The organism is Variovorax sp. 01N425, assembly GCF_056399465.1.
On record NZ_JBFTRJ010000011.1, the window covers coordinates 166706 to 220040 of the forward strand.

A 53335-nucleotide genomic window follows, 5' to 3' on the forward strand; every position below is an offset into this window, starting at 1 on the left:
GACTTGGAAACGTAGTGTGTGCAATTCCAGCGCTGACACATAGGCATACGCGATCTGTGCCGGAAGGGGAGGGCGCGACAAACAATTCATTCGCTCTCTCTACCCAAGCTCACTTCACTACCAAGGAAATCACCATGAAGCTCTCTCGAATCGCCAGTGCTGCCTCGTTCTCCATCCTTGCCGCTCTCGTTGGAGTGCAGGCCCATGCCGAGGAATATCAAGGCGTGTTGCAGACGCACTCGACGCTCGCCCGCAGCGACGTTCGCGCCCAGGCTGTCGCGGCTGCGCACGCCGCAGATCCCTATGCCGATGGCGCCTCTTCGGGTGTGGTTGCGGCGCTGCCCTCCACGCTCGACCGTTCCGCAGTGCAGGCCGAAGCCCGCGCCCTCGCTCACGCGCCGGCCCAGAACCTCTATGTCGAGGCCTTCGTCAACAGCCGGGTGCCTGCCCAATACGGCATCCACGGGGTACTCCCGACGCGCCAGGCGGGCATCGCCGATGGCGTGACCTTGCGCTGAACGCCGGAGCCCCAGCATGACCACGAGATCCAACGTGCTGATCGGCATCGCGGCCGTTGCAGCCTCGGTCGGCATATTCACCGCGGCGGCAGCGCCGTCCGGAGGCGACATACCCGCTAGCGCCGCGCAGACCGCGCCCGAGTTCCAGAACATCGACCAGTGGCTCAACTCCCCGCCGCTGAAGCTGCAGGACCTGCGCGGCAAGGTCGTGCTCGTCGACTTCTGGACCTACACCTGCATCAACTGCCTCAACCACTTGCCCTACGTCCAGGCGTGGAACGAGAAGTACAAGGACAAGGGCCTCGTCGTCGTGGGCGTGCACACGCCGGAGTTCGCGTACGAGAAGTCCACCCGGAACGCGCAGGACGCGATCAGCCGGCTGCAGATCAAGCACGCCGTTGCGCAAGACAACCACTACGCCACCTGGAAGGCCTTCAACAATCAGTACTGGCCGGCGGTCTACCTGATCGACAAGCAGGGAAAGATCGTCTACTCGCACTTTGGCGAAGGCAGCTACGCCACCACCGAGAAAAAGATTCAGTCGCTGCTGGCCGAACCGGCGTCCGCGGCGGGAAGCTAGGATGAAACGCTTCCTATCCAGCGGGTGTCACTTGCACCGTGTAGCCGATTTGCTGAAGTCGTCGGATGAGGCGGTTCGCGGTTTTGTGAGCGTCGGCGCGGTCGAAGTGGACGGCGCCCAGGTCCAGCCATTCGGTGCCGTCGCGCAGCATGTGCCAGGCGGCGGTGAGCATCGAGGCGGCCACGGCGATGATGGCCTTCTTGGCGCCGCGTCGGGCGCGCAGCCGGTGGAACTGCGCCTGCAGATAGCCGCCCTTGACCCTCACGGCGGACCAGGCGGCCTGCACCAGCGTGGTCTTGAGCCATTGGCCACCGCGGCGCAGCCGGGTGGAGCGGCGCTTTCCGGCGCTCTCGTCGTTGCGCGGGCACAGGCAGGCCCAGGACAGCAGGTGGCCGGGCGTGGCAAAGCGCGACATGTCGATGCCGATCTCGGCCACGATCACATGGGCGCTGACGGCGCTCAGGCCCGGCATGGTGCTCAGGAGCTTGGCGGCTTGTCGAAACGGCTCGAGCCCCAGGCCCACCTCCTTCTCGATGGCGGCGATGGCCTGGTCCAGCGCGTCGATATGGCTCAGGTGCAGCTTGAGCATGAAGCGGTGGTGCGTACTGACGCGCCCGCGCAGCGCCTCCAGCAACTCGGCGCGACTGGCCTTGACGCGCCCGATGCAGGAGATCAGGTGCTGCGGGTCGTCCTGGCCGTCGATGATGGCCTGCAGCACCGCGCGCGCGCTCTTGCCCAGGATGTCGCTGAGCACGACGCTGAGCTTGAGGTTGGCGTCTTCGAGCACCTTCTCGATGCGTTGCGCATGCGCGCTCCTCTCGCGCACGAACTGCTTGCGGGTGCGCGTGAGCGTGCGCAGCTCCTGCACGGCCACCGGCGGCACGAAGCTGGCGCGGATCAGGCCGTGGGCCAACAGGTCGGCCAGCCACATCGAGTCGCTGACGTCGGTCTTGCGCCCGGGCACGTTCTTCACGTGCGCAGCGTTGGCCAGCACCAGCTCGAAGTGGCTTTCGAGCACATGCCACACCGGCTTCCAGTACACCCCGGTGGCCTCCATGGCGACCACCTCGACCTGGAAGGAGTCCAGCCAGTCGCACAAGCTCAGCAGAGCCGAGGTGGTGGTGGCAAAGGTGCGCACTTCCTGCAACGGGGGGCCGTCGCCAGCGATGCGCACGCACGCCACCACGGTTTGTTTGTGAACGTCCAGGCCCGCGCAGCGGGAATGAATGACTTCCATGATCGCCTCCAATGTGCGGCGACATCGGCGTGCGGCCCACGTCATCGAACTCTAGGATGCGTGCTCAAGGGCGCCAAGCCCCAGGCGACAGTACGGGGTGCTCGTGGAGCCGCGGGTCCCACTGAGATACGGGCTAAACGCACCAAGTTTGAACCGACCTCTGTGCCGGACGCCGCAGCAGCAATTAAAGCCGCGTTTCATGCGGCGCGGAAGGCGCATGGCGCCATGGACCACTGAGATGAAGAAGCTCTGGTTCGCGCTGCTTTTCCTTGCGGGCGGTTTCGCGCATGAAGTGCGCAATCCGGTGAGCTGCCAATGCATCACCGCCCGCGAATTCGCGGGTGCCCGAAAACGCGATCGAACATGAAGCGGGCGGGGCGTTCGGCCGTCCTTTGCTTCGACGGGACGCCACCAGCTTCGTCGGTGCGGATCAGTCCCACGCCTGGTTGCCCATGAAGTCCACGAAGACGCGCAGCGGTGCCGGCAGATCGAGGCGATCTGCGAAGTACAAGCGGCCATCGTGCGCATTCTCGGGTTGCTCTCCATCGAGCAGCCGCAGACGAATGCATGGGACCTACGAGGCCGCGACGGCAAGCAGTTCTGAACTGCCGAATCGCGCAGACGCCAAGGACGGCGATCACCGGATGAAGGCCTCGATGGCTATGCCCTTCCACTCATCAGCTCGGCGCGCAAGTTGGCGAATGTCTTCTCGATGCGCCGGGTGAATGGCTCCTTTCCTCCGCCGTCGGCCCATTCATCGACGGCAACACGGAAAGCGCCCATGCCGACCATTGCCACCATTCGCAGGCCTTCGCGGCGGGTGCGCTGTGGCCAGAGGCGACAGAGCGCTTCGAACACCGCCTGCTCCATCTGCAGGTACTTGGCCTGGTTGGCTGCGCGCAGCTGGTCGCTCGATCGAAGAAGATGCGCGATGACGAGCGTGGTGGACGTGTCGTAGTGCGAGGCCTGCTTCAGCAACGCACCGCACAAGGCATCCAGAGGCGATTGATCGGTCGATACCTCGAGCACGGAGGCACGAACCGACTCGACCAGTCCTCCCTGCCAAGCCAGCAGGATCTCGTCCTTCGACTTGAAGTAGTGGAAGAAAGTCCGCCTCGATATGCCGGCGGCGGCCGCGATGTCGTCCAGCGTGGTCTGTTCATAGCCCTTGACGACGAACAACTCGAGGCCCGTCTGCGCAACGCGTTGAAGCGTCTCGCGGCGTTTCCTTTCGCGCAATCCGTTCTGAGGCAGTTCTGCTTGCACCATGGTCGAATCGTAGCAGGCGATTGCACTGGTTGCATATTTGCACTGAGTGCATTAATATCTGCACTCGGTGCAACTATCGGAGAATCCATGAATCGGGTCCAGTTCGATCACTACGGCGGTGCTGCCACGATGCGCATGGCGGACTGCGAGGCGCCGCAGCCGGCGCCGGGACAGGTGCGGGTCAGGGTCAGGGCAGCAGCCATCAACCCGCTGGACTGGAAACAGCGACAAGGCGCCATGAAGCTCTTCATGGGCAGGGAATTTCCCAAGGGCATGGGGTCCGACTTCGCCGGCGTGGTCGAGGCAGTGGGCGAGGGCGTGCGCGAGTTCCAGGTGGGCGACGAGGTCTTCGGCACTATGGATTTCAAGAAGCCAGGAGCCTTTGCGGAGGTCCTGGTGACCGATTCCCGCCATGTGGCTAAGAAGCCGCCGCAACTCTCGTTCGCCGAAGCCGCCTGTCTTCCGATTTCCGCTGCCACGGCCTGGGCGGCGATTCTCGACAAGGCGCAGGTGTCGAAAGGCGCGCGCGTGCTGATCAACGGTTGCACGGGCGCTGTGGGCTCGATGGCGGTCCAGCTGGCCGTTGCCAACGGTGCTCAGGTTGCCGGGACATGCAGCCGGGCATCCATGGATGCCGCGAAGGCGGCGGGTGTGTATCCAGTCTTCGATTACGCAGTCGAGGGTTGGTGGCATGGTGTCGAGCCATTCGATGCGATCTTCGACACGGCCGGCACGCTGGACTTGCGTCGCGGAATGTCGATGCTCAAGCCCAAGGGCCTTTTCATCGACATCAACCCGACACCGCGCAGGATTGTCCATGGACTGCTGTCGCGCCGCTACAAGATCGCGTTCGCGACGATGGGGTTCAAACATCTGGCCGCCATCGCCGAGCTCGCAGCCCAGGGCACTCTGAAGCCTGCGATCGGCCTGGAGAAGCCGTTCTCCGAAGCCGTTGCCACAATCGCCGCGGTCGAGGGCGGCCTGCGCGTATCTGGCAGGGTCGTGCTGACCTTCTGACTGAGCCCGTGTGTGCAGAGTCGCGCCGCGGCCCGGCTGCCGGCAGCGGCGTGGCCGCGACGGGCAAGAAGGGCGACTTCAAGCGACCTTCAGTCCGACAAAGGCGCCTTCTTGACCTCGCGCAGGAGACGAGCCTCATAGATCCGGGCCTCCCAGGACTCCAGCATCGGCATGCGCCTGTCGGCAAACGCGACGTAGTGGGGCATGCGGATGTGTTCATCCAGATTCTTCATGTCTTCCCACATCTCGAAGACGAACATCTCCTGCTCGTCCTCGAGAGACGGGTAGTGGGTGTATTCCAGGTTGCCCGGCTCGCACCGGGTATTGATGACGTTTTCCGAGACGAAGGTCAGCAGCTCGTCCCGCTTGCCGGGCTGCAGCCTGTACTTGACCGCGACGATGATCGCCATGATGGATGCCTCGCTTCTTGTCAGTGTCCTCGGAGGAGAGCTTCGCGCCTGGCGCGTTCAGCCCAGGGCCTTGCGGATCTCGGCCACGCGTTCGGGCGTGAATACGCCGCTGCCCAACAGGTCCAGGATCGACAGCACGCTGCCGCGCGAACCCCAGCTGCCTTCGTCGATGGTGCGGAACGTGGTCCACCAGGCCGGCGATGGCTGCTCCATGGCGCACGCCTTGGCCATTGCGCCCAGCACGTTCTCGGTCACCTGCTTGCGCACCGGCGTCGGCCAGGCCGCATCCATCACGCAGATGTCGAAGGTGGCGACGTCGGGCGCAGGCGACTGGTCGCAAAGCAGCCGGCCGCCGATCGCCATGCGATCGGGCGTGCGTTCGACGAAGTGCACCTGGAAGCCGATGCGGGCTGGCGGCGCGAACTGGCCGACCTCGGGGACGAGCACCGCGTCGGTCAGCGACAGGGCGAGTTCTCGCCGCTGTTCGAGAGAAAGACGGCCTTCGGAAGTGGTTACGGTAACGATGGTCATGGCGGGATCAGTGGACGAGATTGAACGAGGCGGTGGCCGGAGCTTCAGCGGCCCTGGAAGCGGGCCTCGCGCCGTTCCATGAACGACTGAAGGCCTTCCTTGAAGTCGGCGCTGGCGAAGACCTGCTTGCGGATCTCGGGAATGGCGGCGATCGCGGCGGCCTCGCCCTGCTGCACGTACGTCAGCGCCGCCGCCTTGGTGGCGCGCAGGCCGACGGGCGCACAGGCGCAGATGCGGCGAGCGATGTCGAGCGCGCGCTCGCGGTGAGCGCCGTAGGAATGAACCTCCTGCACCAGGCCGACCTCCAGCGCGCGCTGCGCCGAGAACTCCTCGCACAGGAACAGCAGGTGCATCGCATTGCCCCAGCCCATGCGCTGCAGGTAGCGGAAGTGCGCCCCGCCCAGCGGCGCAATGCCGCGTTTGGCCTCCAGCTGGTGAAAGCGCGCCGTGTCGGCCGCAATGACGATGTCGGCCGCGAGCATCATCTCGATGCCCACTGTGTAGGTGATGCCGTGCACGACGGAGATCACCGGCTTGCGGCAGCGCCGGCCCAGCCCGAGCGGATCCACCTGCTGCGGCGGGATCGGCTTCGCGGTCGCGCCCGGGCCGAAGAACTTCGGCATGTCCAGCCCCGCGGTGGTGTGCTCGCCCGCCGGGTCCAGCACGGCCACCCAGAGCTCGTCGTCATCGTCGAAGGCCGTGAGGTGCTGCGACAGCTGCTGCATCATTTCCGGCGTGATGGCGTTCTTCTTCGCCGGGTTGTCCAGCGAGATCACGCATACGTGGTCCTGGACCGACATTTGCACCTGCGGCGCGATGGTTTCATCTGCCATGGCGGGTTCTCCTTGGGCTGGGTGTCGTCATTTCTATGTCAAGTGTCATACTAATTTTCATCATACACTCCCTATGACATTCGACATAGAGAAGAACCCGCATGTCCTCCACCACCAGAGACAAGATGATCGCCGGCGCCGCCGACCTGCTGAGCCGGCGCGGCGTGCACGCCACGAGCCTGCGGACCGTGGTGCAGCACACCGGCACGCCGCGCGGCTCGCTGGGCCATCATTTCCCCGGCGGCAAGCAGCAGCTGCTGGAAGAGGCGGTGCGCCACGCCGCCGAGAGCGTGGCGGTGCCGCTGGAAACGCTGATGAAGGAGCGCGGCGCGGTGGAAGGCCTGCAGGCCTTCGTCGGCTGGTGGCGGCGCATCCTCGAGAGCTCCGGTTTCGAGGCCGGCTGCCCTGTGCTGGCGGTGGCGGTGGAACCCATGGCGGACGAAGAGGACGCCGCATCGGGGGAGCACCTTCGCGAACTCGCTCGCGAGGCCTTCGAGCGCTGGGAAGCCATCCTCGCCGCCGCGCTGCGACGCGAGGGCGTGGCCGCAGGCCGCGCGCAGCGGCTGGGGGCGCTCACCGTGGCTGCCATCGAAGGCACGGTGGCGATGTGCCGAGCCTCGCGCAGCACGCGGGCGCTCGATGATGTGCAGCTGGAGCTGAAAGCCATGCTGATGGCGGCGACCGCGCGCTGAACCTCTTCCGTGCGGCAGGGCGAGACCTTGGGCGTTGTCACGAATGACCTATTCGTTTCGAGCGCCCGAGATCTTCACGAGCTTCTCGATGAGAGGCCCCGTGGCATCGAAGTTGCGACGAAAGTCGGCTGCACTGCCGCCAACAGCGTCCATCCCCAGCTCCTCCAGCCTTGCCTTCATCGCGGGGGTATGCGCTATTTCGCGTGCGTGTTTCTCGAGCAGTTCGAGGACCGGCTTTGGCGTTCCTGCGGGAGCCGCCAGCACGAACCAAGACATGGTCACAAGCTCGGGATCAGGGAAGCCTTCCTCTTTCATGGTCGGCACGTTGGGCAACCCCTGCAGGCGCTTCTCGGAAAGAACCGCAATCGGCCGCACCCTGCCGCTTTGGATCAGTGGAAGCATGGGCGCGAGCGTTCCCATTCCCCAGGGCACCATTCCCGCCGCAAGATCCTGGGCAAAAGGCGCCTCGCTCTTGTAGGGCACGTGGACCATATCAAGGTCTTGAGTCTTGCTCAGGTACGCTGCCGTGAGATGCCCACCCGAGCCTGTGCCAAGGGATCCGTAGCTGAGATGTCCCTTCTCCTTTCTTGCCCATGCAATGAACTCCTTCATGTTCCTTGCGGGCACATCCTTGTTCACCACAAGGATCATCGTGTTGGTCGCAACCTCCGAGATCACCGCCAGATCGCGCTTGACGTCGTATGGAACGTTGTTGAAGGTGTGCTGCGCGTAGTAGATCGGCGACGAATAGGTGAACAGCAAGGTATGGCCATCCGGGGCTGCCTTGGCAACCGCTTGCGTTCCGATCATTCCTGAGGCGCCTGCCCTGTTGTCCACAAGCACCGGCTGGTTCAGCCGCTTCTTGAGCTGTTCGGCAAACACCCTGCCCAGAATGTCCGTTCCCCCGCCGGGCGCGGCCGGCACCACCAGGGTCACCGGCCTGGTGGGGTAGCTCTGGGCCGATGAAAAGCCGCTGCAGGCGAGGGCCGCGGCCGCGATGACGATCTTGATGAATTGCATGTTTGTCTCCTTCGGTTGCTGCGCCGGTTCGTATGGCGGGCAGCGATTCTTGTGAACGTGAATGCCAGCGCGGTCGTCTTATTCGCCGGTGCCCAGTCCGTAGTAATCCCGCACGCGCGGATCGCGGTTCCTGCCAGGCTCGAACACCTCGAGCAGCACATCGTCCGGTGCCTTGACCATGAAGTAGCCGCCGCCGGAGTGCTCGCGCACGGGGTTGGGCAGATGCAGGCCCGCCGCCTTCATGCGCTCGTAGACCTCCTGCAGGCCGACCACCTGCATCCCCAGGTGATGCACGGCATTGCGGCCCAGATCGCGCGGCGATTGCTCGTACAGGTGCATGGCGCCAATGCCGATCTTCATGAACACGTTGCGTGCACCGCCATAGTCGCCGTCCCAGGTGACGCGGGCATCGAACCACTTTTCATAGAACGCGATGGTCTCGTCGATGTTCGACGCGAACAGGTGGACGTGCTGGAGGTGATAGCGATCGCCCAGACCATAGGGGCGGCTGCGGCTGGGCCCCAAGCTGGAGGTGACTTCTGTCATGCTTTCTTTCTCTCTGTTGGCGTGGTTTGGAACGATGGCGGCCTGCTTCACTTCTTCCAGCGCTTCTGGTCGCGCAGGTCGTGCAGGCCGGGAAGATCGGCGCGAAAGCCGTCGGGGAAGATGCGGTGCTTCTGCACCTTCTGCGTGCCGGTGATCGGCAGTTCGTCGACGAAGCAGATCCAGCCGGGTGGCTTGTAGTAGGCAAGCCGTTCCGCAGCAAACTGATGCAGCGCCATGGCCAGGGAATGGTCGCGGGCCGTCCCAGCGGCCGGAATCACGCAGGCAAGAACCTCCTCGTCGCGCAGATCGTCGGGCACCGCCATCACGGCGACCTGCTTGACCAGCGGGCTGGCGGCCAGCACGGCTTCGACTTCCGCGCTGGAGATGTTCTCGCCGCTGCGTCGCACGATGTTCTTCTTGCGGTCGACGAAGGTGAACAAGCCATCGGTCGAACGCGTACACAGGTCGCCGCTGTGGAACCAGCCGCCGGCCCACGCGGCTTCGGTCGCCTCCGGGTCGTCGAGGTAGCCGCTGAAGAAGCCTTGGCGCGGGTTTTCTGTGGTGTGGCGCACCACCAGTTCGCCTGCGGTGCCGTCGGCCACTTCGTGCCCCGCGTCGTCGACGATGCGGGCCTGCAGCCCCGGCAGCGGTCGGCCGCATGCCCGCGTATGGATCTGGCGCGGCTCGCGGTCGACGCACATGAAGCGGCCGGTTTCCGTCATTCCCCAGACCTCGATGAGCGGGATGCCGAACCGCGTTTCGAACCGCTCGTGGAGCACCGGATCGACGCCCGCGCCAAACGCCACGCTCACACCCGAGTGCCGGTCGCGCTCGGTTTCGGGTTGCCCCAGCAATGCCGGGATCATGATTCCAAGATATTTGAAGCGCGTCGCTCCGGTGTCGGCGATGTCGTTCCACCAGTGCGTCGCGCTGAACCGTCCCGGCATCACATAGCAGGAGCCCGTCACGATGGCGGTGCCCAGCGTGTTGATCGCGTTCATGTGATAGAGCGGCAGCGGATTCATCTGCCGCTCCGAGCCGACTGCAAAGGCCAGATGCGGCGGCAGCTGGCGCGCATAGTCCGCCGCCGTCTGCAGGTAGTCGTTGCTCAGCACGCAGCCCTTGGGCCTGCCGGTCGTGCCTGAGGTATAGAGGATGGCGGCCGCACGGTCCAAGGGTTTGGTTGGCACCGCGGCCGTATTGCCGCGGCGCGGCAAGCGGCGCAGCCCCTGCGGACCATTCGTGCTCAGCGGGATGGCGCGGCCCGAGGCTTCGATGGAACCCGCGAGCAGTGGCTGCAGCGCGGGCAGGCCGATCACCGCACCGCAGCCGGAGTGCCCGAGCTGGTAGGACAGCTCGGCAACCGTCAGGTCGGTATTCAGCGGCACCACGCAGGCACCCAGCGCGTTGAGCGCCAGATAGTGGAAGACGAACTCGGGCCGCGACTCGAAGGCCAGTGCCACACGGTCTCCCTCGCCCACACCCTGGTCCGCATACTGCGCCTTCAGCGCGTCGACCCGGCCGAGGACTTCACCGAACTGGAGTTCCCGTTGCACCTCCCATGCGTCGGCCAAGCGTGCGGGAACGGCCAGGAAGGGGTCGTTTTCGAATGCTTGCGCGGATTGGCGGAAGCGTTCGTACAGGCTTTGCCTGAGATCCATCGGTCGCTTTCTCTTTGCAAAGCCGCTTTCCGGCTTCGTCGATAGGGAGGGACCGCGGTCTGGTCATTGGCCATGGACCGCGATGGCGGCGGCATGATCCGGGATGTTGCGAAAGAACGCTCCGGAGCCGTTCGAGAACTCTAGGGAGGTCCCGGCGACTTTTCTTCCTACATCGATTCCTGGGCGGAATGCTGGCTGCGCTAGCCAGACAGGGAGTTGCTGCGGGCCTGCGCCTCGAGCCGGTGCTTCAGTTCCATCAGCAGTCCCACGGAGGGCGTCTTGCGTCGGTGATAGACCGTGACTTCGCCCGTCAGCGCATGCAGGTCGACGTCCAGCGCCGCCAACCCTTCGCCTGCGAGCGGCTGGAACGCTTGCTCGGGAAGCACCGTGATCAGGTCGCTTCGCCGCAGCAGCGGAATCATGAGCGTGGCCGAGGTGTCGGTCTCGACGCGCACGTCCAGCGCACCGAGGCCCGCATTGGCGAACATCTGTTCGACCTCGGTCCTGAGCGTCACATCGGAAGTCGGAAGCAGCCAGTGCGATTTCGACAGCTGCTCCAGGCTCGGGATGCTTCCTGCAAGCGGATGCCCGGCGCGAACCACGAGCCTGTAGCGCTGGGGTCCGACCCGCGTGCGCAGAACGTCGGGCGGGAGGTGCTGCACGCCGAAGCACACGGCCAAATCGAGCTTGCCTTCTTCGAGCATGCGCACCAGCTCTGCCGAATGCTTGACGCTCACCAGCAACTGGACCGGGTGCGGTCCCGGGAGCATGTCGGCCAGCACCGGCGCGGCCACGCTGCCGAGCAGTGCCGGCACGATGCCCAGCCGGATCGCCCCGCGCATCGCGGCCACTTCGCCGGCCATGTCGCGCCGCGTCGCAATCGTGAGCGCGCTGAGCTCCATGGCCCGCAGGTACAGGGTCCGGCCGGCCGGCGTCAGTGCGAGCGAACGCCCGCCGCGCTCCATCAGCTGGACACCGAACTCGTCTTCGAGCTTGCGCACGACCTTGGTGACGGCCGACTGGCTCAGGCCGCAGCGAAGTGCGGCCCGCTGAAAATTGCCGGTCTCGTGAACGGCTCGGAAGACATCCAGATCTTCAAGGCGCATCGAAGCAGCATAGCCGAGGCGCAGCTTGGAAGCTCATGGAGAAAGCGGCAACTTCGCCTCAGGCGTCGTCGCCCTTGAACCGTTTCAAACTCTTGAAGATCAGCGGAGCGACCAGCGCGAACAGCGCCAGCGCCAGCAGCGTGGCCGAGCCCGCGTGCTTGAAGAACACGAGGCCGTCGCCCAGGCTGATCTGCAGCGCGCGCCGGAATTGGCTCTCCGCCATCGGGCCCAGGATGAGTCCGACGATCATCGGCGCCACCGGGTAGTCCCAGCAGCGCATCAGGTAGCCGCAGATGCCGAAGGTCACGAGCATCACGAGTTCGACCGTCGACGGGTTCGCGGCCAGCGTTCCCATCACTGCGAACACGAGGATGCCCGCGTAGAGCCACGGCTGCGGCACCTTCAGCAGCCGCACCCACAGGCCGACCAGCGGCAAGTTGAGCACCAGCAGCATCAGGTTGCCGATGAAGAAGCTGGCGATCAGGCCCCAGACCAGATCGGCGTTGGTCACGAAGAGCAGTGGGCCCGGCACCAGTCCGTACTGCTGGAAGCCCGCGAGCATCATCGCGGCGGTGGCAGAGGTCGGCAGGCCCAGCGCCAGCAGCGGCACCAGCGTGCCAGTCGCCGCCGCATTGTTGGCCGCTTCCGGGCCTGCCACCCCTTCGATCGCACCTTTGCCGAACTCCTCGGGCTTCACCGCGAGCTTGCGCTCGAGCGTGTACGACAGCAGCGTCGGCACTTCGGCGCCGCCTGCAGGCAGCGCACCAATCGGGAAGCCCAAGCCGATGCCGCGCAGCCATGGCTTCCACGAGCGCTGCCAGTCTTCCTTCGTCATCCAGAGCGAGCCGCGCACGGCCTCGATCTTTTCCTGCACGCCGGTGAAGCGCGAGGCGATGAAGAGCGTCTCGCCCATCGCGAACAAGCCCACGGCCAGTGTCGTGATCGACACACCGTCGAGCAGGGCGGGAATGCCGAAGGCCAGGCGCGACTGGCCCGTGAGCTTGTCGATGCCGACCAGGCCAAGCACCAATCCCAGCGCAAGGCTCGTGATGCCGCGCAGCACCGAGTCGCCGAAGGTGGCCGACACCGTGACAAAGGCCAGCACCATGAGTGCGAAGTAGTCCCACGGACCGAACTGCACCGCGAAGTCGACAAGCCACGGTGCGAGCACCGAGATGCCGATCGTCGCGATCAAGCCCGCGACAAAGGAGCCGATGGCCGCCGTGGCGAGTGCAGGCCCGCCGCGCCCGGCCTTCGCCATCCGGTGCCCCTCGATCGCAGTGGCGATCGAGGCCGCCTCGCCGGGCGTGTTGAGCAGGATCGCGGTCGTCGAGCTGCCGTACATGCCGCCGAAATAGATGCCGGCGAACATGATGATGGAGCCGGTCGGATCGAGCTTGAAGGTGATGGGCAGCAGCAGCGCCACCGTCAGCGACGGGCTGATGCCGGGCAGGATGCCGACCAGCGTGCCCAGCAGCACGCCGATGCCGGCGAAAAGCAGATTGCCGGGCTGGATGGCCACCAGCAGGCCTTGCCCCAATAGCGTGAAAACTTCCATGTGGCCCCTTCAGCCGAGAAACAGGCGCTCGAGCGGACCGGCCGGCAACGACAGGGACAAGGCCCTGGTGAAGAAGGCAAACACGATGGCCGCGAGCAGAAAACCGATGGCGGGCGACTTGATGCGAATGGGCTGGCCGAAGGCCCGCGCAGTCGAAACAAAGAGCCAGGTCGAACCGATGACAAAGCCGCCGCCGAGCTGCAGGATCAGGATCATTCCGATGAGCCCGCCCAGCACCCAGCCCAGCGCCCCACGGTTGGTGAGCACGGCGCCGAGCTCCGACGCCTTCTTGCCGTGCAGCGCAGCGCGCATGCGCAGGGCTGCGACGAGGTGCGCGAGGCCGAGCACGACCAGCAGCAGCGCCACGATGCGCATCGCGGCGGTGGGCCCGACGCCGACCGCCTGCGCGGGCGCCATCAGCGTCACGTCGTAGCCGATGACCGCGGCCAGCCCGAACAGCCCGGCGCCTACCATGGCGGTCGCGTGCCAGCCCGGGCCGTTGGTTTCCGGATCGCTCATTTCACGAGGCCGATGGAGCTCAGCACTTCCTTCACGCGCTGCTGATCGGACTTGAGGAACGCGGCGAAGGCGTCGGCGTCGAGGTAGGCATCGTCCCAGCCGCGGGCCTTCGAAATCTTGGCCCATTCGGGCGACTTGAGGGCCTTGTTCACGGCCGCCACCAGCGCGGCCTTCTGCGGCGCGCTGATCGCCGGACCCGCAACCACGCCGCGCCAGTTCACGAGCTCGACGTCGATGCCTTGCTCCTTGAGCGTGGGCACCTCGACGCCTTCGATCCGCCTGGCTGTCGACACGCCGAGCGCGCGCAGCTTGCCGGCCTTGATCTGGCTTTCGAACTCGTTGTAGCCGGACACGCCCGCGGTCACGCGGCCGCCCAGCATCTCGGCCAGTGCTTCGCCGCCGCCCGAGAAGGGCACGTAGTTCAGCTTGGCCGCGTCGCCGCCGGCCTGCTTGGCAATGAGCCCTGCCAGGATGTGGTCCGCGCCGCCGGCCGAGCCGCCGGCCCAGACGACCCTGGAGGTGTCCGCCTTCACGGCCGCAGCAAGATCCTTCAGCGTCTTGTGTGGCGAGTTCGCGGGCACCACCACCACCAGCGGATCGCCCGTCATGCGGGCGATTGGCGTGACAGCGTCCAGGCCGACCGGTGCCTTGTTGGTGAGCACGGCGCCCACCATCGTGATGCCCATCACCATCAGCTGGTTGCCATCGCCCTTTGCGTTGTTCGCGAACTGGGCCAGGCCGACCGTGCCGCCCGCGCCAGGAACATTGACGACCTGCACGTTCTTGGCTGCGCCCGTGGCGGTGAGCACCTGCTGCAGCGAGCGCGAGGCGCTGTCCCAGCCGCCGCCGGGGCCGGCCGGCGCCATGATCTTGAGGTCGAGGGGTGCCTGTGCCATGGCGGGCGCGGCCGCGAAGCCGAACAGCATGGCCGCGATGGAAGCGGCGAGCAGGGCGCGGCGATTCGAGTTGGACGAGAGTTTCATGAAGGTCTCCTGTGGATTTGATGGGGGCTCATTCCGCGACGATCCGGGCGCTGTCGACGATGTGCGCGTACTTGACGGATTCGGTCTTGATGAAGTCGCGGAACTGGGTTTGCGAGAGCGGCATGGGCTCGCCGCCTTGCTCGCGCAATCGCTTGATCAGCTCGGGGTCGCGCAGGGCAGCGGTGACTGCCTCGTTGAGCTTCGCCTGCACGGCAGGCGGCGTTTTCGCGGGTGCAAAGAGACCGAACCAGTTGTCCAGGTCGTAGGAAGCCGTGGGTGCGAACTCCGCGATCGCCGGGATGTCCGGCGCAAAGCCGGCGCGCCTGGCCGAGGTCACAGCCAGTGCCTTCACCCGGTTGCCCTTGATGAAAGGCGTTGCACCGGCCAGGCTCACGAAGGTGATGTCGACATTGCCCGACGCCACGTCGACCAGCTGGTTCGACGCACCCTTGTATGGCACGTGCTGCATCTGGATGCCGGCGAGCGACTGCAGCAGCTCGCCATTCAGGTGCTGTGGGTTGCCGATGCCGCTCGTGGCATAGGTCACCTTGCCCGGGTTCTTCTTCGCGTAGGCCACGAGCTCGGGCAGGTCCTTTGCCGGGAACGATGGATTCGCGACCAGCACGTTCGGCACCCGCGTGACGGCCGTGATCGGCGCCAGGTCCTTCTTCGGCGAGTACTGCATCTTTGTCTTGTAGACCAGCGGATTGATGGCGGTCTCGCCCGCCGAACCCAGCAGCAGCGTGTAGCCGTCGGGAGCGGCCTTTGCCACGAAGGCGGCGCCCAGCATGCCGCTCGCGCCGGGCTTGTTGTCCACCACGACCGACTGCTTCAGTGAAACGCGCAGCTTCTCCGCCAGCAGGCGCGCCATCGCGTCGACGCCGCCGCCGGCAGAGAAGGGGACCACGATGGTCACGGGCCGCGTGGGGTAGTCCTGCGCAAGCGTCGACAGCGGGAGGGCGGCGAAGGCCACCGTGGCGCACAGCAGCGCCCGGCGTTGGATCGAATGCATCTGGGTTGTTCCTTGGTTCTGAAAATGGGCTGGGTGTGGGAGCCGGGTCATGCAGAAAAGACCATGCAGACCGGGCTGCCTGACCTGACCGACGCGCCTGTGGGCTTGAGCGTGCCGGTCGAAAGGTCGACGGCCAGCGTCACGATGGAGTCGCTGTCCTCGTTGAGCGCAAACATGAAGCGGCCGTCCGGCGAGAGGGTGAAGAACCGTGGCGTCTTGCCTTGCGTGGGTTCGGCCTCGATGAACTTCAGCGCGCCGGTGGACGGGTCGATGCTGAACACGGCGATGCTGTCGTAGCCGCGGTTGGAGGCATACAGGAAGCGCCCCTGCGCGTCGATCTGCAGCTCGGAAGCGCGGCTGTTGCCGGTGAAGTTGTCGGGCAGCGCAGACAGGACCTGGAATGGCGCAAGTGCGCCGGTTGCGGGAGTGACGCGATAGGCCGTCACGGTCGAGTCGAGTTCGTTGACCACATAGGCGAACGGCGCCTTGGGATGGAAAGACAGGTGGCGTGGCCCTGCGGTTTCGCGCGTGGCGACGAACGGCACCGGCGCGGGCGTCAGGCGGCCTTCTTCAAACCGGAAGCTGAACACCCGGTCCAGCCCCTTGTCCGGCACGACGACGAAGCGGCCGCTCGGATCGAAGGGATTGAAGTGCGGTTTCGCCTGCTTCTGTTCGATGCGGTGTGGTCCGATGGGACCGTCGAGCCTCACGAGCTGGGTCAGCCCGCCCAGCGAGCCATCGACGTTCACGGGCAGCACCGCCAGGCTTGCGCCGATGTGGTTCGACACCACCAGGAAGCGGCCCGTCGGATCCAGCGCCAAGTGCACCGGGTTCTTGCCCTGCGTGCTCTGCCGGTTGATGAAGGTGAGGAGGCCCGTGCTGCGGTTCACCTTGAAGGCGCTCGCTTCGCTCTCGTCGCCGTGCACGGCGTAGAGGAATTCGCCGTTGGCACTGAGCGCCAGGAAGGACGGATTCACGAGGTTCCTGACGACGTCGACGGGCTCCAGCGTTCCCTTCGCGGAATCGACTTTGAAGATGCTGATGCCCTCGCCACGCGCGTTGCGCTCTCGGGTGGTGCGACTGCCAACGTAGGCGTACATGGGGTGTCCTTGGGTTGATGAAGCCTGGGTGGGCTTGAAGGCCGTCGAGGCGCACCCGGCAAGCTGGCCAAGCAGGGCAGAACCACCGAGGGCCAGACCACCCAGCAATGCGCGGCGGCGGCCTGCTTGGGTGGATGGCTCGGGCGGAGAGAGGGGCGAAAACATGGTGGCGGGCGCTTTCGACGGGCTGTGGTGCGGGACTGAATCGGGGCTGAGGGTTTGCACTTAATTGCATTTTATGAATGAAAAATGCAAAATAAGAATCATGGAAAACACTGAGACGCCCTGCATGCGGTTTGTCGCGGCCGGGCAGGACTACCTGGCCGTCGATCTGCCGGCGCTCTGCAAAGACAAGCTCAGTCGCTTGCCCGTGGTCTTGCGCCTGCTGATGGAAAACGTCGCGCGCAACATGGAAGGCGCCGAGAAAGACGCCGCTCTGGCAGCGCTTCTCGCGTGGACCGACACCGGCACCAGCGAAGCGGAAATCGCCTTCCAGCCCGGGCGCGTGCTGATGCACGACACGACCAGCACGCCCGCGCTGGTGGATCTGGCCGCCATGCGCAGCACGCTGTCGGAGGCCGGTGTCGATCCGTCGGTGCTGAACTCGAGCCTGCCGGTGGATGTGTCGGTGGACCACTCGCTGGCGGTCGAGGCCTTCGCGCGCAAGGACGCACCCGAGGAGAACATGGCGATCGAGGTGCGGCGCAACGCGGAGCGCTACGCATTCCTGCGCTGGGCCTCGAAGGTGCTGCGGGGCGTGCGCATCAATCCGCCCGGCACAGGGATCATGCACACCATCAACCTGGAACAGCTGGCCACCGTGGTGACGCTGCAAGAGCGTGATGGCTTGCGCTGGTTGGTGCCGGACATGATGATCGGCACCGACAGCCATACGCCCATGGTCAACGGCATCGGCGTGCTAGGCTGGGGCGTGGGCGGACTCGAAGCCCAGACCGTGATGTTCGGCATGCCAACCATGCTGCGTATTCCCGATGTGATCGGCGTGCGACTTACCGGTGCGCTGCGCCCGGGCGTGCTGGCGACCGATCTGGCACTCGTCGTTACGCAGCGTCTGCGGGCTATCGGGGTCTCCGGCGAGTTCGTGGAGTTCTACGGCCCCGGTGTATCGACTTTGACCGCAGGCGACCGCTGCGTGGTGGCCAACATGGCGCCGGAGTACGGCGCGACCACGGGCTTCTTTCCGGTCGACCGCCGCACGCTCGACTACCTGCTGGAGACCGGCCGAACGCAGGCTCAAGTCGAACGCGTGGAAACGTACACCCGCGCGGCCGGCTTGTGGTTCGACCCTGCAGCGCTGCCGACCTACACGCGCGGCCTCCACATCGCGCTGGAGACGGTCGACATGCACATCGCGGGCCCGCGTCGCCCGCAAGACCTGTTGGGGTATGGCGATGCCGCCTCGGCCCTGGCCGCGCTCGCCTTCGAGCCGAAGGCTGTCGATACCCAAATGCCCCGATACCCGGTTGCCATTGCAGCCATCACGAGTTGCACCAACACTTCCGACCCGCGCTTGCTGATTGCCGCCGGCCTCGTCGCGCGCAGGGCGCGCGCGCTCGGCCTGAAGGTGCCGCACTGGGTCAAGACATCGCTCGGGCCGGGCTCGCCCGCGGCAGCGGCCTACCTGGAGCGCGCCGGCCTCACGACCGACCTCTCGGCGGTTGGCTTCGACATCGTGGGCTACGGCTGCACGACGTGCATCGGCAACTCGGGTCAGCTGCCCAGGGTGATTCACGACGCGATGGGCAGAGGTGCGATCCATCCGGTCGCGGCGCTGTCGGGCAACCGCAACTTTCCGGGACGGGTTCACCCCGACCTCGACCTTGGCTTTCTGATGTCGCCGCCGCTGGTCATCGCTTTCGCGCTGGCGGGAGACGCGGAGCGGGACTTGCGCGTGGACCCTGTGCAGATCACCGCCAAGGGCAAACCGGTTTATCTGCGGGACCTGTGGCCTTCGGCCGAAGAGATCGAAATTGCGCTCGCGCGTTCGCAAGATCCGTCGGATTACCCGCGCGCCTTTGCCATCGCCACCGGCAACCCCCTGTGGCATGCGCTCGCCGCACCGGACACCGAGCTCTACCCCTGGAACCGCGCCTCCACCGCGCTGCGCCGCCCCCCGTTCGCCGCCTTGTCGGAAGGCAGCATGCTCGGCCGCTACAGCGCGTACCCGCTCCTCGTGGTGGGCGACGACATCACGACCGACCACATCTCGCCGGCCAGCGCGATTCCCAAGGACAGCCTGGTGGCCGACTTCCTCGTGGCGCGCGGCGACGACCGCGACGACCTGAACGTATTCGCCTCGCGGCGGGGCAACTGGGAGGTGATGGTGCGGGCAGCCTTCCACAGCAAGACGCTGAAGAACCTCCTGGCGCCTGGCGCCCCTGTGGCACACACGCTGCACGTGCCCACCGGCGAGGTGGTGCCGCTCTGGGAGGCCGCGCAGCGCTATCGCGCATCGGGCGATTCGGTCGTGCTGGTCGCGGGCGAGCGATACGGCACCGGCTCATCGCGCGACTGGGCCGCCAAGGGCCAGCGGCTGCTGGGTATTCGCGCTGTGCTGGCCAACAGCTTCGAGCGCATTCATCGTTCCAACCTGATCGGCATGGGCGTGCTGCCACTGCGCTTGCCTGCGGGCATGACGCCTGTCACGCTCGGGCTGGCTCCGGGCGATTGCATCGAGGTCGATGCGCAGCCCGAAAATATCCGCCCGCGCGGCCCTGTTGCCGTCACGCTGCGCCGCGCCGGTGGCCGCACGGAGTGCTTCGATGTGGTGGCGGCGGTCGAGACGAAGCTGGAGGTCGAGCTTCTGCAGGCTGGTGGCGTCATTCCGTCAACCCTGCAAAAAATGATGAAGAAGCATGGCGCGGCAGCCCTGCCTGCCGCGTAGATAACCGGAATCGCTGGAGAATCCGCCCATATGCGGACCGATCAATCCATTCCCTCGCAAATTCTCGACCTCATCCAGGCAGACGCCATGCCGGCTGGCACTCATCTGCCGGCGCAGCTTCTGGCTGACCGACTGCGGGTGTCGCGCTCTCCCGTGAACGAAGCGCTGTCGCTGCTGGCCGAGAAGGGCGTGCTCATGCGCCAGCCCAATCGGGGCTACTTTCTGGTGAAGCCCATCGAGAATGAGGCGAGGGCACTCGCCGGCGAGCTGGGCCTCGAAGAATCCGACGTTGTGACCGAGGTGTACTTCCGCATCGCAGACGATCGATTGAGGGGGCTGCTGCCCGACGTGTTTCCTGAGGCGCTCCTGAAGCAACGCTACGGCCTCACCCCCGTGCAGCTGAATGGCGTGCTCAGTCGCATTGCCAATGAAGGCTGGGCCGAGAAGAAGCCGGGCTACGGCTGGGTGTTTTCGTCGATGCTGACCACCGCCGACAGCCTGCTGCAGTCGTATCGGCTGCGCCTTGCGCTCGAGCCCGCCGCGCTGCTCGAGCCCAACTACCACCTATCGCCCCAGGTGATCGCGCGCTGCCGCGCAGCGGAAAAGCATTTGCTCGAAGGCGGCATCGAAACCGACACCGCCGATCAGCTGCACGACCGCGGCGTGCGCTTCCACGAATCGCTGGTCGAGGGCTCGGGCAACGCGTTCTTCATCGACACCATCCGGCGCGTCAACCGCGTGCGCCGGCTGCTGTCGTACCGCTCGATGCAGGACCGCAGCCGCTACAAGGAACACTGCCAGCAGCACCTGCACCTGCTCGACCTGCTCGAGCGCGGCCGCAACGACGAAGCGTCGAAGGCCATGCACCAGCACCTTTCCAGCACGCTGCGCAATCTCGCGAAGATCAGCAGCATCCTCAAGACCTAGCTCCATGACCATCGGTTCCGCCATCGTCCGGGCGTTCGCACCCACCGGCGCATTGCGCGCCTCCATCAACCTCGGGAACCCGATCCTCGCCCATGCGGACAAGACAACCGGCGCGCCCGCCGGCGTTTCGGTGGACCTGGCATGCGCCTTTGCGAAACGCCTTGGCGTCGCGCTGGAACTGGTGGTCTTCGATGCCGCGGGAAAGTCGGTCGAAGCGGTGGCCAACGAGCAGGCCGACATCGGCTTCTTTGCGATCGACCCGGTGCGCGGCGCGCAGATCGCGTTCACCGAGGCGTACGTGCTGATCGAGGGCAGCTATCTCGTCCGCGAGCGTTCGCCTTTGCAGCACAACGACGAGGTCGACCGCGAAGGAACCGCGGTCGCGGTCGGCAAGGGAAGCGCCTACGACCTCTACCTGACGTGCGAACTCAAGCATGCGCAGATCGTGCGGGCACCGACTTCGCCCACCGTGGTCCAGACCTTCCTCGAGCAGAACCTGGATGTGGCTGCTGGCGTGAGGCAGCAACTCGAATCGGACAGCCGCGTGCACGCCGGCCTTCGCCTGCTGCCTGGCCGCTTCATGGTGATCCGGCAGGCCATGGGAACGCCCAAGACCCGGGGCGCGGACGCGGCGCGTGCATTGCGGGTTTTCGTGGAAGAGATGAAGGCGTCCGGCTTCGTGGCCGATGCGCTGAACAGGCACGGCATCGAAGGCGCATCGGTGGCGCCGCCCGGGCCTGCAGAGGACGCACTCGAAGGCCGGCCTCTTTCCATCACCCAGCGCTCGGCCGGCCCGCTGCCCCCGCCGCTTCCACCAGGAAGCTGACCAGCGCCTGCACCCGCGCGCTGCGCCCCTTGCGCGTGGGCACGAGCACCACCACCGGGGCGGCGCCGAATTCCCAGTCCGCCATCACGCGCTCGAGGCGGCCGGCGGCCAGCGCTTCGGCGGCGTCCCATTGGGAGCGCAGCACGATACCGAGGCCGTCCTCGGCCCACTGGCGCGCCACGCTGCCGTCGTTGCTGACGAAGGCCGGGTTGATGCGCAGCGTCTCGCCCTTGCGGGCGCCGCTGCCCGCGGGCCGCATGTGCCACAGCGTCACGTCCTCGTCGTTCTCGCGGATGCAGATGCAGGCGTGGTAGGCCAGGTCCGCCGGGTTGCGGGGCGTGCCGTGCTCGCGCAGGTAGCCGGGGCTCGCGCACAGCCAGCGTTCGTTGGAGGCGAGCGGGTGCGCCACCCAGGACGAGTCGCGCACCGCGCCCACGTGCACCACCGCGTCGGAATCGTGCTTGTCGGGCCACGGCGTTTCACGCAGGTCCAGCTGCAGCCGCAGGGCCGGATGCAGGCGGGAGAAACGGGACAGCCACGGCGCGACATGCGTGCGGCCATAGCCGAAGGACGCGGCCACGCGCAGCGTTCCGCTCAGGCGCCGGTCGTCGCGCTGCAGGGATTCGCGCAGGCCGTCGAACTTCAGCAGGAGTTCATAGGCCTCGCGCCCGAATCGTTCGCCTTCCGAGGTTAGGTGCAGCTTGCGCGACGTGCGGTTGGCCAGCACCAGGCCCAGCGAGGCCTCGAGCTTGCGCAGGCGCATCGACAGCGCGGGCGGCGTGACGCCGAGCGAGCGCGCGGCCGCGCTGAGCGAGCTCTCGCGCAGCAGCGCGGCAGCCAAGCGAAGGTCTTCGATCTGCATCATTCAGCAGAGCTTAACTATTGATGACGCAAGAGTGAAGCTCGAAGATACCTTGGCGCACCTAAAGTGAGCGCCATGCAAAACACTTCGACTCCCAACACCGCGGCCGGGCGCTATCCCCGGGCCGTGCTGTTCGACCTGCTCACTGCGCTGCTCGATTCGTGGACCGTCTGGAACGCAGCCGCCGGTTCCGAGCAGATGGGCCGCGCCTGGCGCGCCGAATACCTGCGGCTCACCTATGGCTGCGGCGCCTACCTGCCCTACGAAGACCTGGTGCGGCAGGCCGCGGCCACCATGGGGTTGCCCGCGAGCGCCCCGCAGTCGCTGGACGACCATTGGGACGAGCTGCCCGCATGGAGCGGCGCCACCGAACTGCTGCGGGCGCTTCGGCCCCACTGCAAGCTGGCCGTGGTGACCAACTGCTCGCGGCGCCTGGGCCAACGCGCGGCCGAACGCCTGGCAATCGACTGGGACGTGGTCGTGACCTCCGAGGAGGCGGGCTTCTACAAACCCGATCCCAGGCCCTATCGGCTGGCCCTGGAGCGGCTGGGCGTGCAGCCGGCCGAGGCGGCCTTCGTTGCCGGATCAGGCTACGACATGTTCGGCACGGCCAGCGTCGGCCTGCGCACTTATTGGCACAACCGCGTCGGCCTGGCCCGGCCCGAGGGCGCGCCGCTGGCGGAGGTCGAGTCGCCCACGCTCGATGGTGCGCTGCCATGGCTGCGCGGCTTCCGACCGGCCGCTTCCTGATCCAACCCACCACTCCAGGACCTGCCCATGATCCGCTCCCTTCGCCTGGCCGGCAGCCTTGCCGCCTTCTGCGCCGGCTTGCTGGCCGCACCTGGTGCTGCCGCCCAGCCGTTTCCGAGCCGCCCGGTCACGCTGATCGTTCCTTTCCCCGCCGGCGGTCCCAGCGATGCACTGGCCCGCGCCGTCGCGCAGAAGATGGCAGCGCCGCTGGGCCAGCCCATCGTCATCGAGAACCTCGGCGGCGCTAACGGCGTCATCGGCCTGGCGAAGGCGACCAAGGCCGCCGCCGACGGCTACACCATCTCGTTCGGAGGCATCGGCACGCACGTGGCCAACCTCGCGCTGTACAAGAAGCTGGCCTACGACCCCGTCGCCGATTTCGCGCCCATCGGCCCCGCGGGCGCGGCACCGATGCTGCTGCTGGCCCGCGCCGACCTGCCGGCCAACGATCTGCGCGAGTTCAGCGCCTGGCTGGCGAAGCACAAGGACAAGGCCTCCTACGGCAGCGCGGGCGTGGGGTCGATCTCGCACTACGGCTGCGTGCTGTTGCTGTCTTCCCTCGGCCAGAACGCCACGCATGTGCCCTACAAGGGCGTTGCGCCGGCGGTCAACGACCTGATGGGCGGGCAGACCGATTTCATGTGCGACCAGACCACCACCGCATTGCCGCAGATCGCCGGCGGGCGCATCAAGGCCATCGCCGTGCTGTCGGGCACGCGCCTCGTGCAGTTGCCGCGTGCAGCCACCGCGGCGGAAGGCGGCCATGCGCTGGACGTGCGTTCCTGGAATGCCTTCTTCGCCCCGCGCGGCACGCCGCCGCCCGTGCTTGCCAGGCTGACCGGCGCACTGCAGCAGGCGGTGGCCGATCCGGCGCTGCGCAAGCAGATGGAAGGGCTGGGCGTCGACCTGCCCGCACCTGCCGATGCAACGCCCGCGACCGTCGCCGCGCTCATTGCGCGCGGCATCCGCGACGACGTGCCGGCCCTCAAGGCCAAGGGCCAATACCTGGACTGATTCGAAATGGACAACATGCAGAACTCCCCTCCAAACCTCGCCGACATCGACACCCCCGCCGCCATCGTGTCGCTTCCGCGCATGCAGCGGAACATCGCGCGCATGCAGCAGCAGGCCGATGCGCTGGGCGTGCGCTTTCGCCCGCACGTGAAGACCAGCAAATGCGCCGATGTGGTCGCGGCCCAGCTTGCCGCTGGCGCGGCGGGCATCACGGTGTCGACGCTGAAGGAGGCCGACCAGTTCTTCGCCCGCGGCGTGACCGACATCCTCTATGCCGTCGGCATGGCGCCGCACCGGCTCGCGCATGCGCTGGACCTGCGCCAGCGCGGCTGCGCACTGCAGATACTGACCGACAGCGTCGAAGGCGCGCGGGCCATCGCCGACTACGGCCGTGCGCACGGCCACGCCTTCGAGGTGCTCATCGAGATCGACACCGATGGCCACCGCTCCGGCATCAAGCCGGGCGAGGACCTGCTGCTCGAGGTCGGCCGCATGCTGCACGAGGGCGGCATGCGCCTGGCCGGCGTGCTGACGCATGCGGGCTCCAGCTACGAACTGCACACGCCCCAGGCCCTGGCCGCGCTGGCCGAGCAGGAACGCGCCGGCTGCGTGCAGGCCGCGCAGCGCCTGCGCGCCGCGGGCCTGCCGTGCCCCATCGTGTCGGTGGGCTCCACCCCCACGGCGCTGGAAGCCGCGTCGCTGGATGGCGTCACCGAACTGCGCGCCGGGGTCTATGTCTTCTTCGACCTGGTGATGCGCAACGTGGGCGTCTGCCGCACCGAAGACATTGCGCTGAGCGTGCTCACCACCGTGATCGGGCACCAGGCCGACAAGGGCTGGGCCATCGTCGATGCCGGCTGGATGGCCATGAGCCGCGACCGGGGCACGGGCAAGCAGCAGCGCGACTACGGCTATGGCCAGGTGTGCACCGTGGACGGAGTGCCGATCGAGGGCTACCTGCTGTCGGCCGCCAACCAGGAGCACGGCATCCTCTCGCGCGAGGGCGCTGCGGACCCGGACATCGTGGCGCGCTTTCCGGCCGGAACCCGGCTGCGCATATTGCCCAACCATGCCTGCGCCACCGGCGCGCAGTTTCCCGCCTACCAGGCGCTGGCCGAGGACGGCACGGTGCAAACCTGGGAGCGCTTCCATGGCTGGTGAGAACGTTGCCGAGTCCAACGACATGTCGGGCCCGGTCCATGTCGCAGTGCCCGCGCTGGCCAGGCCGGGCGGTCACTACAGCCATGCCGCCGTTGGCGGCGGCCTGGTCTTCATCGCCGGGCAATTGCCGATCACGCCGGCCGGCGAGCGCCTGGCCGATGCGGCTTTCGAGGTGCAGGCGGCGCAGACGCTGGCGAACGTGGAGGCGGCCTTGCTCGCCGCGGGTTCGGGCATCGGCAAGCTGCTGCAGGTAAGGGTCTACCTCGACGACATCGCCAACTGGCCGGCCTTCGACAGGATCTATGCGCAGTGGGCCGGACCCTCGCGCCCGGCCCGGGCCGTCGTGCCGACTGGGCCGCTGCATTTCGGGTTCAAGGTCGAGGTGGAGGCGATGGCGCTTGGGTGATCGGGCGGTTGCGGTTGAAGGCTTGGACGCTAGACTGGCGCTAAACGAACCTTAATGGATAGTGCAATATGCCATTGAGAGCATCGGACATTGTTCCCATCAGCGAAGCGCGCACCCGGCTCACCGAACTGGCCGAAGACGTGGTCCGCAGCGGCGCGGAGAAGGTGCTGACCAAGAACGGCGCGAGCTACGTTGCCTTGGTCGATGCACGCCGGCTGGACTACTACCATGCCCTCGAGTCGGAGCACGCCAGCCTTGTGCTGGCCGAGGACGCCATCACCGGCCTGCGGCAGGCCTTGGCAGGCCAGTTCGTGTCTGACGAGGAACTGGACCGGGCACTCGGTGTCGCATCGGCGCCGTGAGCATGCCTGTCAAAGCGCGCTACGTCGCAGGAACACATGCGTGGCCCTCTCGCCTGCCACCTGCCGTTCGCAGCGGTAGCCCAGCACCGGCAGGTCCAGGCCTGCGAACAGCGCCTCGCCCTTGCCCAGCAACACCGGACGCACGGCCAGGTGCAGTTCGTCGATCAGCCCGGCCCTCAGGTATTCGCGCACCGTCGCCACGCCGCCGCCCACGCGCACGTCGCGTGCGCCTGCGGCCGCTTGTGCCAGCGCGAGCGCTTCGTGGATGCCGCCCGTGACGAAGTGGAAGGTGGTGCCGCCGCGCATCGTCAGCGGTGCGCGCGCATGGTGGGTGAGCACGAAGACCGGCACGTGGTAGGGAGGCTCGTCGCCCCACCAGCCTTTCCAGCTTTCGTCGGGCCAGGGACCGCGCACCGGCCCGAACATGTTGCGCCCGAGGATCCAGGCACCCATCTCGGCAAAGCCTTGTTCGGCCATCTCGTTGTCGATGCCGGTCTCGCCATTGGCCTCGCCCGTCTTTTGCATCTGCTGCCAGACGCGCGTGGGAAAGAACCAGTCCATGAGTTCGGGACCGCGAACACCCAGCGGGTGCTCCAGGCTCTGGTCCGGGCCGGCGGCGAAGCCGTCGAGCGAAACGCCGAAGCTGCGCACGAGCAATCGGGCCATGGTGTCGTCTCCTGCAGGAAGAAGGGAGCTTCAGTTTAGCGCTGGCGGCGTCCCGACGAACCCTCGTTCGAGGCCATGGGCGTCGCGCAGAATGCGCGCATGAGCATCGAATACTTCGGCGTTGAAGAAGCCATTGCCGGCACCGGCCTGCGCATGGTGGTGGTAGGCCACATTCCCAGCCCCTGGTCCGAGGCGGCCAAGGGCATCCTGCATGTGAAACGCATTCCGTGGAAAGCGGTGCGCCTCGCTTATGACAGTCCGCAACTCAAGGAGTGGGCCGGCCAGCGCAACGCGCCCGTGGCCGTCTACAACAACGAGGCGCCGCGCTCGGGCTGGGCGGACATCCTGCTGCTGTGCGAGCGGCTCGCGCCGCAGCCCTCGCTGCTGCCGGCCGATGCAGCCGAGCGGGCGCTGATGTTCGGCCTGGCCCACGAGATCTGCGGCGAGCAGGGGCTGGCCTGGTCGCGCCGCCTGCAGCTGGTGCAGGCCGGCCTGGCAGGAGAGGGCGGCTTCGCTGCGCCGGCCGCCGCATACATCGGCAAGAAGTACGGCTTCAGTCCACAGGCGGGCGCGAGTGCACCCGCGCGCGTGGTGGCTGTGCTGAAGATGCTGGCGGCGCGCCTGAAGGCGCAGCAGGCGGCCGGCAGCGATTACTACATCGGCGCAAGCCTTGGCGCGGTGGACATCTACAGCGCGACCGCGCTGGCGCTGATGCGTCCGTTGCCGCACGCCATCTGCGAGATGGACCCCGCCACGCGCCGGGCTTTCGAATTCCGCGAGCCGGTGACCGATGCAGCGCTGGACGATGTACTGCTGCGGCACCGGGACATGGTGTACGAGCGGCACCTGGGACTGCCGCTGTCGCTGTGACGTGAATGCATTCACGACGCGCTTGTCCGCTCGTTCAGTGGCCGGCAAACCTCCAGCACCAACCCGCGCAGCCACTGGTGCGCAGGGTCCCGATCCAGGCGCGGGTGCCACATCTGCGACACGGTGATCTGCTCGGTCGGCATCGGCAGCGGGAACGAGCGCAGCGTGCCGCGCGCCCTCAGGTGTTCGAAGTAGGAAGACGGTATCAATGCAACCAGGTCGGTCGCGGCCGCTATCGACAAGGCAGTGCCGAAGCTGGGCACCACGACCGCGGTGTTGCGCACCAGGCCCATTGCCGCGAGTGCGTCGTCCGCCGGCCCCACGGTCCGGCCGTGGCGTGAAGTGACCACGTGGTCGCAGGCAGCGTAGCGCTCGGCCGTGATCTCGGGTCCGGCGAGCAGGGGATGGCCATCGCGCACCACCGCAATGAAGCGGTCGCGAAAGAGCGCCTGGACGCGGACCTCCGGGCCCGACTCGCCCAGAACGCCGATGTCCAGATCGAGCAATCCCTCGCGCAGAGGCCGGACATCCTTGTCGGGCTTGGGCGCAAAGCGCAGGCGAACGCCCGGCGCCTCGCGCGCGGCGCGGGCCACCAGCTGGGGCGCGAAGCCCTCGATGAAGCCGTCGTTGGCCCGTATCGTGAACAGGTGCCGGAGCGTGCGGGGGTCCATGCTCGCGCCGGCGGGCTGAAGCACCGCGCGCGACTCCTGCACCAGTTCCCTGACGCGGTCGCGCAATGCCAGCGCATGCGGCGTGAGCACCATGGCGCGGCCCGCGCGCACGAGGAGCTGGTCCCCGGTGGATTCCCGCAGCCGCGCGAGCGCCCGGCTCATCGCCGACTCGCTCAGGTCCAGGCGCTCGGCAGCTTTGGCGACGCTGCCTTCGGAGAGAAGTGCGTTCAACGCAAACAGCAGGTTCAGGTCGGCTTCTGTCGGCATGCCCGAAGCTAGCACGGCCGCGAGGATTTCGACAGGCGCCGCATGCAGGAACAAGCTGCGCGCCACGCGCTGTGCAAGCCGTGTGCGCAGTCCTACGCTGGACCCATGTTGACATCCACACTTCGACCCGACTCTTCTTCCACTGCTTCACGCACCGCCGAAGCCCGGGAGGTGAACGACGACGCAAAGGCGGTGCACGATGTCGACGGCCTGCCGCTGCCGCGGCGCTGCCTGGCCGTCGCCGCGATCCTTGGCGCGGGCGTGCTGGTGGTGCTCGATGGCGCCATCGCCAATATCGCGCTGCCCAACATTGCCCAGCAGTTGCAGGCGAGACCCGCCGACGCCGTCTGGGTCATCACCGCCTACCAGCTGGCCGTGGTCATGTTCCTGCTGCCGGCTTCTGCGGTCGGGGAGAGCTTCGGGTATCGGCGGGTCTTCGCGGGCGGCGTTGCGCTGTTCACCGCGGCGTCGGTGCTGTGCGCGTTGGCCCCATCGCTGCCATGGCTCGTGGCCGCAAGGTGCCTTCAGGGCCTGGGCAGTGCGGCCGTCATGCCGCTCGGGCTGGCGTTGCTGCGCTTCACTTATCCACGCCGGCTGCTGGCACGCTCGATCGCGTGGAATGCGCTCGCCGTCGCGGCTGCTTCAGCGGCAGGCCCCACCCTTGGCGCCTTCATACTCTCCGCGGCAAGTTGGCCGTGGCTCTTTGCGGTGAACCTGCCGATCGGCCTTCTCGTGCTCGCCGCCTGCGCGGGCTTGCCGAGCCCGGCGCGCTCGGTGCGCCGCATCGACGGCTGGAGCATCGCGCTCAACGCGGTCATGTTCGCCTCTTTCGTGCTGGGGAGCGACCGGCTGGTGGCGCAGCCGCTGCACGGCGGCGCGTTGCTTGCGCTGTCGGCCGCTTGCATGGTCCTGCTGGTGAGGCGCGAGATGCCGAAGGCGGCACCGTTGATCCCGCTCGACCTGCTGCGCGTGCATTCCTTTCGGATCTCGGTCATTGCCTCCGTGTGCTGCTTCACCGGCCAGATGGCCGGCCTCGTGGCACTGCCGTTCTACATCCAGCACGAACTCGGCCAGAGCGCGGTGATGGCCGGCCTCTTGATGACCCCCTGGCCCTTGGCGGTGATGCTGGCCGCGCCACTGTCGGCGCGCCTGGCCCAGCGCGTGCCCAGCGCCTGGCTGTGCGCGGCCGGCAGTGCGTGCTTCGCGAGCGGTCTGGCCCTGTGCGCCCTGTGGCCGCTGCACGGCAGCCCGGCCGTGCCGATCGCCGCGTTCACGAGCCTCGCAGGCCTGGGCTTCGGCTTCTTCCAGACACCGAACAACCAGAACATGCTGCTCTCGGCACCCAAGGAACGCAGCGGCGCCGCCGGTGGCGCGCAAGGCACCGCCCGGCTCACGGGCTTGACGCTCGGCAGCCTGTTGATGAGCCTGATGTTCGAGCTGCTGCCGTCCCACAGCGTGGTGCACTGGGGCCTGGCGATCGCTGCTCTGGTTGCGTTGGCGGGGAGCGCGGCGAGTTTGCTCAGGAGCAGCGCGAGGGATCGCGCCGTGTGATGGGTATCGGGAGGAGAGGGGTACGCCTGATGAAATCAAGCATCAGCGCAACGGCCTCGGCCGCATGGGTTTCGAGCAGCAGGTGGCCCGCGTCCAGGACATGGGCTTCCATCCTGGGCAGCGCACGCATCCAGGACAGGACCTCGGCAAGGTCGAAATAGATATCGTGCCTTCCCCACGCCATGAGGGCAGGGGGCTGCCAACGCTCGAGGTACTGGGCGATGGCGCCGAAGCGGGCGGCGTAGTTTCCGTAGTCCGCGATCAGCGCCCGCTGGGTGTCCATATGGCCCGGCAGGTTCATCACCCGCCAATCCTCTTCCCAGTGCTCAGCGGGGATGCGCTCGGCCACCTCCGGCGGAACGCCCGCGATGTAGGTGTCGCGTGTGCCCGCGAGCGTCAGGTGCGCGGTCGCCGCCGCCTGGTTTTCCGCGTTGGGCTGCGACCAGTAGGCCTGCGTTGCGGCCCATCCCGGTCCCCACCCCGTTCGATGTGCGTTGGCGTTCTGCACGATGAGGCCCAGGACTTTCCCTGGCGCCTGCATCGCGATCTGCAGGCCCACGGGCGCGCCCCAGTCATGCAGGTAGATGAACCGCGGCCCGATCTCGAGCGAGTCCAGCAGTTCGGCGATCGCCTGGCCGATGGCGGCAAACGACGGGGCCGGCAGCGGCTCGGATTCGCCGTGGCCGGGCAGATCCGGCGCGATCACGAAAGCGGCTTGCGACAGCGCGGGCACGACTGCCCGGAACAGCCGGGCCGAGTTCGGGGTTCCGTGCAGCAGCAGCAAGGCGGGTCTGGACGCCTCGCCCGCGGTGGTGAACGACAGTTCGGTGCCGCCGGACAGGCGGAGCCGTTCCGTCTTCATGTCATCGACCGTGCTGCTCGGCAGGGGCTTTCGCTTCGAGGCGGGTGGCTTCCTGGTTCCCATGCATGAATTCTGGTTTCAAGAAATTCGCCTCTTGTCAGCGCAGGCCGCTACAGCGTGTCCCGGCGACGCCCTCACCGGGCACTTCGACCCGTTCGGCTATAACCTCGATTCCGCAGTGCCGCCCAGGCGAAGGAGTTCTCGATGAGTTTGGATTTTACTTTCGGCCGCATGGCACTCGCCCTCTGCGCCGCTTCGCTCTTCACCGTGACTTCCGCGATGGCCGGCGAGGTCGCCAGCCAGGCGCCAAGCGGGAGCCTCGCCGTCCAAAAATTGGCTGCCCGTACCGGACCGGAGAGCGTTGTCGTGGAGAGCGCAGGGCCCTACGGCGTCGACGCGGAAAGCGTGAGGCGCCATCTTGCCAACACCTTGGCAGGGGATTCGGTGCTGGGGCCGCTACCGCGCAACAACGAGCGCTACAGCTTCGATGGAAAGCTCCGCACCTACGTCGTACCGGTGCGCCCGGCCATCGACAACCCCATCAACAGCTATTCGCCCTACGACAGCAGTTCGTTCCGCCGAGATGCCGTGGCCGCGGATGCGTCGAATCTCGGCTTGCTTCAGGCGGTGTTCAAGCGCCTCGCTGCGGATTGAACGAAGCGCCGGCGACGGCGCATCACCCGCTCCGCGCCGCGCACACCGAAGGACTCGCAGGGCCGGGCCACCACCGATGTTGCTTGATCGCGGCGGCCGGCCGGCCGGCCGGGCGGATTCAGCCGACGGTGTACGGCGTTTCGGGCACCTGCGTGTGGAAGCTGGCATTGAGCATGTTCCACGAGCGGATCGCGCAGACCGCGAACGAGAGGTCCGCGATCTGTGCGTCGCTGAAGTGCCGCTTCACTGCCTCGAAGTCCGCGTCGCTGGGCGTGCGATGCGGCACCGCGTTGACGGCCTCGGCCCAGTTGAACGCGGCGCGCTCGGCTTCGCTGAAGAAGCGCTCGGCCTCGCGCCAGCCGGCCACGGCGTTGACATGGCGCGGGTCCATGCCCTGCTTGAGCAGGTCGACCCAGTGCATGTCGATGCAGAAGGCGCAGCCGTTGATCTGGCTGATGCGCAAGTTCACCAATTCACGCAGGCGCTTGTCCAGCGTACTGCCGGCGACGTGGGAAAACTGGGTACCGGCACGCGCTGCCGCAGGCGCGAGGGCGTGATAGTCGAGTCGGGCTGAGGACATGGTGAGCTCCTTGTAGCTTGAGGGTTGAGGGAACAACACCTCCTAGACGAGCGGGCGCATTGCCTTGTGACAGGCGCCCGGCACTGCTCGACCATGCCTCGGCCACTGAGCGGCTATCGCCCAAAACATCATCAGCGCACCTTTTTGAAATCGTATATGATGAACATCATGCGAAATTCGAAACATCCCGTCCGAACGGCGGCCAAGGAAGCCTCGCACGAGCGCATCGTCTCGGCTGCGGCGCGGGCGATCCGCCGCAGCGGCTATGACGGAACCGGAGTCGCCGACATCATGAAGGAGGCCGGCCTGACCCATGGCGCCTTCTATGCCCACTTCGCCTCGCGCGAGGCCATGCTGGCGGAAGCAGCGGAGCGGGCCTGTACGGAGTCGGCCGCCATAGCGGCGGAGGCGGCTGCCAGCGTGCCCCGGGAACAGGCCCTGACCTACATGCTCCACGCTTATCTTTCGCGAGAAAACCTGGAGCAGGTCGAGCGGGGGTGCCCCCTGGCCGCGCTGGGTTCGGAAACCGCGCGCCAAACCCCCGAAGTCCGGCGAGCGAACACCCGCTACATCAAGGAAATGGTCGATCTTGTGGCCCGCCAGTCGCCGGATTGGGGGCAGGCCGGTGCCCACGAACGCGCGCTCGTGACCGTCGCCGCCATGGTCGGCACCCTGCTGCTGGCCCGCGTCGTCGACGAGCCTGCGCTGTCCGACAGCCTGCGCGAGGCTGCCTTGAAGCACCTGCCCATCGCCTGAGAACACTGGCACCCATCGACCTTTCGCTCGCCAGAAAATATGATGAGCATCATGCGACTATCAAACTGAAGGAAAAACATGAGCACGAAGAACAAGGTGGCCCTCGTGACAGGGGCCTCGTCCGGCATAGGCGAAGCCATTGCGCAGAAGCTGTCAACGGCGGGCTACAAGGTCTACGGCACCAGCCGGCGCGGCGGCGGCGAGGTGGGCCAGCGAACGTTCAAGATGCTGCCACTCGATGTGACCCAGGACGCGTCGGTCGATGCTGTGGTCCGGCAACTGATCCAACTGGAGGGCCGCATCGATCTGCTGGTCAACAACGCCGGCTTCGGGGTCGCTCCCGCCGGTGCGGAAGAGAGCTCGATTGCCCAGGCCCAGGCCATCTTCGACACCAACTTCTTCGGCATGGTGCGGATGATCCGGTCCGTCGTACCGCATATGCGTCGCCAGGGGAGTGGCCGCATCATCAACATTGGCTCCGTGGTGGGCTTCCTGCCTTCGCCTTACATGGCGCTGTACTCCGCCACCAAGTACGCGGTCGCCGGCTATTCGGAATCGCTGGACCATGAACTGCGCACGCAGGGCATTCGCGTCTCGGTGGTGGAGCCTCCCTACATCAACACGCCGTTCGAAGCGAACTCGATGCAGCCCGACACACCGCTGGACATGTACCGCGAGATTCGCGCGGGCATGGAGCAGCGGCTCAAGGATGGAATCGCGGGCGCAGAAGGCCCCGAGGTGGTGGCCGACATCGTGTTGAAGGCGGCCACGGCCACGCAGCCCAAGACCCACTACGCCCCCGGCATGGCCGGCCGCCTGCGCCTGCTGCGCAGGTTCGCGCCGGCCAGCCTGCTGGACGCCGGGGTGCGCAAGGATCTTCGGCTCGACGCGATAGCCCGCTAGCCGTTTCGCACTCCGTTCCAAACAACACTCCTTTTGAAAGAACACGATGACCTTCCAAGCACTGCTCGCCAGCAAGACAGGCGACAAGATCACCACCCGCGTGGTCTCGTTGAGCGAACAAGACCTCATGCCCGGGGACGTCGTGGTCGACGTCGACTACTCCAACGTCAACTACAAGGACGCAATGGCCATCACCGGCCGCGCGGAGGTCATCCGCCAGTTCCCGTTGATTCCCGGCATCGACTTTGCCGGCACGGTCAGGACTTCTTCCTACCCTGGCATCGCTGCTGGCGACCGCGTCGTCGCCAATGGCTGGGGCTTGAGCCAAACCCACCACGGTGGCTATGCGCAGCAGGCGCGCGTGAAGGGCGAATGGCTGGTCAAGCTTCCGGCAGCCTTGTCCACCAAGGACGCGATGGCCATCGGAACGGCGGGGTACACGGCGATGCTCTCCGTGCTGGCGCTCGAGCACGGCGGGCTCACGCCCCAGCATGGCGACGTTCTCGTGACGGGCGCCAATGGCGGCGTCGGTTCCATCGCCATTGCCCTCTTGTCCGGTCTCGGCTACCAGGTCGTTGCCTCCACAGGGCGACTGGAGGAAGGCGGCTATCTGCGCAAGCTGGGGGCCGCCGAGATCATCGATCGCCGGACGCTGTCGGAGCCGGGGGCGCCGATCGCCCGCGAAAGATGGGCCGGTGCCGTCGACTCGGTCGGCAGCCACACACTGGCCAACGTGCTGGCGCAGACAAAGTATCGAGGCGTGGTCACCGCTTGCGGCCTGGCCCAGGGCACCGATCTTCCGGCCTCGGTGCTGCCATTCATCCTGCGCAATGTGACGCTGGCCGGCATCGATTCGGTCAATGCGCCCCAACAGGTGCGCATCGAGGCTTGGTCGCGGCTGGCGCGGGACCTGGATCTGGACAAGCTCGCGCAAGCGACGCATGTGGTCGGCCTTGCCGAGGTGCCTGCAGCCGTCGAGCGATTGTTCGCAGGAAAAGTCCAGGGCCGTACGGTTGTCGACGTCAACGCATGAGTGCGCTGGATCAAGGAAAAACATGAGCGATCTGAATACTCACAAAGCTGCTCACGCCGGCAGGCGCGCGTTGGTGACCGGCGCATCCAGCGGCATCGGCGCGGCCATCGCGCGTGAGCTCGCGGCGCTGGGCGTCGATCTCGTGCTGACGGCGCGGCGCCGCGACGCACTCGAGGCGGTCGCCGCGACCTGCAAGGGCGTCAAGGTCGAGATCATCACCGGGGACCTCGGCAAGCCCGATGCCGCGCGTGCGCTGTGGGACGAGGCGATCGCCGGCGGCCCGATCGACATCCTGATCAACAACGCCGGGTTCGGCTACTTCCGCCGCTTCGACGAGGTCGACTGGGCGCGCGACGCGGAGCTCGTGCAGCTCAACATGACCTCGCTCGTCGCGCTCGCGCGCTGCTTCGTCGACGCGCGCAAGGCAAGCACCGGACCTGCGCACATGGTGAACATCGCGTCGACGGGCGCGTACCAGTCGGTGCCGAACATGGCGCTGTACGCCGCGTCGAAGGCGTTCGTGCGCAACTTCAGCGAGGGCCTGCATGACGAGCACCGCGGCACGCCGCTGACGGTGACCTGCGTCTGCCCTGGCGGCACCGAAACGGCCTTCCACGCCGCGTCGGGCGGGGGCGACTACTCGTGGATCGCGAACGCCTCGACGAAAAGCGCTGAGTTCGTGGCGCGCGCCGCCATCCGCGCGATGCTGCGCGGCAAGCGCACCGTGGTGCCCGGCCTGTTCAACAAGCTGTCGTGCCTCAGCGTGCGATTCGTGACGCGGCGGTTCGCATCGCGGGTGGCCACTCAGGTGCTCGGCAAGCCGCGGCTCGCGCTGCCGGCCCGAAGAGAGGCCTGAGAAGCGACGAGGCAATTCCGCCTTCTCGCCGGCGCTTCGGCCTCGTGCAGGTACGCCGTGAAGCCATCCTTGGCCGGCGGCACGGAATGGAGCAGCATCACTGCGCTGACCTGTCCGCGATGGCCCGCGCCGTGCGTCACGACATGCATGAGCATCTCCTCGCGGGACATGCGCCCCGGTGCGCCGTCGGTGAACGCGAAGTCGATACTTTCGGCCAGCTGGGCGGGGTCGAGCGTCGAGACATGGTCGATGTATTCCAGGTCGCTTCTCCGGATATCGGCGGCCAGGGCTGCGAGCGTCGGCATCTCGCTCAGGTTGGCCGACGGGTATGCGTGGGCTTCTCGCCGCAGGTGGGCGGCGAATATGCGGTCCACCACGTACGTGTGGCTCAACGCCTTGATGGCCAGTGCGGTGACCGGTGAGTGGTCGCCGAGCCCGGCGAGCGCCGTCAGCAGCTGGTCGTCGGCCCAAGCCTTGAAGCTGAAGAGGCGGTGCAATGTGTCGTGCATGTCATGGGTCTCCTGGGATGTTTGCGCGTCTGCCAAGAATATGAGCGATCATTCGCTTTTTCCACTCGCATTGACGGCTGCGGAACATGGCGAAAAAACCGGTCACCAAGCCCAGGAAAATCGCGGTCCAGGAGCGATCGCGCGCGACGGTCGGCAGCCTGATCGAGGCAACTGCTCGCATTCTGGTCAAGGAAGGCTTCGACAAGGCGAGCACCAACCGCGTCGCGGAAGTCGCGGGGGTGAGCATCGGCTCGCTCTATCAATACTTCCCCAGCAAGGAGGCACTCGTCGCCGCCGTGATCGAGCGCCACCAGCAGCAGATCATGCAAATGGTCCGCAGCGAACTGGCGCAGGTCAGGGCCCAGCCGCTGGACCAGGCGATACGCCGGTTCGTCGCGGTCGCGGTTGCAGCGCATCGGCTCGATCCCCAGCTGCACCGCGTGCTTGCAGAGCAGATCCCGCGCGTGGGAAGGCTCGAGAAGCTGGAGACTTTCAGCCGCGAAAACTTCAGCCTGTTCAGGGCCTACCTCGAGACGGCGCGGGACGAGCTGGCCGTCGACGACCTGGAGCTCGCATCGTTCGTCTGCGTCACCACGATCGAGGCATTGACGCACAACGCGGTGCTGCACCATGGCAAGGTGCTGACCGGCGATCGAATGGATGCGCTCATCGACGAGGGCGCACGCCTCGTGACCGGCTATCTCAAAGGCTAGCCCGAGGGTTCAGCGGCGCTGCATCGGGCAAGGCTGCCGACTTCTATCCATTCAGCACCAGAGACCCCTGCGGATATTGCTCGCACATGAAGTCGACGAACGCGCGGACCTTCGGCGCGGGAAGCCGCCTCGATGTGTGCAGGACCCACAGCGCGACCTCCACGCCCGAAACCATGCCCCACTGAACAAGTTCTCCGCGCGTGAGCTGGTTCCACGCGATGGACTGCGGGATCAGCGCGGCGCCGGCGCCGGCCACCGCGGCGTCGCGGATCATCAGGAACGATGAAAGCCTGAGCCTCGGGACCGGCTCCACGACAAGGCGTCCGTCATCGAGCGTCCAGTTGCCGCCCTGAAAGGTTGTTGCAACAACGCCGGGAACAGCGCTGACCTTGCCCTTGCCTCGCTTGGGCATGGGCACCGAGGGCGCGGCCACGACCACCAGCCGGTCCTTGGCGAAGCACCGGCCCACGAGGCTGCTGTCGGGGCTGGGATTGATCCGGATCGCGGCGTCGAACTGCTCCTCGACGAGGTCGACCAGGCGATCGTCCGCCACCACCTCGCAGCTGACCTCGGGATAAGCCGCGCAGAACTCGGCGCCGATGCGGCCCATCGCCAGCTGCGAGAACAGCACCGGCGAGGCGATGCGCAAGCGCCCGCGCGGCACCGACAGGCCCTCGCGCGCGGAGGTCATGGCGTCGGCCACTTCGTGCATCGGCCCTTCGGTGCGGTCCATCAGCATCTGGCCCGCCTCCGTGAGCTTGAGCCCGCGGGCGCTGCGCTCGATGAGCCGCACACCGAGCTGCTCTTCCAGGTCCGCGATGCGCCGGGACAGGGTCGCCTTCGATCTTCCGCTCGCGCGGCTTGCCTTTCCGAGGCCGCCATTCGCTGCGACGAGCGCGAAGTCGGTCAATGCGTTCAGGTCCATGTGTTCCGGATTTGAGACGAGGTGTTTTCATTTTCGGGTCTTCGTTTTGCGAATGCAACGGCCTATCTTCTCCCCATCGCAACTTCGAGATGAGGAAATTGAAATGACCACCAACACCACTACGCAACGCGCCGTGCTGATCAGGGCCTATGGCGGCGCGGCCGCCGCCGAGGTCGCCGAGATCGCGCGCCCCGCAGCCGGGCCGGGCCAGGTCATGGTCCGCGTTCGGGCCGCCGGCGTGAACGGCATCGACTGGAAGGTCCGCGAGGGCTTCGTCCGGGAAGCCTTCCCGCTGCAGCTGCCCGCCGTGCTGGGCATCGAGCTTGCGGGCACCGTCGAGGCACTCGGCCCCGGCGCTTCGCGCTTTCGCGTGGGCGATCGCGTCATGGGGCCGCTGGGCGGGCTCGGTGCCTATGCCGATGTCGTGGCCGTAGCCGAGGCGAACCTGGTGCGCACGCCCCAAGGCCTGGACGAGGTTCATGCGGCCGGCGTTCCGGTGGCGGCCGTGGCCGCCTGGCAAAGCCTGCACCACGCGGGTCCGATCACCGCAGGCCAGCGGATCCTGATCCACGGCGCCGCGGGTGGACTGGGCGGCTATGCCGTGCAGTACGCCAAGCGGGCGGGTGCCGAAGTGTTCGCGACGGCATCGACCGCGCACCTCGAATACGTGCGCAGCCTGGGCGCGGACCACGTCATCGACTACCGCACCGAACATTTCGAGTCGGTCGCGCAGGACATCGACCTGGTGCTCGACTACGTCGGCGGCGAAGTGCTCGATCGCTCGTGGCAGGTGCTGTCGAAGGACGGCGTGATCGTCGGCACGTCCTCGCCCGACATCCTGGCCCGCACGCCGTCCGGCCGACGCGGACTGTGGTTCATGAACAAGCCGGACACCGCCCTGCTGGAACGGCTGGTGGCAGAGATCGCCGAAGGCACGCTGATCTCCAAGCTCGGCGAAACCGTGGGCTTCGGCGACATCCCCGCGGCCATCGAACGCAATCGCACCGACCCGCGCATCGGCAAGGTGGTCGCGGACTTCTCGCGCTGATCGATCTTTTTTTATCCCTCTTCAACTTCCCAGGAGATTTTCATGAGCATTCTCGTCACTGGTGCCACCGGCACCATCGGTTCCCTCGTCGTCCAAGGCCTGGCCGCTGCCGGCGCCAGCGTCAGCGCGTTCGTTCGCACGTCCGGAAAGCAAGCCTTCCCGGCGGGCGTCAAGGAGGTCGTCGGCGACCTGACCGACGTGCCCTCGCTGCGCGCGGCGTTGTCCTCAGTGCGCACGCTGTTTTTGCTGAACGCCGTCACGCCCGACGAAGTGACCCAAGCCCTCGTCGCGCTGAACCTGGCGCGCGAGGCCGGCATCGAGCGCATCGTCTACCTGTCGGTCATCCATGCGGACAAGTTCACCGACGTGCCGCACTTCACCGGCAAGCACACGGTCGAGCGAATGATCGAGAGCCTCGAGATTCCGGCGACCATCCTTCGGCCCGCGTACTTCATGCAGAACGAGCGCATGGTGCAGCAGGTGATCCAGGGCCACGGCGTCTACCCGATGCCGATCGGCTCCACGGGCGTCGCGATGATCGACGCGCGGGACATCGCGGACACCGCCATTGCCGAATTGCTGCGCCGCGACCGCGCACCAGCGCCACTGCCGCGCGTGACGCTGGAGCTGGTCGGCCCCGAGCTGCTGACCGGCGCCTCGGTGGCCAAGGCCTGGAGTGCCGCACTCGGCCGCGAAGTGGCTTACGGCGGCGATGACGTGGCCGCCTTCGAAGGCCAGATGGCCGCGCTGGGCCCGTCCTGGCTGGCCTACGACATGCGCCTGATGATGGCCGGGATCCAGAAGTTCGGCATGCACGGTGAGGAGGGCGCAGCGGATCGCCTGCAGGCCATGCTCGGCCGTCCGCTGCGCAGCTACGCGGACTTCGTCAAGGAGGCGGTTGCCGCGTCGTAGGCGGCGCATCTCGCGGCAGGTTGCGCTTGTGGCAGAGCCAGACATATGCAACCATCGCGCCGCCGTGCGGCGAGGCGACAAAGCGCATCGCCATCACTCGTCGGGCGTCACACCAACAAAGGGGGCCGCGTGGATCAAGGTGTTCAAAAGAAGTCATTCGTACTATCGCGCGGATTGCACGCGGCTCCTTCGGTTCTCCTGATGGCGGCGGCGATGCTGGTTGCTGCTTGTGGTGGTGGTGGTGGCGGTGGGAGTGGCGGCGCGGTTCTTCCCATCGCCGGCATTCCACCTGCAAATGGCGGCGTGACCCCTCCGGACAATGGCAACTCCGACGGCTATCCGCATGCGTTGGAGTCCATCGGCACAGTGCGCCAGATCTACGACGGCGCACTCTCCCCTGAACTGGCGGTCAATACCTACCGCAACATCGACCGCTTGTTTCCCACGCGCACTGTCGAGCCCGGCGGCACGCCGTCTGCGTTGCCCGCTGCGGCCGCGCGGCTCACACAGGTGAACTTCACGGTGAGTGCTGCGAGATACAGCCTCGCCGACTTCATGTCGGTGAATCGTGTTGCCGGTCTGCTCATCCTGAAGGACGGCAAGATCGTCCATGAGACCTATCAGTACGGCAACACGCAACGCACGCGCTGGATGTCGATGTCGGTGGCCAAGTCGATCACCTCGACGCTGATCGGCGCGGCCGTGAAGGACGGCTACATTGCCAGCATCGATGACCAGGTCACCAAGTACGTGCGCCGGCTGGTGGGCAGCGCCTACGATGGTGCGACGGTCCGCAATGTGATGATGATGGCTTCGGGCGCGCAGTGGAATGAGACCTACACCAACCCGAACTCCGATCGGCGCCAATTGCTCGAGGCGCAGATCAGCCAGAAGCCGGGCTCGGCCATGGATCTCATGAGCAAGCTGCCGCGCGCGGCGGCACCGGGCTCCGTCTACAACTACAGCACCGGCGAAACACAGGTGGCCGGCGAGATCGTCTACAACGCGGTCAAGAAACCCCTGGCGCAATATCTCTCCGAGAAGATCTGGTCGAAGGCCGGGATGGAGGCGCAGGCCAACTGGTGGCTCGACTCACCCAACGGCGTGGAGATCGGCGGCAGCGGCATCAGCGCCACCTTGCGCGACTACGGACGCTTCGGCCTGTTCGTGATGAACGATGGTGTGGCTGCCGGCCAGCAGGTGGTGCCGGTCGGATGGGTCACGGACGCGGGCACGCCCAAGGTGCTGACAAGTGGCAACTCGATCAACTACGGCTACCTGTGGTGGATACCGCCGAGCGGCCCCTCGGCCGCAGACGGCGCCTTCTACGCGAACGGCATCATGGGCCAGCAGATCTACGTCAACCGCAAGGAAAAGGTGGTCATCGTCGTCTGGGGCGCGCAGACCGACCCCGCGGGAAACGGCACCTTGCCGGTGGTGCCGTTCTTTGATGCCGTGGTGGCGGCGCTCAAGTAGGCGGTGCGAATGTTCAGGCCAGCTGCAGCGCCCGCTCAGATCACGCCCTCGCGCTGCAGCCGGTCCAGCGCATCGCTGCCAAGGCCTAGCGCACCGTAGACCTCCGCGTTGTGTTCGCCGGCCGCCGGCCCGGTGCGCGGCGGCGCGGGCTTGAAGCCGGAGAAGCGCGGCACGATCGCGGGCGCGGGCAGCGACCCGAGGTCCGGATCGGGCAAGCGGATGATGGCTTCGCGCGCAATGAAGTGCGGATCGGCCATCACGTCGTCCACCGCATAGACCTTGCTGTGGGGAACGCCGCCGCGGGTCAGGGCCTCGGACAGCGCTGCCAGCGTCTGGCACTCGCACCAGCCGGCGACGATCGCATCGATCTCGTCGATGTTTTGCACCCGGTCCGGCGTGGTCGCAAAGCGCGGGTCGTGCGCCAGCGCCGGCTGGCCCATGGCCTGGCAGATGCGCTTGAAGATCGGGTCGGACGATCCCACGATCGTGACCCAGTGGCCGTCGGCCGTGCGGTACATGTTGGAGGGTGCCGTGTAGGTGGCCCGGCTGCCCGAGCGGCTGCGCGCCTGCCCCAGCACCTCGTGCTCGACCGGCAGCGCTTCGAGCAGCCGGAACATGGCCTCGGTCGCCGCGAGGTCGATCTCCCGGCCCGGTGCGTCGGGATGGCGATGGCGTTCCGCGATCGCGGTGGAGATGGCGAAGGCGCCGAACAGGCCCGCGATGACGTCGCCGAGCGGATAGTTCATGTGCTGCGGACTGCGGCCGCTTTCGCCGGTCAGGTGGGCGAAGCCGCTCATCGCCTCGAAGATGCGCGCGAAGCCCGGACGCTGCGCATACGGGCCGGTCTGGCCGAAGCCGGTGACGCGCAGGATGACGAGCCTGGGGTTGACCGACCACAGCGTGGGCGCGTCGAGCCCCCACTTGTCGAGCGTGCCGGTGCGGAAGTTCTCGACCAGCACATCGAAGGACGCGATCAGCCGCAGGAACAGCGCACGGCCCTCCGGCTTGCGCACGTCGAGCGACACGCCCTTCTTGCCGCGGTTCGAGACCTTCCAGAACAGCGCATGGTCCGGCGTGGTGGGCGAGAGCGAGCGCAGCGGGTCGTTGCCTTCGGGCAGCTCCAGCTTGACGACCTCGGCGCCCATGTCGGCGCACAGCGAGGCCGAGAAGGGCGCCGCGATCACGGTGGCCATGTCGAGGATCCGGATGCCGGCGAGCGGCCCCTGCGGCGTGGCGGGCGGTGGCGTGGGCTCGGCGGCGGCGGCGGTGTGTTTGAAAGCGTCGGATGGCATGCATCGGAGTCTGTTGGCGCGCTCCATTTGCCGCAACCCATGTTTCGACATCCTGAACGCGGTGCCGGCGCGCGCTATCGCAGGCCCAGCGAAAGCTCGATGCTGTGCGCCAGCGTGAGCAGCCGCGGCGCGGCCTCCCGGCGCATCTGCGCGAAGCTGCCGCGCCGGGTTGCCACGGCGCAGTTCAGCACGAACTGCATGCCGTCCACCAGGCCGTGCAGCGGCACGGCAAAGCCATGCCGGTTCGGCTGCCAGTCGGCACGGGCGCTGCAGAAGCCGTCGCGCGCCAGTTCTTCACGCGCCAGCTCGGCCGCCGCGGCATGGCGCTCGAACTCGGCCGGCGCGGCGACGCGGATCTGGTTCAGCACCGACAGCCGCTCTTCGGGCGCGGCGCGCGCGAGCCAGGCGCGTCCGATGGCCGTGGCCAGCATGGGAAGCGGCGCGCCGATGTCGGGCGTCAGCACGAAGTCTTCGCTGCTGCGCGCAGTCTCCACGTACACCATGTGGATGCGGTGGCGCAGCCCGAGCGAGACGGCGCCTTCGATCTCGCGCGCCAGCGTTTCCATCATCGGCCGCGCGACCGGACGGATGCGCATGCTGGCCAGCAGCGGATGGCCGAGGCCGAGCACAGCCGCGCCCAGCCGGTACCTGGCGCTGGCCGGGTCGCGCCGCAGGTAGCCGAGCAGCGCGAGCGTGTGCGTCAGGCGCGCGACCGTGGGTTTCGAAAGGCCGGTGCGCTGCGCAAAGTCCTTGTTCGCGAGGCTCGATTCGCCGGGATGAAAGCACAGCAGCAGGTCGATGCCGCTCGCGAGCGTGGTGGCGAACTGGCGGTCCTTGGTGTCCGCATCTTTCATGGCGCGGCATCCAGGTCGGCTTCCACGCTGCGCGCGAGCGCGACGAGGCGTGGGCCCACGCCTTGCTCGAGCTGGCGCGGGCCGAGCCGCGAGGTGAGCACGCCGCAATTGAGCACCAGCGTCTCGCCGTCCTGGGGAATGCGGATCGGCACGCCGACCGCCTGCACGTCGCTGCGCCAGGCGCCGCGCGACACGCAGAAGCCCTTGCGCTTGAGGTCGGCCTGCGCCCGAACAAGGTCGGCTTCGTACAGCCGCACCTGGCCCGGTTCCGATGCCTCGATCTGCGCCAGCACCGCGTCGCGCAACTGCTGCGGCGCGTGCGCGAGCCAGCCGCGCCCCATGGCTGTCGGCAGCATCGGCACGGCCGCGCCGATGTCGGGCCGCCATGCGCTGAGGTCGTGGCCGCGGCAGGTTTCGATGTAGACCATCCGCGTGCGGTCGCGCATGCCCAGCGAGACCGAGCCGCCCACCTCGTCGGCCAGCTGTTTCATGCGTCCGCGCGCGACTTGCCGGATGCGCAGGCTCGCCATCAGCGGATAGCCGATCGTGAGCGCCGTGGAGCCCAGGCGATAGCGCCGCAGGTGCGCATCGAAGACCACCAGGCCGCGCGCCGCCAGCGTGTAGGTCAGCCGCGAGATCGTCGCCTTCGACAGCCCGGTGCGCTCCGACAGTTCCTTGTTGCCGAGCGCGGGCTCGCCGACGGTGAAGCAGTGCAGCACCTGCAGGCCGTGCTGCAGCGTGGTTGCGAAGTCGGGGTCGGGGTGGCGTGCGGCAGGCATGGGGGGCTCGTGTGGCGCGGTGAATGCTACGTCCGGCAGCGCGTGCTGGCGAGCGGCGGCATTCAAGATAGAGAAACATCGTTTTCCATATGTCATGCCGCTGCGTAGTCTCCGGGCCCTGGCAAAGAATCAACCGGAGACTCCCCATGCGCAAGATGTTCATGCTCGCTGCCGCCTGCCTGCTGGCCGCGGCTTCCGCGGTGCACGCCGACCCGGCCGCCTATCCGGCCAAGCCGGTCCGCCTCATCGTGCCCTTTGCACCGGGCGGCTCCACCGACGTGCTGGCGCGGCTGCTGGCCGCGGCCCTCGTGCCCGAGCTGGGGCAGCCCGTCATCGTCGAGAACAAGGCCGGCGCCGGCGGCAACATCGGCGGCGACTACGTCGCCAAGTCGGCGCCCGACGGCTACACGCTGCTGATTGCGGCGGCCGGCCCCACGGTGATCAACCCGAGCCTCTACACAAAGATGCCCTACGACCCGGCCAAGGACCTGCGGCCGGTGACGCTGCTGATCCAGGAGCCCAACCTGATGGCGATCAACCCCAAGATCCCCGCGAAGACGGTGCCCGAGTTCATCGCCTACGCCAAGTCCAGGCCGAAGGAGGTCAGCTTCGGCTCGGCGGGCAACGGCAGCCCGTCCCACCTGGCCGGCGAATGGTTCAACCAGCTCACCGGCACCACGATGGTCCACGTTCCGTACAAGGGCACGGGCCCTGCGATGAACGATCTGCTGGCCGGCCAGATCGCGATGATGATCGACAACATGCCCGCGCTGTGGCCGCACGTGCAGTCGGGCAGGCTCAGGGCGCTGGCGGTGTCCACAGACAAGCGGGCCACGGCCGCACCCGAGGTGCCGACCGTCGCCGAGTCCGTCAAGGGCTTCAGCTTTGGTGCATGGAAGGGCCTGATGGTGCCCGCAGCAACGCCCACGGCCATCGTCGAGCGCCTGCACGCCGCCACCACCAAGGCGCTGGAAAAGCCCGAGCTTCGCCAACGGCTGCTGGCCCTGGGCGCGGAGCCGGTCGGCAACACCCCGGCGCAGTTTGCCGAGCTCATCAAGGCCGACACGGCCTCGTGGGCCGCGCTGGTCAAGTCCACCGGAACCAAGCTGGACTGAGGTCCGCGCGCATCCACCCCCTGAAGCAAGGAGCAACACATCATGCAGCGTGATCCCCAAGCGTTCGAGCAATTCCTGGGCAGCCTGCGCAGCTACGTGCGCGAGCGGCTGGTGCCGAACGAGGCGCGCGTGGCCGATGCCGACGAAGTGCCCGCCGACCTGGTGGCCGACATGGCGGCGCAGGGCCTGTTCGGCTATTCGATCCCCGAGGCCTATGGCGGCGCGGGCATGACGACCGAGGAGCTGGTGCTGGCGGCAATGGAGCTGTCGCAGTGTTCGGTGGCCTTTCGGGCCCGTGTCGGCACCAACACCGGCATCGGCTCCGAAGCGCTGGTGGCCGACGGCACCGAGGCGCAGAAGCGGCGCTACCTTCCGCGGCTGGCCAGCGGCGAGCTGACCGGCGCGTTCGCGCTGACAGAACCCGAGGCCGGCTCGGACGCCGTGTCGCTGCGCACCTCGGCGCGGCGCGAGGGCGACCACTACGTGCTCAACGGCACCAAGTGCTTCATCACCAACGCGCCGATCGCCGGCCTTTTCACGGTGATGGCGCGCACCGATCCCAACGACCTGTCGGCGCGCGGCGTCACGGCCTTCCTGGTCGAGCGCGGCATGCCCGGGCTCAGCACCGGGCCGGCCTACAGGAAGATGGGGCAGGCGGGCTCGCCCGTGTCCGAGGTGCACATGAACGACTGCATCGTGCCGGCGGAGAACGTCATCGGCGGGCGCGAAGGGCAGGGCTTCAAGACGGCGATGAAGGTGCTGAACAAGCAGCGCATCCACCTTGCGGCCCTGTGCATCGGGCCGGCGATCCGCATGCTGCAGGACGCCGTGGCCTTCGTGTCCACGCGCAAGCAGTTCGGCCAGGCGCTCTCGGGCTTCCAGCTGATCCAGGCGCTGATCGCCGACAGCCAGACCGAGATCCATGCAGCCCGCGCGCTGGTGCTGGACACCGCGCGCAAGCGCGACGAAGGCATCGACGTGACGATGGAGGCGTCGATCTGCAAGTACTTCGCGTCCGAGATGTGCGGCCGCGTGGCCGACCGCAGCGTGCAGATGCTGGGCGGCTACGGCTACATTGCCGACCACGGCATGGAGCGCTTCTACCGCGACGTGCGGCTGTTCCGGCTGTACGAAGGCACGAGCCAGATCCACCAGCTCAACATCGCCAGGCGCACGCTGGCCAAGGTCGGCTACGGCGGTGAAGGCGCCTCCTGATGTTCGGCTACAGCGACCGCCTTCCGGCGCTGCGCGAGGCGGTCCGGCGCTTCGTCGAGGAAGAAGCCATTCCGCGCGAACACCCGGCGCTGGCCCACGACCTGGATGCGCTCGAAGCCGCGGTGCGTTCGCTGCGCGCCAAGGCCATGGAGGCCGGCATCTACGCACCGCAGCTGCCGGTGGCGTGGGGCGGCCTGGGCCTGTCCTGGCGCGATCGCTCGGTGGTGCTCGAAGAGGCCGGCCGGAGCTTCCTTGCGCCATTGGCCATGAACTGCGCGCCGCCGGACCAGCCCAACATGATCAACCTGCTGGCCGACGGAAGGCCGGCGCAGCAGCAGCGCTATCTGGTGCCGCTCGCGCGCGGCGAGGCCCGCTCGTGCTTTGCGATGACCGAACCCGAGCCCGGCGCCGGGTCCGATCCGTCGATGCTGCAGACCGTGGCCGAGCGCCGCCCCGGCGGCTGGGTCATCAACGGCCGCAAGTGGTTCATCAGCGGCGCGGTCGGTGCCGCGTTCGCGCTGGTGCTGGCGAAGACGGGCGAGGGCGCGACGATCTTCATCGTCGATGCCGGCAACCCCGGCTACCGCGTGGTGCGCAACATCGCGAGCATCGATGGCTTCCAGATCGGCGGGCATGGCGAGATCGAACTGCAGGACTGCTTCGTGGATGACGGCGCGGTGCTGGGCGAGGTGGGCCGGGGCTTCGCCTACGCGCAGGCGCGGCTCGAACCGGCGCGCCTGTCGCACTGCATGCGCTTCATCGGCCGCGCCTCGCGCGCCATGGCGCTGGCGCAGGACTACGCCAACCGGCGCCACTCGTTCGGGCAGCCGCTCGCGCAGCTGCAGCAGGTGCAGGCGATGGTGGCCGACTCGCACATCGACCTGCATGCCGCACGCCTGATGACGTGGCACGCGGCCGCCAAGCTCGATGCCAAGCAAGGCATCAAGCACGAGTCGGCCATGGTCAAGGTGTTCGTGTCGGAAGCCGTGGGGCGCGTGGCGGACCGCGCCGCGCAGATCATGGGCGCGCTCGGCATGTCGGAAGACTCGCCCGTGTCGATGATCCTGCGCGAGATGCGGCCCTTTCGCGTCTACGACGGCGCGTCGGAGGTGCACCGCTCGACGCTGGCGCGGCGCATCCTGAAGGAATCGCTGCGTCCTTGAGGCCGTCACTCGCCGGCGGTCAGCAGGACGGTGCCGTGCGCGAGCACGCGGGTCCGGTCGTCCGATCCTTTCATGCATCCCTGCAGCTCGATGATGCTGCCGCCCTTCGGACGGGCCGCGATCGATGAAACGCTCCACTCGATCAGCACCGTCTCGCTCGCCAGCACCGGCCGCAGCAGATCGACGGAGAAGTTGATGCCCAGGACATTTCCCTTCTTCGCGAAATGCGTGGCGGTCAGCCCCATCAGCAGCGAGGTGGTGTGCGTGCCGCTCGCGATCATTGCGCCGAAGCGCGTGCTTCTTGCGAACGCCGCATCGTGGTGCAGCGGGTTCTCGTCTCCCGCGGCCAGGGCAAATGCCCTGACCTGTTCTTCGTCGAAGGTGTGGGTTCGCGAGAAGCGGTAGCCGGGCTCGACAGGTGCACCGGCAGCGGGCTCGAACTCAACCATGGCGCGCGAGGCCGGTGATGGCCTCCCGGCTTCCGGCCTGCTCGCGCAGGCGGAACTTCTGGATCTTTCCCGTGGCGGTCTTCGGCAAGGGGGTGAAGATCACCCGGCGCGGACACTTGAAATGAGCCAGCCGCTCGCGGCAGAACGAAATGATCTCCTGTTCGGAAGGCGCCGCAACGCCTGCCCTGAGCTCGATGAACACGCACGGCACCTCGCCCCATCTCTCGTCGGGCTGGGCCACAACGGCCGCATGCAGGACGGCCGGGTGCCCATGAACGACATCCTCGACCTCCACCGAAGAGATGTTCTCGCCGCCCGAAATGATCACGTCCTTCGAACGGTCGGTGATCTGCGCATAGCCGTTGCCATGCAGGACCGCCACGTCGCCGGTGCGGAACCAGCCGTTGGCGAGCGCCTTGCGCGTCGCGGCCTCGTTCTTGAAGTAGCCCATCATCACGGTGTTGCCGCGCAGCATGAGCTCCCCCGCGGTCGTGCCGTCGCGGGGAACCGGCGCCAGCGTGTCCGCATCGCCGACCATGAGGCCCTCGAACATGGCGGCGCGCACGCCCTGGCGCACCCGCAGCTTGCCTTGCTCGGCGGGTGCAAGATCGTCCCAGCCGTCCTGCCACGCGCAACTCACCGGCGTGCCGCAAACCTCCGTGATGCCGAACACATGCTCCACGTCGAAGCCCATCGCGAGCACAGCGTTCAGCACGGCCAGCGGCGGCGGGGAACCCGCGGTCAGTACCCGCACGCTGCGGGACAGCCTGATGTTCTGCGCCGAATCCGAGAGCATGGCCATCACGACCGGCGCTGCGCAGAGATGATCGACCTGGTGCGTGTCGATGGCCTCCAGCACCGCTTCGGCGGACACCCGGCGCAGGCAGACGTGGGTCCCGGCAGCCGCCGTCACAGCCCAGGTGAAGCACCATCCGTTCGCGTGGAACATGGGCAGCGTCCACAGGTACTTCGGCGCCCGCGGTATCGCCCAGTTCGTGATCTGCAGCAGGCTCATCAGGTAGGTGCCGCGGTGGCTGGCGACCACGCCCTTCGGGTCTCCCGTCGTACCCGAGGTGTAGTTCAGCGCAATGGGCTGCCACTCATCGCTCGGCCAGCGGCCGGGGAACGCCGGATCGCCGCTTGCCAGCAGCGATTCATAGTCGGTCTCGCCGATGCGTTCGCCGGGCGGTGCGAGATGGTCTTCGATGTCGATGACCGCGGGAGGGTTGTCCAGCAGCTCCAGGGCGGCGGCAACCGTCGCGGCGAATTCGCGGTCCACCATCAGCAATTTGCACTCGCCGTGGCGCAGGATGAACGCGATGCCTTCAGGGTCCAGCCGATGGTTGATCGCGTTGAGCACGGCACCTGCCAGCGGCACGCCGAAGTGCGACTCCAGCATGGCCGGCGTGTTGGGCGCCAGCACCGACACGGTGTCGCCCCGCTGGACGCCCCTGGCGACCAGCGCCGACGCCAGGCGATGGCAGCGCTCGCGCGTCTGCGCCCAGGTTCGCGTCAAGTCGCCGTGCACCACCGCCACGCGGTTCGGATGCGCCAGCGCGGCGCGCTCGAGAAAGCCGAGCGGTGTCAGCGGCACATGGTTGGCCTCGCAGCGGTCGAGCCCCTTTGCATAGGATTGCGCGCTCATGTCCTTGTCTCCTTCGTGCTGTCGTGGAACGTCGTGAATGCGGAAACCGGCTCCCGCTCGGTGACCAGCGAATTCTCGATGGAGGACTCGTCGGCGTAGCCCAGGCTCATGCCGCAGACGAGCATCTGGCCCGCGGGGATGTCCAGGAATTCGGCGATCTGGCGATGGAACTTCAGGAACGCGGCTTGCGGACAGGTGTGAAGGCCGCGGCCGCGCGCGGCGATCATCACGCTCTGCAGGAACATGCCGCAGTCCAGCAGGCTTCCTTCCTGCAGTGCGCGGTCGATCGTGAAGAACAGGCCCACGGACGCATCGAAGAAGCGGTAGTTGCGCCCATGCTGCAGGTGCATGCGCTGCTTGTCGCCCTTGGCAATGCCAAGCAGACCATAGAGGTCCCAGCCCACCTTGCGGCGCCGCTCCAGGTAGGGGGAGAGCCATTCGCGCGGGTAGTAGTCGTAGGGCTCGAGCAGTTCTCCCGATCTGGCGGGATCGTCGTCGAGCGCCGCGATCGCAGCGGACAGGCCGGCCTTCGCGGGCCCGGTCAGCACGTGCACATGCCAGGGCTGCATGTTCATGCCGGAAGCGCTGTAGCGCGCGGTCGAGAGAATCGCTTCGATCTCTTGCTGTGGCACCGGCCTGGGCAAGTAGGCCCTGATGCTGCGCCGCGTGGCAATCGCCCAGTCGACTGCGCCTTGCAGTGCCTGCGCGTCCAGCGGCGGCGCCATCATTCGGTTCATTGCGGGTTTCCTCGTTGCCGGATTGCCGAAGAGCTTAGTTCCGCAAGGATTCGATGCCCATGCCCGCAGGCCTCGATCTGGCCGGGGCTTCCGGGCATGCGGATGCGGCTTTGGGGGGCGCCGGGCGCCCCGGGCTCATTCCCGTGTGTGCGCAGAGGAGCGGTAGCTTCCGGGGCTCACGCCCGTCCATTTCTTGAAGGCGCGATGAAAGGCGCTGGGCTCCTGGAATCCGGTGCGGGCGGCGACCTCGGCCACCGTCAACGAGGCGCTCGACAGCAGGTCGATCGCGATGTCCCGCCGCAGATCGTCCTTCACGCGCTGGTAGCTCAGCCCCTCCTGCTGCAATCGGCGCTGGAGCGTGGTGCCGGAGACGCAGAGCTCCTGCGCGAGCTTCTCCAGTTCGGGCCACGCATCGGGCATCTGGCTGCGCAACCGGTGCCGCACCTGTGCGCTGGTGCTCGAGTCATTGCGGTACTTGACCAGCAGGTTGGCGGGCGCGGCCCGCAGGAAGGTGTCGACGGTCTGCGGAGATTCCGCGATCTTCAGATCGAGCAGCTCACTGGCGAACGTGATGTGCGTGGTCTGTGCGTTGAACTTCACGTCCTCGCAGAAGCGCGTGCGGTAGTGGCTGTCATCGGCCGGAGGCGGGCAGCGGAACCGCATCTCGCGCAGGGGAATCCGCCGGTGCACGAGCCAGCATGCCAGTCCATGGACGAGGATGAACCAGGTGCCGTAGCCGAACAGCCGGCGCAGCACGCCACCGTCGTGCAGGATCACGCGCGCCTCGTCGGCCGATCGCACCAGCTCCCCGCGAAAGTCGTCCAGGGTGGCGTGAAGAAAGCGGAGGATCCGGCGCAGCGCGTGCTCCAGGTTCTCCGAGCTGACCGCCGCGCGCGTCATGAGCGCATAGCTTCCGCGGCGCAGCCCGTGGCTGTCCAGCCCGAAGAACTCGTCATCCATCAGGTCGGCCAGGGCCACCCACATGCGCGAGTAGGCGGCCGCCGAAATGCGCGCACGCGGCGCGTTCAGCAGATCGCGGTCCAGCCTGGCGATCTCGAGCACGCCGCTGATGTCCATGTTCCTGAGCGCGGCGGCGCGAAGCGCCTCGTGCACGAGCTCGATGGAAACGGTGCCTTTCAGCCCTGCTGATTTCATGCGAACTCTCAAACAACGGGATGGAACACTAGCGGCGGGGCTTCCAGTTCGAAACGGCCTGAAGGAAGGCACGCGTTTCCGCGCATAGGCTCGGTGCGGCCCGGTGGCATGTAGCTGAGCTTCACGACCACCGTGCGAGTGGCCGGGTCGACGTACGTGAACTGACCCGGCAGACCCAGGGCATGGTACGCGCCGGTTTGCGGAAATGTCCACCATTGATAGCCATAGCCGCCGTTCGGCGAGTTGCTGCCGGGGCCGAAGTGGACGGAGTTTGCACGGTCATACGGGTGGAAGCCGGGGAGCTTTCGGGCGTTCGTTCGAAAAAGTGTACCGGCAGGCCGGTTCAGGCCACTGGCGAGTGGACCGCCTCGGCGAAAGCGCGGTGGTCGACCTTCTGTCCTGACGGCAACCCAGAGCGGGTTGCGCCGCGGGCTGCGAAGCGTTGTGTTTCTCTACTGGCTCAGCATCGAAGTACTGTTTGTCGAAGCCGACGACCTTCGAGTGGCAGGCGCCTGTTTCAAGCGGCTCGCGACCGCCTGATCTCAGCCAGGACCAGAAGCGCCGCGCCTGCAGTGATGGCGCAATCGGCCACGTTGAAGATGGCGAAGTCGTAGACCTCGCGCCAATGAAGATGGATGAAGTCGACCACGTGCCCCTGCCACGAGCGGTCAATCGCATTTCCCAGCGCGCCGCCGAGCACAAGTGCCAAGGCCGCCCTGAACAGCGGCGTCCCGCCGGGCTGCACCAGCAGTTTGAAGATGAACGCCGCCGCCGCGATGGCAAGTGCTGTAAACAGCCATCGCTGCCAGCCCGAGGCGTCAGCCAAGAAGGAGAAGGCAACGCCCCGGTTGTGCGCCAAGACGAGATCGGCAAAGGGCGTGATGGGAAGGATTTCGCCTCCGCGCAGGAATCGCGTGGCGAGCGACTTCGACACTTGGTCAAGCAGAACAACCGCGAAGGCAATGCCCAGATAGGGCGCCAGCCGGGCCGCCACGGCAGATATACCGTCGCGGTGCCTGTCAGCAGACACGATGATCGTCATGGGGGTTCCCGTTGATGTTGTGGGGCCGGGGCCCCTTGAGGTGCAAACACTCGTGCCGCCCCGACAGTCGATCGCCACCGGCGCGGTTCCAGGCGGTATTTTCCCGTATGAGCGCGAGCCGACGAGCGAGTTCCTCCAGTTATCAGATGCCAAGGAGGCACCTCGCGACAAATCTCGACCTGGTCCGTTTAACGATCGGACCGCTCGACGACGACCTCGCTTAACTGGACCACCGGCACGATGTCGGTGTAGTTGGCGATGTCGCCCCTGATCTCGGCGCCGTGCTCCTGGCTGGCGGCAAGGTAGCTTTCGGCCGAATCACAGATGAACGCGCACATCGCCACGAAGGCGGGCGGTGAACCGGGTGCTCGGCCGGCCAGGCCTTTTTCGACGGTGTAGTAGGCGCAGGCACTGCCCAGCCTGGCCTTCACCATCGGCATGTGCCGGTCGCGGTAGTAAGCGTGATCGAAGCGGGCGCCTTCGGTGTACGGGTACATCACTGTGACTTTGATCATTCGGTTCTCCTTGTCATCAGACATCCCACCGGTTTCAAGCGACAGGACGATCGAAGGGGGCTTAGCTGCGGTAAGACGAGGGAAAGGTTGCCGAGCCTGGCTCGGCAGGCAAGCGCAGAGCGTTTGCCAGATAGCTGACGGTGCGATAGAAGCCTGCCAGCATGAGCAGCTCGAGAATGCCCTCGTCGCTGAACGCCGTCTTAAGCGACTGCCATAGGGCGTCGTCGACAGTGCAGTTGGAATGAAGCATGTCGCAAAGCTCTAACAGCAGCCTGTCCTCATCTTGCCAGCAGGTATCTCGCGGTTGTCCGGAGGCG

At 67.0% G+C, this 53335-nt stretch carries 57 protein-coding genes (1 of these 57 only partly in view); 26 read left to right on the top strand and 31 right to left on the bottom strand.

Translation table 11 applies throughout. The annotated features are described in order from the left end of the window. Positions 1-134 precede the first annotated feature (134 nt). Complete coding sequence (locus AC1DSC_RS20980) at positions 135-518, top strand: hypothetical protein (protein WP_015866194.1); 384 nt, start codon at positions 135-137, stop codon at positions 516-518. Positions 519-534: 16 nt separating this feature from the next. Continuing rightward, positions 535-1098 carry a thioredoxin family protein gene (locus AC1DSC_RS20985; protein ID WP_436288373.1) on the top strand — a complete coding sequence of 188 codons (564 nt, stop codon included), beginning with the start codon at positions 535-537 and terminating at the stop codon, positions 1096-1098. A 13-nt stretch (positions 1099-1111) separates the two neighbouring features. Here the strand turns inward: AC1DSC_RS20985 and AC1DSC_RS20990 are convergent, their stop codons facing one another. Both AC1DSC_RS20990 and AC1DSC_RS20995 read right to left on the bottom strand, forming a co-directional pair. Continuing rightward, positions 1112-2335, bottom strand: coding sequence for an IS110 family RNA-guided transposase (locus AC1DSC_RS20990; RefSeq protein ID WP_436288372.1), 1224 nt, complete (start codon positions 2333-2335; stop codon positions 1112-1114). A gap of 660 nt (positions 2336-2995) precedes the next feature. Beyond that, the gene (locus tag AC1DSC_RS20995; protein ID WP_015866196.1) at positions 2996-3604 is read right to left on the bottom strand and encodes a TetR/AcrR family transcriptional regulator; all 609 of its coding nucleotides are present in this window, start codon (positions 3602-3604) and stop codon (positions 2996-2998) included. 87 nt (positions 3605-3691) lie between these two features. Between AC1DSC_RS20995 and AC1DSC_RS21000 the strand changes: the two genes are divergently transcribed. Further along, positions 3692-4621, top strand: a complete 930-nt coding sequence (locus AC1DSC_RS21000) for an NAD(P)-dependent alcohol dehydrogenase (protein ID WP_436288371.1) — start codon at positions 3692-3694, stop codon at positions 4619-4621. An 89-nt stretch (positions 4622-4710) separates the two neighbouring features. On the opposite strand, the gene AC1DSC_RS21005 is transcribed toward AC1DSC_RS21000, so the two are convergent. From AC1DSC_RS21005 to AC1DSC_RS21015, 3 genes are read right to left on the bottom strand one after another with little or no spacing between them, the layout of a single operon-like run. Then, positions 4711-5031, bottom strand: a complete 321-nt coding sequence (locus tag AC1DSC_RS21005; RefSeq protein WP_015866198.1) for a putative quinol monooxygenase — start codon at positions 5029-5031, stop codon at positions 4711-4713. A gap of 57 nt (positions 5032-5088) precedes the next feature. Then, positions 5089-5562, bottom strand: a complete 474-nt coding sequence (locus AC1DSC_RS21010) for a tautomerase family protein (RefSeq protein ID WP_436288370.1) — start codon at positions 5560-5562, stop codon at positions 5089-5091. A 44-nt stretch (positions 5563-5606) separates the two neighbouring features. Beyond that, positions 5607-6395 carry a crotonase/enoyl-CoA hydratase family protein gene (locus AC1DSC_RS21015; protein ID WP_436288369.1) on the bottom strand — a complete coding sequence of 263 codons (789 nt, stop codon included), beginning with the start codon at positions 6393-6395 and terminating at the stop codon, positions 5607-5609. Between the two features lie 101 nt (positions 6396-6496). Here AC1DSC_RS21015 and AC1DSC_RS21020 point away from each other — a divergent pair, with 101 nt between their 5' ends. Then, a complete protein-coding gene (locus tag AC1DSC_RS21020) occupies positions 6497-7087 on the top strand; it encodes a TetR/AcrR family transcriptional regulator (protein ID WP_015866201.1) in 591 nt (196 codons plus the stop codon). Positions 7088-7135: 48 nt separating this feature from the next. Here the strand turns inward: AC1DSC_RS21020 and AC1DSC_RS21025 are convergent, their stop codons facing one another. The 9 genes from AC1DSC_RS21025 to AC1DSC_RS21065 all read right to left on the bottom strand — a co-directional run bounded on the left by AC1DSC_RS21025 (position 7136) and on the right by AC1DSC_RS21065 (position 16592). Continuing rightward, on the bottom strand, positions 7136-8107 hold the full coding sequence (locus tag AC1DSC_RS21025; protein WP_015866202.1) for a Bug family tripartite tricarboxylate transporter substrate binding protein: 972 nt from the start codon (positions 8105-8107) through the stop codon (positions 7136-7138). Between the two features lie 78 nt (positions 8108-8185). Further along, entirely contained in the window at positions 8186-8653 is a 468-nt protein-coding gene (locus tag AC1DSC_RS21030; protein WP_015866203.1) for a VOC family protein, read from the bottom strand. Between the two features lie 47 nt (positions 8654-8700). Then, positions 8701-10314: an AMP-binding protein gene (locus AC1DSC_RS21035; RefSeq protein WP_436288368.1), complete on the bottom strand. Its 1614-nt coding sequence runs from the start codon at positions 10312-10314 to the stop codon at positions 8701-8703. Between the two features lie 200 nt (positions 10315-10514). Continuing rightward, positions 10515-11420 (bottom strand): LysR family transcriptional regulator, encoded by a 906-nt coding sequence (locus AC1DSC_RS21040; RefSeq protein ID WP_436288367.1) that lies wholly within the window; start codon positions 11418-11420, stop codon positions 10515-10517. Positions 11421-11478: 58 nt separating this feature from the next. Further along, positions 11479-12978, bottom strand: coding sequence for a tripartite tricarboxylate transporter permease (locus AC1DSC_RS21045; protein ID WP_015866206.1), 1500 nt, complete (start codon positions 12976-12978; stop codon positions 11479-11481). Between the two features lie 9 nt (positions 12979-12987). Next, positions 12988-13497 carry a tripartite tricarboxylate transporter TctB family protein gene (locus AC1DSC_RS21050; protein WP_436288366.1) on the bottom strand — a complete coding sequence of 170 codons (510 nt, stop codon included), beginning with the start codon at positions 13495-13497 and terminating at the stop codon, positions 12988-12990. After that, a complete protein-coding gene (locus AC1DSC_RS21055; RefSeq protein ID WP_436288365.1) occupies positions 13494-14480 on the bottom strand; it encodes a Bug family tripartite tricarboxylate transporter substrate binding protein in 987 nt (328 codons plus the stop codon). Before AC1DSC_RS21055 ends, AC1DSC_RS21050 begins: the two co-directional genes overlap by 4 nt. Positions 14481-14508: 28 nt before the next feature. Beyond that, positions 14509-15492, bottom strand: a complete 984-nt coding sequence (locus AC1DSC_RS21060) for a Bug family tripartite tricarboxylate transporter substrate binding protein (protein ID WP_436288364.1) — start codon at positions 15490-15492, stop codon at positions 14509-14511. A gap of 47 nt (positions 15493-15539) precedes the next feature. Then, the gene (locus tag AC1DSC_RS21065; RefSeq protein WP_015866210.1) at positions 15540-16592 is read right to left on the bottom strand and encodes a lactonase family protein; all 1053 of its coding nucleotides are present in this window, start codon (positions 16590-16592) and stop codon (positions 15540-15542) included. 265 nt (positions 16593-16857) lie between these two features. On the opposite strand from AC1DSC_RS21065, the gene acnA reads away from it, so the two are divergent. Genes acnA through AC1DSC_RS21080 form a run of 3 tightly spaced genes read left to right on the top strand, consistent with a single transcriptional unit; the run spans position 16858 to position 21250 of the window. Continuing rightward, positions 16858-19497: an aconitate hydratase AcnA gene (gene acnA / locus AC1DSC_RS21070; RefSeq protein WP_436288363.1), complete on the top strand. Its 2640-nt coding sequence runs from the start codon at positions 16858-16860 to the stop codon at positions 19495-19497. A gap of 30 nt (positions 19498-19527) precedes the next feature. After that, positions 19528-20424 (top strand): GntR family transcriptional regulator, encoded by an 897-nt coding sequence (locus AC1DSC_RS21075; protein WP_436288362.1) that lies wholly within the window; start codon positions 19528-19530, stop codon positions 20422-20424. 4 nt (positions 20425-20428) lie between these two features. Next, positions 20429-21250, top strand: a complete 822-nt coding sequence (locus AC1DSC_RS21080; protein WP_436288361.1) for an ABC transporter substrate-binding protein — start codon at positions 20429-20431, stop codon at positions 21248-21250. Here AC1DSC_RS21080 and AC1DSC_RS21085 read toward each other — a convergent pair. Beyond that, positions 21198-22115 carry a LysR family transcriptional regulator gene (locus AC1DSC_RS21085; protein WP_015866214.1) on the bottom strand — a complete coding sequence of 306 codons (918 nt, stop codon included), beginning with the start codon at positions 22113-22115 and terminating at the stop codon, positions 21198-21200. The two genes, AC1DSC_RS21080 and AC1DSC_RS21085, sit on opposite strands and share 53 nt — an antisense overlap. Positions 22116-22187: 72 nt before the next feature. On the opposite strand from AC1DSC_RS21085, the gene AC1DSC_RS21090 reads away from it, so the two are divergent. The 5 genes from AC1DSC_RS21090 (at position 22188) to AC1DSC_RS21110 (ending at position 25805) form a co-directional block, all read left to right on the top strand. Then, positions 22188-22862 carry an HAD family hydrolase gene (locus tag AC1DSC_RS21090; protein WP_436288360.1) on the top strand — a complete coding sequence of 225 codons (675 nt, stop codon included), beginning with the start codon at positions 22188-22190 and terminating at the stop codon, positions 22860-22862. A 27-nt stretch (positions 22863-22889) separates the two neighbouring features. After that, positions 22890-23876 (top strand): tripartite tricarboxylate transporter substrate-binding protein, encoded by a 987-nt coding sequence (locus AC1DSC_RS21095; protein WP_015866216.1) that lies wholly within the window; start codon positions 22890-22892, stop codon positions 23874-23876. Between the two features lie 6 nt (positions 23877-23882). Beyond that, positions 23883-25037 (top strand): DSD1 family PLP-dependent enzyme, encoded by a 1155-nt coding sequence (locus AC1DSC_RS21100; protein ID WP_015866217.1) that lies wholly within the window; start codon positions 23883-23885, stop codon positions 25035-25037. Continuing rightward, positions 25027-25443 (top strand): RidA family protein, encoded by a 417-nt coding sequence (locus AC1DSC_RS21105; protein ID WP_015866218.1) that lies wholly within the window; start codon positions 25027-25029, stop codon positions 25441-25443. Before AC1DSC_RS21100 ends, AC1DSC_RS21105 begins: the two co-directional genes overlap by 11 nt. Positions 25444-25511: 68 nt before the next feature. Continuing rightward, entirely contained in the window at positions 25512-25805 is a 294-nt protein-coding gene (locus AC1DSC_RS21110) for a type II toxin-antitoxin system Phd/YefM family antitoxin (RefSeq protein ID WP_015866219.1), read from the top strand. A gap of 9 nt (positions 25806-25814) precedes the next feature. Here AC1DSC_RS21110 and AC1DSC_RS21115 read toward each other — a convergent pair whose 3' ends face one another. Then, positions 25815-26471 (bottom strand): dihydrofolate reductase family protein, encoded by a 657-nt coding sequence (locus AC1DSC_RS21115; protein WP_015866220.1) that lies wholly within the window; start codon positions 26469-26471, stop codon positions 25815-25817. 99 nt (positions 26472-26570) lie between these two features. Here AC1DSC_RS21115 and AC1DSC_RS21120 point away from each other — a divergent pair, with 99 nt between their 5' ends. After that, positions 26571-27341: a glutathione S-transferase family protein gene (locus tag AC1DSC_RS21120; RefSeq protein ID WP_369664660.1), complete on the top strand. Its 771-nt coding sequence runs from the start codon at positions 26571-26573 to the stop codon at positions 27339-27341. A gap of 11 nt (positions 27342-27352) precedes the next feature. On the opposite strand, the gene AC1DSC_RS21125 is transcribed toward AC1DSC_RS21120, so the two are convergent. Further along, positions 27353-28279: a LysR family transcriptional regulator gene (locus tag AC1DSC_RS21125; protein ID WP_015866222.1), complete on the bottom strand. Its 927-nt coding sequence runs from the start codon at positions 28277-28279 to the stop codon at positions 27353-27355. A gap of 171 nt (positions 28280-28450) precedes the next feature. On the opposite strand from AC1DSC_RS21125, the gene AC1DSC_RS21130 reads away from it, so the two are divergent. Beyond that, positions 28451-29830, top strand: a complete 1380-nt coding sequence (locus tag AC1DSC_RS21130) for an MFS transporter (protein ID WP_369664659.1) — start codon at positions 28451-28453, stop codon at positions 29828-29830. Here AC1DSC_RS21130 and AC1DSC_RS21135 read toward each other — a convergent pair. Further along, complete coding sequence (locus AC1DSC_RS21135) at positions 29799-30692, bottom strand: alpha/beta fold hydrolase (protein WP_015866224.1); 894 nt, start codon at positions 30690-30692, stop codon at positions 29799-29801. The genes AC1DSC_RS21130 and AC1DSC_RS21135 overlap by 32 nt on opposite strands. 204 nt (positions 30693-30896) lie before the next feature. Here AC1DSC_RS21135 and AC1DSC_RS21140 point away from each other — a divergent pair, with 204 nt between their 5' ends. Then, a complete protein-coding gene (locus AC1DSC_RS21140; RefSeq protein WP_015866225.1) occupies positions 30897-31346 on the top strand; it encodes a hypothetical protein in 450 nt (149 codons plus the stop codon). Positions 31347-31464: 118 nt separating this feature from the next. On the opposite strand, the gene AC1DSC_RS21145 is transcribed toward AC1DSC_RS21140, so the two are convergent. After that, the gene (locus AC1DSC_RS21145) at positions 31465-31926 is read right to left on the bottom strand and encodes a carboxymuconolactone decarboxylase family protein (RefSeq protein WP_015866226.1); all 462 of its coding nucleotides are present in this window, start codon (positions 31924-31926) and stop codon (positions 31465-31467) included. Between the two features lie 156 nt (positions 31927-32082). On the opposite strand from AC1DSC_RS21145, the gene AC1DSC_RS21150 reads away from it, so the two are divergent. The 4 genes from AC1DSC_RS21150 to AC1DSC_RS21165 all read left to right on the top strand — a co-directional run bounded on the left by AC1DSC_RS21150 (position 32083) and on the right by AC1DSC_RS21165 (position 35474). Beyond that, the gene (locus AC1DSC_RS21150; protein WP_436288357.1) at positions 32083-32682 is read left to right on the top strand and encodes a TetR/AcrR family transcriptional regulator; all 600 of its coding nucleotides are present in this window, start codon (positions 32083-32085) and stop codon (positions 32680-32682) included. A 78-nt stretch (positions 32683-32760) separates the two neighbouring features. After that, positions 32761-33585 carry an oxidoreductase gene (locus AC1DSC_RS21155; RefSeq protein ID WP_015866228.1) on the top strand — a complete coding sequence of 275 codons (825 nt, stop codon included), beginning with the start codon at positions 32761-32763 and terminating at the stop codon, positions 33583-33585. Between the two features lie 46 nt (positions 33586-33631). Then, on the top strand, positions 33632-34618 hold the full coding sequence (gene acuI / locus AC1DSC_RS21160) for an acrylyl-CoA reductase (NADPH) (RefSeq protein WP_015866229.1): 987 nt from the start codon (positions 33632-33634) through the stop codon (positions 34616-34618). 22 nt (positions 34619-34640) lie between these two features. Further along, entirely contained in the window at positions 34641-35474 is an 834-nt protein-coding gene (locus tag AC1DSC_RS21165; protein WP_015866230.1) for an SDR family NAD(P)-dependent oxidoreductase, read from the top strand. Here the strand turns inward: AC1DSC_RS21165 and AC1DSC_RS21170 are convergent. Next, a complete protein-coding gene (locus AC1DSC_RS21170; protein WP_015866231.1) occupies positions 35423-35983 on the bottom strand; it encodes a DinB family protein in 561 nt (186 codons plus the stop codon). The two genes, AC1DSC_RS21165 and AC1DSC_RS21170, sit on opposite strands and share 52 nt — an antisense overlap. Positions 35984-36069: 86 nt before the next feature. Here AC1DSC_RS21170 and AC1DSC_RS21175 point away from each other — a divergent pair, with 86 nt between their 5' ends. Next, complete coding sequence (locus AC1DSC_RS21175) at positions 36070-36696, top strand: TetR/AcrR family transcriptional regulator (RefSeq protein WP_015866232.1); 627 nt, start codon at positions 36070-36072, stop codon at positions 36694-36696. A gap of 43 nt (positions 36697-36739) precedes the next feature. Here the strand turns inward: AC1DSC_RS21175 and AC1DSC_RS21180 are convergent, their stop codons facing one another. Beyond that, the gene (locus AC1DSC_RS21180; protein ID WP_015866233.1) at positions 36740-37621 is read right to left on the bottom strand and encodes a LysR family transcriptional regulator; all 882 of its coding nucleotides are present in this window, start codon (positions 37619-37621) and stop codon (positions 36740-36742) included. Between the two features lie 103 nt (positions 37622-37724). Here AC1DSC_RS21180 and AC1DSC_RS21185 point away from each other — a divergent pair, with 103 nt between their 5' ends. The 3 genes from AC1DSC_RS21185 to AC1DSC_RS21195 all read left to right on the top strand — a co-directional run bounded on the left by AC1DSC_RS21185 (position 37725) and on the right by AC1DSC_RS21195 (position 41057). Beyond that, positions 37725-38669 (top strand): NADP-dependent oxidoreductase, encoded by a 945-nt coding sequence (locus tag AC1DSC_RS21185; RefSeq protein WP_015866234.1) that lies wholly within the window; start codon positions 37725-37727, stop codon positions 38667-38669. 42 nt (positions 38670-38711) lie between these two features. After that, a complete protein-coding gene (locus AC1DSC_RS21190; protein ID WP_015866235.1) occupies positions 38712-39581 on the top strand; it encodes an NmrA/HSCARG family protein in 870 nt (289 codons plus the stop codon). Positions 39582-39884: 303 nt separating this feature from the next. Then, on the top strand, positions 39885-41057 hold the full coding sequence (locus tag AC1DSC_RS21195; RefSeq protein ID WP_015866236.1) for a serine hydrolase domain-containing protein: 1173 nt from the start codon (positions 39885-39887) through the stop codon (positions 41055-41057). 35 nt (positions 41058-41092) lie between these two features. On the opposite strand, the gene AC1DSC_RS21200 is transcribed toward AC1DSC_RS21195, so the two are convergent. The 3 genes from AC1DSC_RS21200 to AC1DSC_RS21210 all read right to left on the bottom strand — a co-directional run bounded on the left by AC1DSC_RS21200 (position 41093) and on the right by AC1DSC_RS21210 (position 43982). Next, complete coding sequence (locus AC1DSC_RS21200) at positions 41093-42349, bottom strand: CaiB/BaiF CoA transferase family protein (RefSeq protein ID WP_015866237.1); 1257 nt, start codon at positions 42347-42349, stop codon at positions 41093-41095. Positions 42350-42423: 74 nt separating this feature from the next. Then, positions 42424-43203: an IclR family transcriptional regulator gene (locus AC1DSC_RS21205; protein WP_015866238.1), complete on the bottom strand. Its 780-nt coding sequence runs from the start codon at positions 43201-43203 to the stop codon at positions 42424-42426. Next, positions 43200-43982 carry an IclR family transcriptional regulator gene (locus AC1DSC_RS21210; RefSeq protein ID WP_015866239.1) on the bottom strand — a complete coding sequence of 261 codons (783 nt, stop codon included), beginning with the start codon at positions 43980-43982 and terminating at the stop codon, positions 43200-43202. The genes AC1DSC_RS21205 and AC1DSC_RS21210 overlap by 4 nt, the downstream gene beginning before the upstream one ends. Positions 43983-44128: 146 nt before the next feature. Between AC1DSC_RS21210 and AC1DSC_RS21215 the strand changes: the two genes are divergently transcribed. Genes AC1DSC_RS21215 through AC1DSC_RS21225 form a run of 3 tightly spaced genes read left to right on the top strand, consistent with a single transcriptional unit; the run spans position 44129 to position 47475 of the window. Continuing rightward, positions 44129-45097: a Bug family tripartite tricarboxylate transporter substrate binding protein gene (locus AC1DSC_RS21215; RefSeq protein ID WP_436288356.1), complete on the top strand. Its 969-nt coding sequence runs from the start codon at positions 44129-44131 to the stop codon at positions 45095-45097. A gap of 42 nt (positions 45098-45139) precedes the next feature. Then, complete coding sequence (locus tag AC1DSC_RS21220; RefSeq protein ID WP_436288355.1) at positions 45140-46312, top strand: acyl-CoA dehydrogenase family protein; 1173 nt, start codon at positions 45140-45142, stop codon at positions 46310-46312. Continuing rightward, positions 46312-47475, top strand: a complete 1164-nt coding sequence (locus AC1DSC_RS21225) for an acyl-CoA dehydrogenase family protein (RefSeq protein WP_436288354.1) — start codon at positions 46312-46314, stop codon at positions 47473-47475. The genes AC1DSC_RS21220 and AC1DSC_RS21225 overlap by 1 nt, the downstream gene beginning before the upstream one ends. A 5-nt stretch (positions 47476-47480) precedes the next feature. On the opposite strand, the gene AC1DSC_RS21230 is transcribed toward AC1DSC_RS21225, so the two are convergent. From AC1DSC_RS21230 to AC1DSC_RS21260, 7 genes are all read right to left on the bottom strand, one after another. Further along, the gene (locus AC1DSC_RS21230; RefSeq protein WP_015866243.1) at positions 47481-47924 is read right to left on the bottom strand and encodes a MaoC family dehydratase; all 444 of its coding nucleotides are present in this window, start codon (positions 47922-47924) and stop codon (positions 47481-47483) included. Next, a complete protein-coding gene (locus AC1DSC_RS21235) occupies positions 47917-49569 on the bottom strand; it encodes an AMP-binding protein (protein ID WP_436288353.1) in 1653 nt (550 codons plus the stop codon). Before AC1DSC_RS21235 ends, AC1DSC_RS21230 begins: the two co-directional genes overlap by 8 nt. After that, positions 49566-50306 (bottom strand): nitroreductase, encoded by a 741-nt coding sequence (locus AC1DSC_RS21240; protein ID WP_436288352.1) that lies wholly within the window; start codon positions 50304-50306, stop codon positions 49566-49568. The genes AC1DSC_RS21235 and AC1DSC_RS21240 overlap by 4 nt, the downstream gene beginning before the upstream one ends. A 135-nt stretch (positions 50307-50441) precedes the next feature. After that, on the bottom strand, positions 50442-51461 hold the full coding sequence (locus AC1DSC_RS21245; RefSeq protein WP_015866246.1) for an AraC family transcriptional regulator: 1020 nt from the start codon (positions 51459-51461) through the stop codon (positions 50442-50444). A 517-nt stretch (positions 51462-51978) separates the two neighbouring features. Next, a complete protein-coding gene (gene lspA / locus AC1DSC_RS21250) occupies positions 51979-52503 on the bottom strand; it encodes a signal peptidase II (protein WP_015866247.1) in 525 nt (174 codons plus the stop codon). Between the two features lie 188 nt (positions 52504-52691). Beyond that, positions 52692-53018 carry an EthD family reductase gene (locus tag AC1DSC_RS21255; RefSeq protein WP_015866248.1) on the bottom strand — a complete coding sequence of 109 codons (327 nt, stop codon included), beginning with the start codon at positions 53016-53018 and terminating at the stop codon, positions 52692-52694. Between the two features lie 61 nt (positions 53019-53079). Continuing rightward, positions 53080-53335, bottom strand: the 3' end of a protein-coding gene (locus tag AC1DSC_RS21260; protein WP_015866249.1) for a carboxymuconolactone decarboxylase family protein. It continues 299 nt past the right edge of the window; the window shows 256 of its 555 coding nt (coding positions 300-555); the start codon falls outside the window, past its right edge; the stop codon is at positions 53080-53082.

Excerpts from the sequence above, each read along its gene's own strand:
- AC1DSC_RS21100 (WP_015866217.1), top strand. The coding sequence starts at position 23,883 with ATGGACAACATGCAGAACTCCCCTCCAAACCTCGCCGACATCGACACC.
- AC1DSC_RS21085 (WP_015866214.1), bottom strand. The coding sequence starts at position 22,115 with ATGATGCAGATCGAAGACCTTCGCTTGGCTGCCGCGCTGCTGCGCGAG.
- AC1DSC_RS21245 (WP_015866246.1), bottom strand. The coding sequence starts at position 51,461 with ATGAAATCAGCAGGGCTGAAAGGCACCGTTTCCATCGAGCTCGTGCAC.
- AC1DSC_RS21015 (WP_436288369.1), bottom strand. The coding sequence starts at position 6,395 with ATGGCAGATGAAACCATCGCGCCGCAGGTGCAAATGTCGGTCCAGGAC.
- AC1DSC_RS21150 (WP_436288357.1), top strand. The coding sequence starts at position 32,083 with ATGATGAACATCATGCGAAATTCGAAACATCCCGTCCGAACGGCGGCC.
- AC1DSC_RS21000 (WP_436288371.1), top strand. The coding sequence starts at position 3,692 with ATGAATCGGGTCCAGTTCGATCACTACGGCGGTGCTGCCACGATGCGC.
- AC1DSC_RS21190 (WP_015866235.1), top strand. The coding sequence starts at position 38,712 with ATGAGCATTCTCGTCACTGGTGCCACCGGCACCATCGGTTCCCTCGTC.
- AC1DSC_RS21235 (WP_436288353.1), bottom strand. The coding sequence starts at position 49,569 with ATGAGCGCGCAATCCTATGCAAAGGGGCTCGACCGCTGCGAGGCCAAC.
- AC1DSC_RS21180 (WP_015866233.1), bottom strand. The coding sequence starts at position 37,621 with ATGGACCTGAACGCATTGACCGACTTCGCGCTCGTCGCAGCGAATGGC.
- AC1DSC_RS21210 (WP_015866239.1), bottom strand. The coding sequence starts at position 43,982 with ATGCCTGCCGCACGCCACCCCGACCCCGACTTCGCAACCACGCTGCAG.
- AC1DSC_RS20985 (WP_436288373.1), top strand. The coding sequence starts at position 535 with ATGACCACGAGATCCAACGTGCTGATCGGCATCGCGGCCGTTGCAGCC.
- AC1DSC_RS21025 (WP_015866202.1), bottom strand. The coding sequence starts at position 8,107 with ATGCAATTCATCAAGATCGTCATCGCGGCCGCGGCCCTCGCCTGCAGC.
- AC1DSC_RS21240 (WP_436288352.1), bottom strand. The coding sequence starts at position 50,306 with ATGAACCGAATGATGGCGCCGCCGCTGGACGCGCAGGCACTGCAAGGC.
- AC1DSC_RS21020 (WP_015866201.1), top strand. The coding sequence starts at position 6,497 with ATGTCCTCCACCACCAGAGACAAGATGATCGCCGGCGCCGCCGACCTG.
- AC1DSC_RS21090 (WP_436288360.1), top strand. The coding sequence starts at position 22,188 with ATGCAAAACACTTCGACTCCCAACACCGCGGCCGGGCGCTATCCCCGG.
- acnA (WP_436288363.1), top strand. The coding sequence starts at position 16,858 with ATGGAAAACACTGAGACGCCCTGCATGCGGTTTGTCGCGGCCGGGCAG.
- AC1DSC_RS21060 (WP_436288364.1), bottom strand. The coding sequence starts at position 15,492 with ATGCATTCGATCCAACGCCGGGCGCTGCTGTGCGCCACGGTGGCCTTC.
- AC1DSC_RS21050 (WP_436288366.1), bottom strand. The coding sequence starts at position 13,497 with ATGAGCGATCCGGAAACCAACGGCCCGGGCTGGCACGCGACCGCCATG.
- AC1DSC_RS21125 (WP_015866222.1), bottom strand. The coding sequence starts at position 28,279 with ATGCCGACAGAAGCCGACCTGAACCTGCTGTTTGCGTTGAACGCACTT.
- AC1DSC_RS21185 (WP_015866234.1), top strand. The coding sequence starts at position 37,725 with ATGACCACCAACACCACTACGCAACGCGCCGTGCTGATCAGGGCCTAT.
- AC1DSC_RS21120 (WP_369664660.1), top strand. The coding sequence starts at position 26,571 with ATGAGCATCGAATACTTCGGCGTTGAAGAAGCCATTGCCGGCACCGGC.
- AC1DSC_RS21065 (WP_015866210.1), bottom strand. The coding sequence starts at position 16,592 with ATGTACGCCTACGTTGGCAGTCGCACCACCCGAGAGCGCAACGCGCGT.
- AC1DSC_RS21220 (WP_436288355.1), top strand. The coding sequence starts at position 45,140 with ATGCAGCGTGATCCCCAAGCGTTCGAGCAATTCCTGGGCAGCCTGCGC.
- AC1DSC_RS21080 (WP_436288361.1), top strand. The coding sequence starts at position 20,429 with ATGACCATCGGTTCCGCCATCGTCCGGGCGTTCGCACCCACCGGCGCA.
- AC1DSC_RS21010 (WP_436288370.1), bottom strand. The coding sequence starts at position 5,562 with ATGACCATCGTTACCGTAACCACTTCCGAAGGCCGTCTTTCTCTCGAA.
- AC1DSC_RS21230 (WP_015866243.1), bottom strand. The coding sequence starts at position 47,924 with ATGGTTGAGTTCGAGCCCGCTGCCGGTGCACCTGTCGAGCCCGGCTAC.
- AC1DSC_RS21175 (WP_015866232.1), top strand. The coding sequence starts at position 36,070 with ATGGCGAAAAAACCGGTCACCAAGCCCAGGAAAATCGCGGTCCAGGAG.
- AC1DSC_RS21035 (WP_436288368.1), bottom strand. The coding sequence starts at position 10,314 with ATGGATCTCAGGCAAAGCCTGTACGAACGCTTCCGCCAATCCGCGCAA.
- AC1DSC_RS20995 (WP_015866196.1), bottom strand. The coding sequence starts at position 3,604 with ATGGTGCAAGCAGAACTGCCTCAGAACGGATTGCGCGAAAGGAAACGC.
- AC1DSC_RS21115 (WP_015866220.1), bottom strand. The coding sequence starts at position 26,471 with ATGGCCCGATTGCTCGTGCGCAGCTTCGGCGTTTCGCTCGACGGCTTC.
- lspA (WP_015866247.1), bottom strand. The coding sequence starts at position 52,503 with ATGACGATCATCGTGTCTGCTGACAGGCACCGCGACGGTATATCTGCC.
- AC1DSC_RS21255 (WP_015866248.1), bottom strand. The coding sequence starts at position 53,018 with ATGATCAAAGTCACAGTGATGTACCCGTACACCGAAGGCGCCCGCTTC.
- AC1DSC_RS21030 (WP_015866203.1), bottom strand. The coding sequence starts at position 8,653 with ATGACAGAAGTCACCTCCAGCTTGGGGCCCAGCCGCAGCCGCCCCTAT.
- AC1DSC_RS21215 (WP_436288356.1), top strand. The coding sequence starts at position 44,129 with ATGCGCAAGATGTTCATGCTCGCTGCCGCCTGCCTGCTGGCCGCGGCT.
- AC1DSC_RS21200 (WP_015866237.1), bottom strand. The coding sequence starts at position 42,349 with ATGCCATCCGACGCTTTCAAACACACCGCCGCCGCCGCCGAGCCCACG.
- AC1DSC_RS21170 (WP_015866231.1), bottom strand. The coding sequence starts at position 35,983 with ATGCACGACACATTGCACCGCCTCTTCAGCTTCAAGGCTTGGGCCGAC.
- AC1DSC_RS21075 (WP_436288362.1), top strand. The coding sequence starts at position 19,528 with ATGCGGACCGATCAATCCATTCCCTCGCAAATTCTCGACCTCATCCAG.
- AC1DSC_RS20990 (WP_436288372.1), bottom strand. The coding sequence starts at position 2,335 with ATGGAAGTCATTCATTCCCGCTGCGCGGGCCTGGACGTTCACAAACAA.
- AC1DSC_RS21205 (WP_015866238.1), bottom strand. The coding sequence starts at position 43,203 with ATGAAAGATGCGGACACCAAGGACCGCCAGTTCGCCACCACGCTCGCG.
- AC1DSC_RS21140 (WP_015866225.1), top strand. The coding sequence starts at position 30,897 with ATGAGTTTGGATTTTACTTTCGGCCGCATGGCACTCGCCCTCTGCGCC.
- AC1DSC_RS21165 (WP_015866230.1), top strand. The coding sequence starts at position 34,641 with ATGAGCGATCTGAATACTCACAAAGCTGCTCACGCCGGCAGGCGCGCG.
- acuI (WP_015866229.1), top strand. The coding sequence starts at position 33,632 with ATGACCTTCCAAGCACTGCTCGCCAGCAAGACAGGCGACAAGATCACC.
- AC1DSC_RS21055 (WP_436288365.1), bottom strand. The coding sequence starts at position 14,480 with ATGAAACTCTCGTCCAACTCGAATCGCCGCGCCCTGCTCGCCGCTTCC.
- AC1DSC_RS21225 (WP_436288354.1), top strand. The coding sequence starts at position 46,312 with ATGTTCGGCTACAGCGACCGCCTTCCGGCGCTGCGCGAGGCGGTCCGG.
- AC1DSC_RS21110 (WP_015866219.1), top strand. The coding sequence starts at position 25,512 with ATGCCATTGAGAGCATCGGACATTGTTCCCATCAGCGAAGCGCGCACC.
- AC1DSC_RS21155 (WP_015866228.1), top strand. The coding sequence starts at position 32,761 with ATGAGCACGAAGAACAAGGTGGCCCTCGTGACAGGGGCCTCGTCCGGC.
- AC1DSC_RS21145 (WP_015866226.1), bottom strand. The coding sequence starts at position 31,926 with ATGTCCTCAGCCCGACTCGACTATCACGCCCTCGCGCCTGCGGCAGCG.
- AC1DSC_RS21135 (WP_015866224.1), bottom strand. The coding sequence starts at position 30,692 with ATGAAGACGGAACGGCTCCGCCTGTCCGGCGGCACCGAACTGTCGTTC.
- AC1DSC_RS21005 (WP_015866198.1), bottom strand. The coding sequence starts at position 5,031 with ATGGCGATCATCGTCGCGGTCAAGTACAGGCTGCAGCCCGGCAAGCGG.
- AC1DSC_RS21045 (WP_015866206.1), bottom strand. The coding sequence starts at position 12,978 with ATGGAAGTTTTCACGCTATTGGGGCAAGGCCTGCTGGTGGCCATCCAG.
- AC1DSC_RS21040 (WP_436288367.1), bottom strand. The coding sequence starts at position 11,420 with ATGCGCCTTGAAGATCTGGATGTCTTCCGAGCCGTTCACGAGACCGGC.
- AC1DSC_RS21105 (WP_015866218.1), top strand. The coding sequence starts at position 25,027 with ATGGCTGGTGAGAACGTTGCCGAGTCCAACGACATGTCGGGCCCGGTC.
- AC1DSC_RS20980 (WP_015866194.1), top strand. The coding sequence starts at position 135 with ATGAAGCTCTCTCGAATCGCCAGTGCTGCCTCGTTCTCCATCCTTGCC.
- AC1DSC_RS21095 (WP_015866216.1), top strand. The coding sequence starts at position 22,890 with ATGATCCGCTCCCTTCGCCTGGCCGGCAGCCTTGCCGCCTTCTGCGCC.